The following is a 48,489-nucleotide window of genomic DNA, read 5'->3' as shown; positions in this document are numbered from 1 at the left end:
CCCGATACGCTCACGAGCAGGTTCCGATCGGAGCCGGTTCCAGATAACCGAGCCTCCACGAAACCCGGGGCGCTTCAAAGAGCGACAGACCTGCCTCATTGCCCCGACTGCACGTCGGCCGCGTGAGCCAGATACGCCTTCCACCCGCCGTACTCGGTGATATCGGTCCCGGCGACCGCCGCTTCCAATGCGCAGGAGAACCCCGTCACCGTGCGACCGTCGGCCAGCTCCACGGCGCCGAGCGCCATCGGGTAGGGGAGTTCAGCGAGAAGCGTGGCCAGGTGCGAGGCAGAGAGCTCGTAGAGCTCCCCGGCGATCGGTGCGCCCGCGCCGTCTCCATGCCGGACCAGCCCGGGCTTGAGCGGCACGGTGTCCAGGACGACGAGACGATACGCATCTGACGTCGTCACCTCGCCGACGTACCGCGCCCCGCGACGGGTGAGCTGCTCGTAAAGTGGTTCGCCGCGCAGGTGCGCCCCGACAACGAACAGTTCGTGGCCGCTGATGATGCCCGACGAGCTGGGCGCCCCGCAGATCCGCCCGGCGATCTCGAGTGCGACCTCGTCATGGAACGCCACCGTGACGACCATCACGCCGAACGGATGGCCCGTGGCGGTGGGTTGGCCGGGAACCGCCACCGCTGCCATGTCCAACAGGTTGCAGAAGTTGGTGAAGGTGCCCATCCGGCGGTTGATGTCCACCGGCTCGGCTTGCACCGCGGCGATGGTCGGGTGCTCTGTCGTCGTGGGGAGCAGGAGTGCGTCGAAGGACGCCATGAGGCGACGGGCGTACGACTTCGCTTCGGCGAGGGCGTCCAGGTCATCGACGTACGCGTGCGCTGACGGCTTCCGAGCGGCAAGCACGATACCGGCCACGGTGGGGTCGGCCCCGGCCGGCCGTGTCTCGAGGAACTCGCCGACGGCGGCATAGCGCTGGGCGACGATGGCCCCGTCGTACAGCAGGGTCGCGGCATTGAGCAGCGGGGATATGTCCACCGCTTCGAGCGAGAGGCCGGAATCGACGAGGCCAGCTACCGTCCTGGCGAAGGCCTCGGCGTATTCGGGTGCGAGTTGCGCGAGGTCCTCATCTCGCGGAATCGCAAGTCGAGGGGCCAGCCCGGCGGAAAGTGGGACGTCCGACGGGGCCACTCGGCTTCGAGGGTCCTCTTCCGAGCCGCCTGCCATGATCGCGACGGCCCGCGCTGCCAGCTCGAGGTCGTGACCGAAGACGGTGACCGCGTCATAGTCGACGCACGCCGGCACGACGCCCGCCGCGGGAATCAGCCCGAGCGTGGGCTTGATGCCCACCAGCCCGTTGAGTGCGGCCGGAACGCGACCCGAACCGGCGGTGTCCGTACCCAGTGCGATGTCCGCTATCCCGAGCGCCACAGCGGTCGCCGAACCGGAACTCGACCCTCCGGACACCCGCTCCGAGTCCCACGCGCAGCGGACGGCGCCATACGGACTCCGCGTGCCGACGAGTCCCGTGGCGAACTGGTCGAGGTTGGTCTTCCCCAGGATGATCGCGCCCGCCGCCGTCAGCCGTTGTACCGCCACCGCGGAACGCTCAGCCACGCGCGCATACTCCGGGCAGCCGGCGGTGGTGGGCAGGCCGGCGACGTCGATGTTGTCCTTGACGGCCACCAACACGCCTCGCAGGGGCAGTTGCTCGCCCGCCTCGTACCGCCTGTCGATCTCGAGTGCGTCGGCGAGGGCATCCTGCTGCGTTCGGAGAGTGATCCACACCTCGGGTCTGTCGACATCCGCGATGCGCTCGTATGCGCGACGGATGCGCTCTGTCAGCGGAAGGGCCGCGTCGATTGGAGTGGGCGGGGTGAAGCTCATGATGGGGAGAAGTCCTCAGCTGATCATTGGGATGGTTGGTGGGAGAGAGGTTCCGAGGCCGACCCGGTCAGCCGTTCGATCGCGGCGGGGGTGAGCGCGTTGTCCAGGTGGGCGGCGTGACCCGTGCCGTCGAGCACGCTCCACCGGGCCCCGAGGAACGCCGCGAGCGCTTGCGTCGATGCGAACCTGGAGGGGGGTGACGCCGACCCGACCGTGATCGAGATGGATTGGGGCGCAACCGACAGCGGTGCGGGCTCGAAGGCGCCGAACATCGCGAACTCCCGACGCACGGTCGCTTCGGTCGCGCGCGTGAAAGACGTGTTCCACCCGTCGCCGTAGAGCGCTTTGCCGAAGCCGCGCACCCCGTCTCGTTCGAGTCCTTCGGCCACATGGCTCAGGAGCCCGGGCGCCAACGAGCCGGCGGCCGGCTCGTGAAGCAGCGCTCCGCGGAGCCGGATTCCGCGGGCGGCGACCTCCAGCCCGAGCGTGGCGCCTCCGCTGACGCCGACGACCATCGCATCCACGCACATCGGAGCAAGGAACGCCACTTCGGTGTCCAGGTCGCCGGACTGCGGTCGGTCGGGGGCCAGCACGTCGTTTCCCGCGGCTCGCAGCGCACGAGCGGGCTCATCCCAGACGCGCGAGTCGGTGGCGGCGCCGTGGATCAGGACAAACTTCATTCGGTGCGCGCTCGAGGCCCGGCCGCCGCGGGCACTGTCGTGCCCAAAGCGGCGAGGAGGTCGTCCGAGTGGGCGGTGGCGCCGAAGACCCCTCCCTGCATGGTGACCATGCTGAGCGCGGCCTCGTGGTGTTTCCGATCGGTGGCGCCCGTGCAGTCCGAAAGGATCAGGCATTCGTATCCGCGGTCGTTCGCCTCACGCATCGTGGTGTGCACGCAGACGTCGGTGGTGATACCCGTGAGGATCAGATGAGTAATCCCCCGCGTCCGCAGCAACAGGTCGAGGTCCGTGGCGTAGAACGCGCCTTTGCCCGGCTTGTCAATGATCGGCTCACCCTCGCGAGGCGCCACTTCCGGAACGATCTCCCATCCCGGCTCACCTCGCACCAGGATTCGTCCGCATGGTCCGACGCTGCCGATCTCCGCCCCGGCGCTGGCGGATCGCCAGCGCTTGTTAGGCGGGAGGTCGGCGAGGTCGGGTCGGTGGCCCTCCCTGGTGTGGATGACGGTCATGCCGGTGTCTCTTGCCGCAGCCAGCACGCGCGCGGTCGGCTCCAGCCCTGAGCGCGTGAGGCTGAGGTCGTAACCCATGCTGTCGACGTAGCCGCCAGGGCCGCAAAAGTCGATCTGCCAGTCGATAAGGATTAGAGCAGTGTGGGCGGGGTCGATGCTGCCGTCGTAGGGCCACGCGTAGGGGTTCGCGTTCACGGTCGAGTAGATCATCGGGATGCTTCTCCTGTGGCGTTTGCTGTAGCGGGGACGTCGTAGATGACGGTCACGCTGCCGCCTCCGGAGGGGCCTTGATGTTCGGCGCCGCCGGAGACGTACACGGCACCGTTTCCATGGAGGGCCGCGATGAGGCCGCCCACGGCCGCGCGGGCATGCCGCGTGGCGTTGACGTCGGAGTCGGTGAGCATCGTGTGCCGGTACCCCCGGATCGCGCCCGACGGGTCGGCTTCGGCCTTCGCGAAGATCTGCCGGACGGTGCCGCCCTCGGCGGCGATCCGATCGAAGACCTCGGTGAGGGCTTGAATGTCGAGCGCGTCACGCATCGCCGTGTGCGCTGCCCGCAGCGGGTTAGCGGCGGCGTCGCTTTCGGCTACGACGAGGATGTGACAATCGTCGAGTTCTGCCCCTGAGCTCGCCGACGCGCGAGCGGACCACACGTCGTCGCGTCCCTCCAGTGCGAGGAGGGCGCGGTCCCGGTCGCATTCCTTCAGCGCCATGGCTATCCCCAGTGCACTCGCCGCCCGGGAACGGCTCATGGACTCATATGTGTCGGTGGTGACCGGTCGCAGGCCCCGACGGTGCACCCCCGCAATCGCATCGGAGGACAGCAACGGACACTTAATCAACACCAGATGCACGTCGTCCGGTCCCACGCCCAGCTCGGTGAGCAGGGCTACCACGGTCTCATGGACCGCGTCCACCTGCGCCGGCCGCCCGATCTCCTCAGGGCCGATGACGCGCGTACGCCCGACCGCAGTGACCAGACCGCGCGGGTGCCCGCTGTACTGACGCTCGTCGCGGACGAAAATATTCACATGCGGGCTAATGACGCCCTCGGCGCCGCCTGAGAAGACCGTGATGGCGGAGTCTTCGAGCAGCGGATGCCAGACGGCGGCGGAGAGAGTGCGACTGAAGTCGTTGACGCAGCCGTTCCCCTCGGTCTTGCCAATCACGGCGAGGATGTCGGACGCGGAGTGCCCGTCCAAGGCCTTCAGTGCTGCGACATCGTCAGGGCCTGCGGTGGGCACGGTATAAAGTGCGGTGCTGCTCACGCGGGAATCTTCGCTTTCTTCTGGGGGCGGCGAACATGGTTGAACACCAGGTTCAAGGTGAACGCAACGATGACGGTGCTGCTGATCGCGCCGCCGAAGATGATTCGGACCTCCGCAGGGAAATCCGCGTAGACCTGGGGCGCCACGACAGGGATCATGCCGATCCCGAGCGCGATCGAAGTGATGAGGAAGTTGCTGAGGTCGCCGAAGTCCACCTTCGCGAGGGTGCTGATGCCGACGCCCGCGACGGTCGCGAACATCACCAGGCTCACCGCCCCGATGACAACGCCGGGCAGACTCGCCACGAGTTCACCCATCTTCGGCACCAGGCCGAGAGCGATCAGGATCCCTCCCGCGATGGCCACGACATTGCGGGAGGTGATGCCGGTCATCCGCACGAGGCCGACGTTCTGAGCGAAGACGGTGTCCGGAAAGGAGGTAAACAACCCGGCGAGGACGGCGGACACGCCGTCGGCCGCGAGTCCGCGGGAGAGCTGACCCTGGGTCGGGGGCTTCCCGATGGTCTCCCCGATGGAGAGGAGATAGGCCGTGGTCTCGGTGAAGATCACCAGCATGACGATGCACATCGAGATGATTCCCGCGATCGGGAAGGTGGGCGCGCCGAACAGGAACGGCTGGGGGAGTCCGAACCACGCCGCGTCCCCGACGGCGGAGAAGTCCGTGAGCTGCAACGCCATGGCGGCAAGGGTGCCCGCGACGAGCGCGATGAGCACCGCGGCCTGCGACAAGAACCCGCGTCCGTAGCGCATCAGGGCGAGGATAACCAGGATGATGCCGCCGGCCAGGGCGAGCTGCTGCCCGTCGGCAGGGCCGTCGTCGAAGATCATCGAGACGGCCTTGCCGATAAGTGAGAGGCCAATCATGGTGACGGCCGCTCCTCGGACAACGGGCGGGAAGAAGCGCAGCAGCCGTGAGAACGGGACAGCGACGAGCACCCCGAAGACGCCCGCTGCGATCATGGCTCCGTACACCGCGGAGAGCCCGTACTGCTCCCCAATCAGGATCATGGGAGTGACGGCGGTGAAGGACGCACCCGCGACGACGGGCAGACGCGCCCCGAGAATCTTCTTGATCCCGAGCGCCTGGATGATCGTGATGACCCCGGCGACGAGCAGGTCGGCGTTGACCAGGATGCCGATTGTTCTCTGATCCAGTCCCATCGCTGCTCCGAAGACCAGGGGAACCGCGACGCAGCCGGTGTACATCACGATCACGTGCTGCAGACCGAACAGCATCGCTCTCCACCAGGGCAGGCGGGTTCGGGGCGGGGGGACGTCGGTCGTGGGCACGTTCGTAGACATGGCTCGTCTCCAGGTGGGATGTGGGAGGCCCCCGTCCGGGAGGCACGCGACGTGACGTCGCGGTCATTTTGTATACGACCTGCGTGACAGCGACGTTTCGTGCACGTATCAACCGTGTTAGAGCCGAGAGAAACCACCTTCGGCGCGCTCGATCGTATACAACTAGCCTGCGTGAAGTTCTCGAATGAGGAGTTCGTCCTTCGCAATGTGTTCGCTCATGAGGTAGCCGGCCTGCACGGGGGAGCCGTTAAGGATCGCGTGCGCGATGGCGGCGTGGTCGTCCCATTCGGCGTCCGCACGCGCCTCGAGGTGGCGATCGAACACCCACGACACCCGGCGCAGGGCGCGATCCAGCATCTCCGCCAGTTGGCGGTTCCCGGATGCTGTCGCGACGAGCTCGTGAAATTCGAAGACCAGCGGTGGAACGGCATTCATAGCATCCGTGCTGCGGGCCTGCCGGGCGCGATCGACGATCGCGGAGAGCGCGTCGGCGACGTCGCCCCCATGACGCTGCGCCGCAAGCTGGGCGCTTAGCACTTCGAGCCCGCGTCGAACCTGCATCAGTTCCAGTGCGTCTGCGCGGGAGGCGCCGGAGACAGTGGCGCCTCGGTAGCGAACCAGCTCAACGAAGCCCTCGCTCTGGAGTTGCGACAGTGCTTCGCGCACTGGAACGCGGGAGACACCGAATCGCTCGGCGATGTTCGCCTCGATGAGGCGATGGCCGGGCTCCATCTGCCCGCTGAGGATGTCGTCGCGAAGTGAACGCGAGATCAGGTCCCGCGGAGAGGCGAGGTCGTCGGGAATCACATCGCGAGCCTAGGCCGTGTTGATCAAGAGGTTTCGCTCCCGGCTGGGTGAGTCTTAAGCGGTGACGCGACAGGAGATCTCTGACGAGGTGTGGGCCGTGATGGAGCCGTTGATGCCGACGGCGTCCGAGAGGTCGAGGCCGTGGGCGGATCATCGGTTGGCTGTCGAGGGGATGGCGTGGAAGTACCGCACCGGGGCTCCGTGGCGGGATGTGCCGGACCGGTTCGGGAAGTGGAACTCGATCTACAAGCGGTTCAACCGTTGGGCCGTGGACGGCACCTGGGAGAAGCTGCTGGCCGAGGTGCAGAAGCGGGCCGACGCCGCCGGGAGAATCGACTGGGTCGTCTCGATCGACTCCACGATCGCTCGTGTGCATCAGCACGGCGCGACCCTGAAGCGGGACACAGGGGGCTCTGCCGAATCACAAGAATCCGTGGTTCGAGCCGCCTGATCACGGGATCGGACGCTCCCGTGGCGGGCTGACGACCAAGCTGCACCTGGTCTGCGACGGTCGCGGCCGGCCGCTGGGGATGATGATCACCGGCGGGAACATCAACGACACCACGATGATGACCGCAGTACTCGAGGACATCCGCGTCCCCCGCGACGGGAAGGGCAGGCCACGGACCCGCCCGGACCGGGTGCTCGCCGACAAGGGGTACCCGTCGAAGGCGAACCGTGCTTGGCTCCGCGACCGCGGTATCGCGGCGACCATCCCGGAGCGTGATGACCAGGTCGCGCACCGCCGCAAGAAGCCGGGCCGGCCGATCGACTTCGGCGAACAGCAGAAGGAACGCTACAAGGGCCGCAACGTCGTCGAGCGCTGCTTCAACCGGCTCAAGCAGTGGCGCGGCATCGCGATGCGCTCCGACAAGCTCCTCCGCAGCTACCGAGCCGCCGTCAGCCTCGCCGCGACGCTCATCTGGATCAAATCAGACTTGATCAACACGGCCTAGGCTGAAACGCGTGCCCGCGCCGACCTTGAACCGCGAGATCCTGCGTCTCGCCGTGCCGGCGCTGGGCGCGCTGATCGCCGAACCGATGTTCCTCATCGTGGATGCCGCGCTCATCGGGCACCTCGGCGTCGAACCGCTCGCGGGGCTCGGCATCGCGGCGGCGGTGTTGCAGACCATCGTCGGGCTGATGATCTTCCTCGCCTACTCCACAACACCGGCGGTCGCGCGGCGTTTCGGCGCCGGCGACTCGAGGAGCGCCGTCAGCGTGGGGATCGACGGGCTCTGGCTGGCGCTGGGTCTCGGCGCGCTCCTCGCCATCGTCGGCTCGCTCTCGACCCCGTGGCTCGTCGATCTCTTCAACCCGAGTCGCGCCGTCGCCGAGCAGGCGATCGCGTACCTCGGCCTGTCGATGTGGGGCCTGCCCGCGATGCTCATCGTCTTCGCGGCGACGGGCCTGTTGCGCGGCATGCAGGACACCGTGACGCCGCTGTGGATCGCCGGTCTCGGCTTCGCCGCGAACGCCCTGCTCAACTGGCTGTTCATCTACGGGTTCGGCTGGGGCATCTCGGGATCGGCGGCCGGCACCGTCGTCGCGCAGTGGGGCATGGTGGCCGCGTACGCGGTGGTCGTCGGGCGGCTCGCGCGCAAGCACGCGGCATCCGTCCTCCCGCAGCGTGAGGGGGTGCGGGGCTCGGCACGATCGGGCGGCTGGCTCTTCTTGCGCACCGTCTCGCTGCGGCTCGCGCTGCTCGTCACGGTCGCCGTCGCCACGAACCTCGGCACCGAGGAGTTGGCCGGCTGGCAGATCGCGTTCACGATCTTCTCGACCGCCGCGTTCGCGCTCGACGCGCTCGCGATCGCCGCGCAGGCGCTCATCGGGCGGGGGCTCGGCGCCGGCGACGAACCGTTCGTGCGTCGTGTGCTCGGTCGGACGATGGCGTGGGGGCTCTGGTTCGGCGTCATCGTCGGGGCGCTCATCGCCGCGGGGTCGGGCGCCATCGGCCTCGTCTTCACGGGCGACCCGGCGCTTGCGGCACTCATCCAGCCGGCACTGCTCGTCCTCGCGATCGCACAGCCGATCTGCGGCATCGTGTTCGTGCTCGACGGGGTGCTGATGGGCGCCGGCGACGCGAAGTACCTCGCGATCGCGGGCGGGCTGAACCTCGTGCCGTACCTGCCGGCGCTGCTGATCGTCTCGCTCGTCATGCCGACCGGCGCGACCGGCCTCGCCTGGCTCGCGGTGTGCTTCTTCGGCGTCTACATGCTCGCGCGGCTCGTCACCCTCGGCCTGCGCGTCCGCCGATCGGAGTGGCTCACCGTCGGGGCGTAAGAGTCACGCGTACCGGCGGCACCACTCGTACATGACGACGGCGGCTGCGGCCGAGGCGTTGATCGACCGTGTCGAGCCGTACTGGGTGATCTCGATGACACCGGATGCCGCGGCGAGCGCCTCTGCCGACAGCCCCGGCCCTTCCTGCCCGAACAGCAGGACGCACCGCTCCGGCAGGTCGGCGCGATCGACCGGGACGGAGCCGTCGACGTTGTCGATCGCGAGCACCGGCAAATCTTCACCCCGAGCCCATGCGGTGAACGCGGCGACGTCCTCGTGGTGGCGGACGTGCTGGTACCGGTCGGTGACCATCGCGCCGCGGCGGTTCCACCGACGCTTGCCGATGATGTGCACCTCGGCGGCGCCGAACGCGTTCGCGCTGCGCACGATCGACCCGATGTTCATGTCGTGCTGCCAGTTCTCGATGGCGACGTGGAACGGATGCCGGTGCTCGTCGAGGTCGGCCACGATGGCCGCCATCGTCCAGTAGCGGTAGCGGTCGACGACGTTGCGGCGGTCGCCGTTCGCGAGCAGCTCCGGGTCGTACCGCGGATCGTCGGGCCACGCGGCCTCGCCGCCCGGCCACGGACCGACACCGACCGGCAGCTGCGGCTCAGCCTCAGTGGCATCCGGGGTCTCGTCGGTCACCGATCCAGGCTAGACCGCCGCGATCACGGCGGACGACGCGCCCCCGATACCCTGGGTGCGTGCCCGCCTCGCCGTCCACCGTCGACGACTACCTGAAGACGATCTACCACCACACCGAGTGGCAGACCCAGCCGGTGACCCCGTCGATCCTGGCCGCCGAACTCGGGCTCGCGCCGTCGAGTGTCACCGAGATGATCAAGAAGCTCGCCGCGCAAGATCTCGTGTCGCACCGTCCGTACGGGCCGATCTCGCTGACGGATGCCGGCAGGCAGCGCGCGACCGCCGTCATCCGCCGCCACCGGCTCATCGAGACCTGGCTGGTGCGCGAGTTCGGCTACGCGTGGGACGAGGTGCACGACGAGGCCGAGGTGCTCGAGCACACGATCAGCGACCGGCTCCTCGCCGGGATCGACGAGCGACTCGGACACCCCCGCTTCGACCCGCACGGCGACGCGATCCCGGCGCCCGATGGGTCGGTCGAGCGCGAGCCGTTCGTGCTCCTCGCCGAGGCGACGCTCGGCCACACCGGCCGGGTGCTGCGCGTCTCCGACCGCGACCCGGCGCTGCTGCGTTCACTCGAGGAGCTCGGCATCGACGTCGGCCACACCGTGACGGCGACGGGCCGCGATGCGGTGCAGGTCGACGGGGGCCCGACGATCGAGCTGCCCGCGGCCGCGGCATCCGCAGTCTGGCTCAGCGTCTGACCGAAGCTCCTCACCGAGGCGATCAGCCCGCGCTCTTGCCGGGCCGGCGCAGCGCCGCCGCGACCCAGAACGGCAGTCGGGTGTGCTCGGCATCGAGGGTGACCCGCACCCAGCCGAGCCCCATCGAACGCCCCTCGCCCATCTCGGCGCGCGCCGCGTCGGGCTCACGCAGCAGCGCCTCGTCCTCGTCGTCGCGCACGCGGACGAGCAGCGACTCGTCCTTGAACACGGCGACGGCCATCGAGTCGTCGACCATCAGCGCGAGCGCCCCGAACATGAAGATCTCGCGGACGGCGCGGTCGCCGATGAGCGTGCGCGCCTCGTCGACGACCTCGCGGACCTCGGGCGTCGTGGGTGACGGCTTCGCCATGTCGCTCCTTTCGCTGCCTCAGAAGTAGCGCGACCGCCGCGGCATCCGCAAGTCCGCAAACCTCAGCGAATGCGGACCTTGCGCGACTTCAGATACGGCCACTCGGTGCGGGTGGCGTGCTCGGCGTAGTGCCACATCCGGGCGCCGATGTCGGGGTCGGTCGTCACCCGCGACGGCGTCGCGAGCGCGGGTGGACCGGTGAAGAAGCGGCCGGGGCCCCAGTACTGGCCACCCTCGGCGTCGGGGTCGACGAGCGCGCGCACGAGCGGCTCGGCGCCGCGCTCCTTCGACTGGGTGACCGGCGCCTGCAGCAGGCCGCCGAGGCGCTTCGACAGCGGCGGCGTGTTCACGCCCGCGATGCGGCGGGTGCGGCCGCCGATCGAGTAACCGGGGTGCGCGACGAGGCTCGCGACCGGGACGGATGCCGCGCGCAAGCGCAGATCGGCCTCGAAGCCGAGCGCCGTGGTCGCCACCTTGGACTGCACGTAGGCGCGCCAGCCGGTGTAACCGTCGACGAGTTCGGGGTCGACGGGGTCGCGGCCGAAGAGCGTCGTGGCGACGGATCCGACCCACACCATCCGGCCCCGCGCCGCGGCGAGTGCGGGCAGGAGCGCGCCGGCGAGCGCATAGTGGCCGAGGGCGTTGGTCGCGATGACGAGTTCGTGCCCGTCGAGGGTGAGGTGTCGTTCTTTCGGCGGGTGGACGACGCCGGCGTTCAGGAGCAGCCCGTGCAGACCGACGCGTGAACGCACGGTCGCGGCGGCGGCGCGCACCGAGCCGAGATTGCTGGTGTCGAGCGCGAGCGTCTCGAGGTCGGCATCCGGCACCTGCTGCAGAATCGCGGCGCGCGCACGCGACAGCCGCGACGGGTTGCGGGCCGTCATGATGACGTGGGCGCCGGCCGCGGCGAGCTGCAGGCACGAGAAGAACCCGAGCCCGGCGTTCGAGCCCGTGACGAGATAGCGGCGCCCATTCAGGTCGGGCAGCAGCTGGGGGTCCCAGTCATCGTGCGCCACGGTTCGACCCTACGCGCGCCACTGCCCGAGGTCACGTTCGGTTCCAGGGGTTCCGCCGCGCACCCGCCTGGTGTACGTGCGAGAGTGGAATCGACGAAGGGATGCCGCATGAACGAGCTCGAGCAGAATCTGCTGTTCGCCGTGGTCGGGCTGACGATGGCGACGTCGCTCGTGATCGTCATCGTGCAGCTCGTCCGTCGCCGGCGCGACGACGACGACGGCCGCAACCCCTGGGACGACTTGGAGTAGGGCTTACTGGGGCTGGAGGCCGAGGTCGTCGAGGTCGATCGCGGCGAGCCAGGCGAGGCCCTCGGCCTCGACGGCGGCCTGCGCACCGGTCTTGCGGTCGACGATGACGGCGACCGCGACGGGCTCGGCGCCCTCGCGGCGCAGCGCCTCGACGGCCTTCAGCGCCGACTGTCCCGTGGTCGAAGTGTCCTCGACCACGATGACCCGCTTGCCGACGACGTCGGCACCCTCGACCTGACGGCCGCGGCCGTGGTCCTTCGGCTCCTTGCGGACGACGAACGCGTCGAGCGGCGCGTCGGTGCGGGCCGACTCGTGCATGACCGCGTTGGCGATCGGGTCGGCACCGAGGGTGAGGCCGCCGACCGCGACGATCCCGTCGACGTCGCGGATCAGGTCGAGCATGATGCGACCGATCGCGGGCGCCGCACGGTGGTCGAGCGTGAGCTTGCGCATGTCGACGTAGTACGTCGCCTTCTTGCCGCTCGACAGGGTGAAGTCGCCGTGGAAGACGGCCTCCTCCTGGATCAGCGAGATGAGAGTCTGGCGGTCGGCTTCGAGCTCGGGCGTGGAGGCGGCGGTCACGCCCCCGAGTCTACGGGCGCCGCCTCCGTCCGTTTACGAACGGTTTCGGGGGCTTCGGCACCCCACAGAGCCCCGGAAGTCGTGCGTAAACGGACTGGGGTGGGGCGAAATAGGCTGGACTCCATGCGCTTGGCCACCTGGAACGTCAACTCCATCCGCGCGCGCGTCGTGCGCACCGTCGACTTCGCGGTCCGCGAGGGGATCGACGTGCTGGCGATGCAGGAGATCAAGTGCAAGCCCGAGCAGTTCCCGTACGAGGCGTTCGAGGACGCCGGCTACCACGTCGAGGCACACGGCCTGAATCAGTGGAACGGCGTCGCGATCGCGAGCCGTGAGCCGATCACCGAGGTGGAATACGCCTTCCCCGACATGCCCGGCTTCCTGAAGGGGCACGAGGGGCCGGATGCCCCGCAGGAGGCCCGCGCGCTCGGCGCGACGATCGGCGGCGTGAAGGTGTGGAGCCTCTACGTCCCGAACGGCCGGTCGCTCGACGACCCGCACTACACCTACAAGCTGCACTGGCTCGAGGCGCTCCGGCAGTACACGTCGTCGACGCTCGCCGCGCAGCCCGACCTGCCCCTCGCGCTCGTCGGCGACTTCAACATCGCGCCCACCGACGCCGACAACGGCGACCCGACCGTCGTCGAGGGTGCGACGACGCACGTCTCACCCGAAGAGCGGGCCGCGTTCCAGGCGCTCCTCGATGCGGGCCTCGCCGACACCGTCCGCCCGCTCGTCCCGACCGGGTACACGTACTGGGACTACAAGCAGCTCCGCTTCCCCCGCAACGAGGGCCTGCGGATCGACTTCATCCTCGGCTCCGACCGATTCGCGGATGCCGTGACCGCGGCATCGATCCACCGCGACGAGCGCAAGGGCGAGATCCCCAGCGACCACGTCCCGGTCGTGGTCGACCTCGACCTGGACGGCGACGAGGACGACGACCGCCCGATGATCTTCTGAGGCCTCCCCCGCACGACGGATGCCGCGTCCGCACCGCTCCCCCTACCGTGGAGGGATGACGGTCTCGTCCCTCCGCCGCGCCGCCACGCCCGCCGAGCTCCGCGCGGACGCGTGGCTCGCCGCGGGCATGCTTGTCGCCGGCATCCTCAGCACTGCGCTCGGCAGTACGTCCGGTGTCTACGGCGGCGAGCACCCCGACCTGTGGTGGGGCCTCGTGTACGCCGCCGCGCTCACGCTCCCCCTCGTCCTGCGACGCCGGTTCCCGTCGATCGTGCTGATCGCCGTGTCGAGCGCGTACTTCGTCGGCGTCTCGCTGCAGATCCCCGAGGTCTACGTCGGCAACGTGGCGATCTTCATCGCGATGTACACCGTGGGCGCCTGGGTCGCCGACCGCCGCCGGGCCGCCATCGTCCGCGTGATCGTGATCATCGCGATGCTCGTGTGGCTGCTCGTGTCGATGTTCCAGGCCGCGGCATCCCCCGACAACGGCTTCTCGCAGGAGGGCCCGTTCTCGCCCTTCGTCGCGTTCGCGATGCTGCAGTTCCTCATCAACATCGCGTTCTTCGGCGGCGCCTACATGTTCGGCGAGCGCGCCTATACGAGCGCCGTCGAACGCGCCGAGCTCGAGGCGCGCACCGCCGAACTCGAGCGCGAACGCGAACTCACCGCAGCCCAGGCCGTCGCGCTCGACCGGGTGCGCATCGCCCGCGAGCTGCACGACGTCGTCGCCCACCACGTCTCGGCGATGGGCGTGCAGGCGGGTGCCGCCCGCACGGTGCTCGATCGCGATCCGGATGCCGCGAAATCGGCGCTCGCCGGCATCGAGACGGCCGCGCGCGATGCGCTCACCGAACTACGCCAGCTGCTCGAGACGCTCCGCACGCCCGACGCCGATGCACCCGGCGGGTCGACGCTTCGGCTGTCCGCGCTCTCCGAGCTGACGGAGCACGCCACCGCCAACGGGCTGCCGACCACGCTCTCGGTCGTCGGCACACCCATCGAACCGTCGGAGCTCGTCCAGGTGAACCTGTACCGCATCGCGCAGGAGGCGCTGACGAACGCTCGGCGCCACGGCGGACCCGGCGCGACCGCAGACGTGCGCGTCCGCTACGACGCCGACGCCGTCGAACTCGAAGTCGCCAACACCGGACGCGCCCCGATCTCGGGTCGAGCCGGACTCGGGCTCGTCGGCATGCGCGAGCGCGCCGCCGCGTCGGGTGGGACGGTCGAGGCCGGCGCGCGCGGCCGCGGCGGCTTCCTCGTACGAGCACGGGTGCCGCTCTCGCGACCCGCCACGGTCGGGGCTGACACGTGATCCGGGTCCTGTTGGTCGACGACCACGCCGTCATGCGCGCCGGATTCCGCATGATCCTCGAAGCCGCGGGCGACATCGAGGTCGTCGGCGAGGCCGGCGACGGGCAGGCGGCGATCGACGCCGCGGCATCCCTACGCCCCGACGTCATCTGCATGGACGTGCAGATGCCCGACATGGACGGCCTCGAAGCCACGCGCCGGATCGTCGGCGGCGGCATCCCGTCGGCGGTCGTGATCGTGACGACCTTCGACCGCGACGACTACCTCTTCCAGGCCCTCGCGGCGGGAGCGAGCGGCTTCCTGCTGAAGAACGCCGGTCCCGAGGAACTCACCGCCGCGGTCCGCGTCGCGCACGGCGGCGACGCACTGCTGTCGCCGACCGTCACCAAGCGCGTCATCGAGCGCTTCGCCGACGGCGGGGCGGCACCGGTGCCCGTCGAGGCGGAGCCCACGGCATCCGTCGAACCGGCACCGCCGCTCGCGGTCGAGCTGACCGAGCGCGAGACCGAGGTGCTACGACTGCTGGCGCAGGCGATGAGCAACGGCGAGATCGCGCAGCAGCTGTTCATCGGCGAGGCGACGGTGAAGACGCACGTCTCGAACGTCTTGCAGAAGCTCGGTGCGCGCGACCGCGTCGCGGCGGTCGTCTACGCGCACCGGTACGGGCTCGCTTGAGCGGGGCCCGGCGACACCTCGGCGCCACCGAACCCCGACCCGCGGGTCAGACGCCCGAGGGCACCCTCGCGTAGCGGTCGACGAGCGCGCCGAACGCCTCGAGGTAACCGACGAGGAAGCCAGCGGTCGCGTCGTTCATGACCTCGCCCTCGTCCGAGAACAGGCCGGGCGTGCTCTGCACGAAGCCCTCGGGCTGGCCGAGCGTCGGCGCGTTGAAGTGGCTGAGAATCGCCTTGAGGTGCTGCTGCGCGGCAGCGGTGCCGATCGGGCTGCCCGAGGTGCCGATGACGGCGGTCGGCTTGTGGTCGAAGGCGTTCTGCCCGTACGGGCGGGCAGCCCAGTCGAGCGCGTTCTTGAGCACACCGGGGATCGAGCGGCTGTACTCGGGGGTCACGATGATCACGCCGTCGACGTCGGCGATCGCCTGCTTGAAGTCCACCGCCGCCTGGGGGAAGTCGCCGTCGAGGTCGACGGAGTAGAACGGCAGGTCCGCGATCGGGATCTCCACCAGCGTCGTGCCCTCGGGGGCCAGGCGTGCGAGCGCCTTCGCGAGCTTGCGGTTGATCGACGTCGACGAGATGCTGCCGACGATGTAGCCGATGGTGCGGTCGGTCATGAATCCTCCAGTGTGAAGCGAGCGGATGCCGCAGGCCGTGGCATCCGCTTCTCGGCAACGCGTCGATCGCCGGAACCATTCCCACGTATGCACTTCGCCTCCCCCGCGCGGCGGGTGCCCGGAATCATCCGCCCGGGGGAGGATCGCGCCAATTCCCGTCAATAGCGTGGAAGCACGAGGTCGCACCGCGGCCGGATGACGAGGAGGAACGATGCTGCACCTCAGCGGGATCACCAAGAGCTACGGCACCCGCCGCGTGCTCGACGACGTCGCGTTCGACGTCGCGCCCGGCCGGCTGACCGGCTTCGTCGGCGGCAACGGCGCCGGCAAGACCACGACGATGCGGATCATCCTGGGCGTGCTCGCCCGCGACGCCGGCGAGGTCACCCTCGACGGCGCCCCGGTCACCGCCGCCGACCGCCGCCGCTTCGGCTACATGCCCGAGGAGCGCGGCCTGTACCCGAAGATGAAGGTGCTCGAGCACATCGTCTACCTCGCCCGTCTCCACGGCTTCTCGAAGGCGGATGCCACCACCCGCGGGACCGCGCTGCTCGAAGAACTCGGGCTCGGCGAGCGCCTCGACGACAACGTCGAGACCCTCTCGCTCGGCAACCAGCAGCGCGCGCAGATCGCCGCGGCGCTCGTCCACGACCCGCAGGTGCTCATCCTCGACGAGCCGTTCTCGGGCCTCGACCCGATCGCCGTCGACGTCGTCGCCGGCGTGCTGCAGGCACGCGCCGCGCAGGGCACCTCGGTGCTGTTCTCGTCACACCAGCTCGACGTCGTCGAGCGCCTCTGCGACGACCTCGTCATCATCGCGGGCGGCACCGTGCGCGCCGCCGGCACCCGCGACGGACTCCGCGAGGAGCACGCCACACGCCGCTACGAGCTCGTGTCGGCGACCGACGCGGGCTGGCTGCGCGAGGAACCGGGCGTCGAGGTGCTCGAGTTCGACGGCGGCTTCGCCCTCTTCGACGCCGACACCGACGAGACCGCCCAGCGCGTCCTCCAGCGCGCCGTCGCCGCCGGCGACGTCACGAGCTTCTCCCCCCGCCGCCCCACCCTCGCCCAGATCTTCACGGAGGTCATCCGATGAACACGTCACCCTCGTTCGGCCAGAGCGTCTGGCTCGTCACCGAGCGCGAGCTCGGCTCGAAGCTGCGGAGCAAGTCGTTCCTCATCTCCACCGGCATCATGTTCGCGATCATCCTCGCGGCGGTGCTCTGGGGCGGGTTCGCCGCCGGGGCCGACAACCGCACCCCGATCGCCGTCACGTCCGGCACCGCCGCGACCGTGGAAGGTCTCGACACATTCGACGTGACCGAAGCGGCATCCGCTGATGAAGCCCGCGACCTGGTCGCCGCAGGCGACGTGGATGCCGCCGTCATCGAGGGCGGCGACGGCCCGATCGGCTACGTGGTCGTGTTCGACGGTGCGCCGTCGACGACGCTGTTGCAGTCGCTGAGCATCGCGCCCGAGGTCGAGATCCTGAACCCCGAGGGGACCGACGGGTTCCTCCGCTACATCATCGCGATCGCGTTCGGCGGTGTCTTCTTCGCCGCGGCGTTCATGTTCGGCACGACGATCGCCACCAGTGTCGTCGAAGAAAAGCAGACGCGTGTCGTCGAGCTGCTGATCTCGGCGATCCCGACGCGGGCGCTGCTGGCGGGCAAGGTACTCGGCAACACGATCCTCGCCATGGGGCAGATCGTGGGCACGGCGGCGATCGCCACGGTCGGACTCACCGTCACCGGGCAGGACTTCCTGCTCGCGGGACTCGGCGGCGCGATCGCCTGGTTCGCGGTGTTCTTCCTGTTCGGCTTTGTGCTGCTCGCCGCCCTGTTCGCCGCGGCCGGCGCGATGGTGTCGCGGCAGGAGGACATCGGCGCGACCATCACGCCGCTGACCTACCTCGTGATGGCGCCGTACTTCCTGGTGATCTTCTTCAACGACAACCCCGTCGTGCTGACGATCATGTCGTACGTGCCGTTCTCTGCCCCCGTCGGTATGCCCGTGCGGATCTTCGTCGGCGAAGCGCAGTGGTGGGAGCCGCTGCTGGCCCTCGTGGTCATGCTCGCCACCTGCATCGCGGCGATCCTCGTGGGCGCGAAGATCTACGAGAACTCCCTGCTGCGCATGGGCGGCCGCGTGAAGCTGCGCGAGGCCCTCACCCGCTGAGCGCGCTCCGGTGCCCCGCCGCCCTTCCGGGTGGCGGGGCACCGTCGCGTCTGGGCACCCGGGTGCCGGGGCGCCACTGTGCCCCGGCGCCCGCGTGTGCGGGGCGCGGCGTGCACAACGTCTACCGGCGGGGTCAGCGCTCGACGAGGACGCCGTCGGCGTCTGCCCACAGGTGCGCGCCGGGTCGGACGACCACGCCGCCGATCACCACGGGCACGTCCACCTCGCCGACGGCGTCCTTCGCGCTCTTGCGCGGGTTCGACCCGAGCGCCTTGACTCCGAGGGGCAGCGCCGCGAGGGCGACCCGGTCGCGCACCGCGCCGACGATGACGACGCCCGCCCAGCCGTGCTCGACGGCGGATGCCGCGATGAGGTCGCCCATCAGCGCGGACTCGAGCGATCCGCCACCGTCGACGACGAGCACCGCGCCGTGACCCGCCGTGCCGAGCACCTGCTTCACGAGACCGTTGTCGCGGTGGCAGCGGATCGTCCGCACCAGGCCGTCGAACGCGAGTCGTCCGCCGAGATCGAGGAACTGTGTCGGAATCGACGCGAGGTCGTCGCCGCGCTCGTCGTACAGGTCTGCCGTCGCGATGCCCATGCCCGCCACGCTAGATCGCCGTCGCGACCCTCACGTCGAACCGGTGCGCAGAAGATCGACCGGAATTCCGCAGGTCGGAGGATCGGGCGGGTCAGTCGTCGTCCTTCGGCCCGCGCTTGTCGCGGTTCGCCTGCTTCTCGGCCTCTTTCGCTGCCTTCTCGGCTTCCTCGGCGGCCTTCTTCGCGTCTTTGGCCGCCTTCTCGGCAGCCTTCCGCTCGGCCTCGGTCAGCTCCGGCGTCACCTCCGGCGACGGTGCCGCCGGCGTGGCGGCAGGCGAGACGACCGTGGGCGGCGTTGACGGAGTCGCCGGGCTCGACACCATGCTCGCGCCGATCGTCCACACGACAACGGCGACGACCACGGCGACCGCAGCGAAAGCCGCGACGGCGGCGACGGGCAGTCGGCGCTTCGCTACGCGAGCACCGCCCTGGCCCGCGGGCGCGGGAGCCGGCGGCACCGCCTCGGTGTACCGACGGGTCGGTGCGTCATCGTCGGGCACACCCACTGCGACAGTCGGCGTCTCCGCGGCGCCCGCTGCTGCGGCACCCGTCGCGCCGGGGATCGAGCCCGCGGCATCCACTCGCCCATTCAGCGCCTCTGCCGCGCGCACGACCTCCAGCGCGGTCGGCCGCGCCGACGGTTCCGCCGCCGTCATGCGGCCGAGCAGGTCGACCCATCCCGGGCCGAGGGATGCCGGTATGTCGGGCGGCGTGCTGAGCCGGGCGAGCGCCGAGCCGAGGCTGTCCGACTGCGGGTACGCCCGTCGGCCGGTGAGCGCTTCGAGCAGCACGAGCCCGAGCGCGTAGATGTCTGCGGCTGCGGCGGGCTCGGCGCCGCGGACTTGCTCGGGCGCGAGGTACGCGGCGGTCCCGATGACGGTGCCGGGCGAGGTGACCCGGGCGGTGTCGAGGAGCAGGGCGATGCCGAAGTCGGCGAGCTTCGCACGCGCGCGCCCGCCGGGGACGTGCGACTGCGCGAACAGGACGTTGGACGGCTTGAGGTCGCGGTGCACGACACCCGACGCGTGGACGACGTGGAGCGCTTCACCGAGCTCGGCTGCGAGCTCGGTGACTTCCCTCGACGGCAGCGGTCCGGCGGCGATCCGGTCGGCGAGCGTCGGGCCGTCGACGAACTCCATGACGAGGTACTCGGGCTGCCCCGGAACGAGGCGGGCGTCGAACAGCGTGACCAGCGAGGGGTGGTTCAGCGAGGCGAGGACCGTCGTCTCGCTGCGGGCCCGTTCGGGGACGGCCATCCCCTCGAGCCCGGGGCGGATCAGTTTGAGCGCGACCGTCCGGCCGAGACTCGTGTCCTCAGCGCGGTAGACGCGTGCCATGCCTCCCTCGCCGACGAGGTCGCCGAGGCGGTAGCGGCCGTCGAGCAGCGGCTCGGCCGGGCGCTCGTGGTCGGTGGGCATGGCGGCATCCTTCGATCGGGTCGCCCCGACGTTACCGCCTGACGGCCGTGGGATCCCCGGTCTTGACGTGGCGTCCGCGAGCGCTCCTGCGTGTCCTGCGATGACGCCGCCGGCCCCGCCCCGCACAACCTCAGGTTGAATGGAAGCACCCCGATCCCCTCCTGGAGACCCATGCTCGACCGTGCCGCGACCACCGACCGTCCGATCCTCGACGTGCTCACCGAGCGGTGGAGCACCCGCGTGTTCGATCCGGTCACCCCGATCGACGAAGAGGCGCTGGCGTCGGCGCTCGAGGCTGCGCGATGGTCGCCGTCGGCGTCGAACACGCAGCCCTGGCGGTTCATCGTGGCGCGCCGCGGCACGGCATCGCACGCGAAGATCGTCGACGCGCTGATCGGGTTCAATCAGGGCTGGGCACCGGATGCCGCGGCTCTGGTCGTCTTCGTCGCCGCGACCGAACAGGGCGGCAAGCCGCTCCGCTGGGCGGCGTACGACACCGGCCAGGCGGCCGCGCACTTCACGGTGCAGGCGCACGCCGCGGGACTCGTCACGCACCAGATGGGCGGGTTCGATGCCGACCGCCTGTCGGCGTCGTTCGATCTGCCGGCAGACCTTCGCCCGCTCACCGTGACCGCGGTCGGCGCCCTGGGTGACATCGCTGCCGCGTCGGAGCAGATGCGCGAGCGCGAAGCCGCACCCCGCACCCGCCGCCCGGTGTCAGACTCCGTCCTCCTCGACGACTGACCCCCGTCCGTTTACGAACGGATTTCGGCGTTATCAGGTGCTCCGAAGCCGCAAAAGTCGTGCGTAAACGGACGGGCGTCAGGCGCGCGGATTGAAGTCCGGGTGCAGGACGGTGACCAGCGAGTACGGGTCGCCGTCGTCGTCGGGCCCGCGCTCCTTGAACTCCTGCAGCAGGCCGTAGAGCCGCTGCTCGAGCTCCGCAAGATGCTCGGCGTTCAGCCGCAGACCGAGCCAGGTCGCGTCGACGTCTTCGGGGTCGACCGCTTCGAGCTGCTGCCGCATCGTCTCGAGCAGCACGATCGACTGGTTCGGCAACCGCGGACCCCGCCACGACTTCCCCGTCGCGCGATACGGCACCTCGCGGGCGCCGCGCGCACCGGCACGTGCGTCCTCGGCGACGAGTAGCCCCGTGTCCACGAGAGTGCGGACGTGGTGCAGCATCGTGCCGGGGTTCATGTCGAGGAGTTCGGCGAGCTCCTTGTTCGTGCGCGAGTCGAACGCGCAGAAGCGGAGGATGCGCAGCCGCAGCGGCGAGCTGAGCGCGCGCGCGATGGCCGCGGCATCCGCTTCGTCCGTCTCGTCGGTCATGCGCACATCGTATGCGATTGACAAAGCCCAATCACACCGCGCAGACTGATCGACATGTCCCAATCACTCGGACCGGATGCCGCACCGGAGCCCGGCCCGCAGCCGTTCGACGAGCTCGACCCGCCCGCCCACGAGGCGACCCCGAAGCGGGGACTCTGGCGCGACGGGAACTTCCTCACGATGTGGGGCGGGCAGGCGCTCAGCCAGTTCGGGGCGCAGATCACCGAGCTCGCGCTCCCGGTGCTCGCGGTGCTGCTGCTGCACGCAACCGAGTTCGAAGTGGGCGTCTTGAACGCGGCCGGCACCGCGGCGTTCCTGCTCATCGGACTCCCCGCCGGCGCGTGGATCGACCGGATGCGCAAGCGCCACGTGATGATCTGGGCCGACCTCGTGCGCGCGGTCGCCCTGGCCGCACTCCCCCTGCTGTGGTGGGCGGGCGTACTCGAGATCTGGCACATGGTCGTCGTCGCGCTCGTCATGGGTGTCGCGACCGTGTTCTTCGACGTCTCGTATCAGAGCATCGTCCCGTCGCTCGTGCGCGACGACCAGATCGCCGACGCGAACGGCAAGCTGCAGGCGACGCAGGAGCTCGCCGGGATCGCCGGCCCCGCGGCCGGCGGCTGGCTCATCGGCCTCATCACGGCGCCGTTCGCGATCCTCGTCACCGCGGTCACCTACCTCGTGTCGCTGGTCGCGCTGCTGCGCACCCGCGACACCGAGGTCGTCGCACCGAAGGGGTCGCACGACCCGCTCGTCCGGTCGATTCGGGAGGGGCTCGCCTGGGTGTTCGGCAACCCCTACCTGCGGCGCATCGTCGCGACGACCACGGTGTCGAACTTCTTCAGCACCCTGACGTTCACGCTCGTCCCGATCTTCATCCTGCGCACGCTCGGGCTCTCGCCCGAGGTGATGGGGTTCGTGTTCATGGCCGGCTCGCTCGGCGGACTCGCCGGCGCGTTCGCGACGGCGCACATCGTGAAGTGGGTCGGCGAGGCGCGGGCGGTGCCGCTCAGCGCGATCATGTTCTCGGTCGTCGCGCTCATCCTGCCGGTCGCGGCGGCCGTGCCGCAGATCGCGGTGCCCCTGCTGATCGTGCAGAACTTCCTGATGATCTTCGCGGTGCTGGTCTACAACATCACGCAGGTCACGTTCCGCCAGCGGATCACCCCGAAGCGCCTCCTCGGGCGGATGAACGCCTCGATCCGCTTCTGCGTGTGGGGCGTCATGCCCATCGCAGCACTGCTGGCCGGCGGTCTCGGCACGTGGCTCGGCACGACCGCGACCCTCTGGATCGGCTCGGTCGGCGCGCTGCTGTCGGCGGCCTTCGTGGTGATCGGCCCGTTCTGGCGCCGCGATCTGCCCGCCGCGGCATCCGACTAGTCCGTTTACGAACGGTATCGGGCGTTATCCGAGCCGTCAGAACCCCAGAAATCGTGCGTAAACGGACCGGGAACGGGATGCCGCAGGTTCACACGCTCAGCGCGAGACCCGACCCGTCGACCGCGACGTCGACGCGGACGGTGTCGCCGTCGTGGATGCCGCCCGAGAGCAGCGCCATCGCGAGGCGGTCCTGAATCTCGGACTGGATGAGCCGGCGCAGCGGCCGCGCACCGAACAGCGGGTCGTAGCCTCGCTCGGCGAGCCAGGCACGCGCGTCGGGCGTGACCGAGAGCGTGAGCCGGCGATCGCGGAGCCGCCGCTGCAGCGCGTCGACCGCGAGCTCGACGATCTGCGCGAGGTCGGACTCGTCGAGCGGCTGGAACATGACGATGTCGTCGAGCCGATTGAGGAACTCGGGTCGGAAGACCTGCCGCACCATGGCCATGACCTGCTCGCGTCGCACCTCGTCCGACAGCGTCGGGTCGATGAGCACGCCCGACCCCAGGTTCGACGTGAGGATCAGGATCGTGTTCGTGAAGTCGACCGTGCGCCCCTGCCCGTCGGTGAGCCGGCCGTCGTCGAGCACCTGCAGCAGCACGTCGAACACCTCGGGGTGCGCCTTCTCGACCTCGTCGAGCAGCACCACCGAGTAGGGGCGGCGACGGACCGCTTCGGTCAGCTGGCCGCCCTGCTCGTAGCCGACGTACCCGGGAGGGGCACCGACGAGGCGGGCGACCGAGTGCTTCTCGCCGTACTCGCTCATGTCGACGCGGACCATCGCCCGCTCGTCATCGAAGAGGAACTCCGCGAGCGCCTTCGCCAGCTCGGTCTTGCCGACGCCGGTCGGCCCGAGGAAGAGGAACGATCCGGTCGGCCGGTTCGGGTCGCTGATGCCGGCGCGCGAGCGGCGCACCGCGTCCGACACCGTCTTCACGGCGGCCCGCTGCCCGATGAGGCGCTTACCGAGCTCGGCTTCAAGGTGCACCAGACGCGATGACTCGCTCTGCAGGAGCTTTCCGACCGGGATGCCGGTCCACGCCGCGATCACGTCGGCGATGTCCTCTTCGGTGACGCGATCGCCGACCATCCGCGCGGCGGCGTCGCCGGACTGCTCGGCACTCTCGGCCTCGGCGAGCTTCCGCTCGAGTGCGGGGATCTCGGCGTACAGCAGCCGCGACGCCCGCTCGAGGTCGCCCTCGCGCTGCGCACGCTCGGCCTCGACGCGCGCGGCATCCAAGCGCGTCTTGTAGTCACCGACGGCGTTGAGCGACGCGCGCTCGCGCTCCCACCGGGCCTGCAGCTCGTCGAGCTGCTGCTGCACCGCTGCGAGCTGTTCGCGCAGGGCCGCGAGGCGCTCCTGCGACGCGGCGTCCTTCTCCTTCTCAAGCGCGAACTCCTCGAGTCGCATCCGGTCGGCCTGTCGCTTCAGCTCGTCGATCTCCACGGGGCTCGAGTCGATCTCCATGCGCAGCCGCGACGCCGCCTCGTCGATGAGATCGATGGCCTTGTCGGGCAGCTGCCGCGACGGGATGTAGCGATTCGAGAGCGCCGCAGCGGCGACGAGCGCACCGTCCGAGATCGTCACCTTGTGGTGCGCCTCGTACCGCTCCTTGAGGCCGCGGAGGATCGCGATCGTGTCTTCGACGCTCGGCTCGCCGACGTACACCTGCTGGAAGCGGCGCTCGAGCGCGGCATCCTTCTCGATGAACTCCCGGTACTCGTCGAGCGTCGTCGCACCGATGAGGCGGAGTTCGCCGCGCGCGAGCATGGGCTTGAGCATGTTGGATGCCGCGACAGAACCCTCGCCGCCACCGGCGCCCATGAGCGTGTGGAGCTCGTCGATGAACGTGATGACGCGCCCGTCGGACTCGGTGATCTCTTTGAGGACGCTCTTGAGGCGCTCCTCGAACTGGCCGCGGTACATCGCGCCGGCGACGAGCGCCGAGATGTCGAGCGAGATGAGTTCCTTGTCCTTGAGCGACTCGGCGACGTCGCCCGCGACGATGCGCTGTGCGAGCCCCTCGGCGACGGCGGTCTTGCCGACGCCGGGTTCGCCGATGAGCACGGGGTTGTTCTTCGTGCGTCGGGTGAGCACCTGGCTGACGCGGCGGATCTCGCTGTCGCGGCCGATGACCGGGTCGAGCTTGCCCTGCCGGGCGCGGTCGGTGAGGTTGATGCCGAACTGCTCGAGGGCGCTCTGCGGCTCCTCCTGCCCGGCTGCCGGCTGTGCGTTCATCGTGATGCTCCCGTTGAAAAGTTGAGTCGCTTACGCTCAACTTTAGCACGCAGTGTCGAGACTACGAAGCCATTTCGTCGACGCAGGCGAAGCGCGCGCGGTACGCCGTCGGCGTCGTGCCCAGCACGCGCGAGAAGTTCTGCCGCAGCACCGCCGCCGAGCCGAAGCCGCACTCGTATGCGATCGCGTCCAGCCCGAGCTGGGTCTGCTCGAGCAGCCGCTGCGCGTGCAAGATCCGCTGCCGCCCGAGCCACGCCGCAGGCGTCGTGCCGTGGTCGGCTTTGAATCGGCGGGCGAAGGTCCGCGGCGACATGTGCGCCTTCGCGGCAAGCTGGTCGACCGAGAGGTCGAGCCGCAGGTTCTCGAGCATCCAGTCGGTGACCGGCGCGAGCGAGAGCGACGTCGTGACCGGCAGCGGGGCGGCGATGAACTGCGCCTGCCCGCCGTCGCGCTGCGGCGGGACGACCATGCGTCGGGCGATGATGTTCGCCGCCTCGGCGCCGAGTTCGAGCCGCAGCAGGTGCAGACACGCGTCGAGCCCCGCCGCGGTGCCGGCGCTCGTGATAACGCGACCGTCCTGCACGTAGAGCACGTTCGGGTCGACCTCGATGTCGGGGTACATCCGTGCCATCGTGTCGGCGTATCGCCAGTGCGTGGTCGCGCGCTTTCCGGCCAGGACACCGGATGCCGCGACGACGAACGCGCCACTGCAGACCGTCAGCACCCACGCGTCGCGCTCGACCGCGTGCCGGACGACCTCGAGGGCGCGGGGGTCGGGCGCGTCCCACGCCGACCGCGGAATGGGCGTCACCACGACGAGGTCGGCCGTCTCGGCGAACGACAGATCGTGCTCGACGTTGATCGAGAATCCGAGGTTGCTCGGGACGACGCCGGGCTCGGGTGTCACGATGCGGAAGTCGAAGTTCGGGATGCCTTCGTCGCTGCGATCGAGCCCGAAGGCCTCGCAGGCGAGCCCGAACTCGAACGGCGCGAAGCCCGGCAACACGACGCACGCGACGGTGGTGAGCATGGTTCCTCCTCGTGCCGTGGCAGATTTCCTGCGAACACTGGCATCCCTGCCACTTTTGGCAGGATCGAGACAAGCATAGCGTTTCTGCCATGACCGCACTCATCGTCTTCATCGCCCTCCTCGGCGCCGTCCTCGCGGCGGTCGCCGGATCGTTCCGCACCGTCACCCGCGACGGGTACCGCGCCGTCCCCACCCGCCCCGACCGACCCCGCTTCCCCTGACCCGGAACAGGCACGAACGCTTCCGGCGCGGCCGAACCGCCCCCTAGACTCGGCGCGCCGGAAGGAGCGCCATGACCGACCCCACGAGCGACCCGCAGCCCCAGCCGTACGCACAACCCACGCCGCCGCACGCGTACGGCCAGCCGCCCGCACAGCCGTACGGTCAGCAGCCCCCGCAGTATCCGGCGCAACCGCCGTACGGCCAGCCACCCGCCGTCGCGCACACGCAATACGGGCAGCCGCCCCAGCCGTACCCCGGCCAGCCGTATGCCGCGGCGCCGCACCACCCGGCACCCGCGGCATCCGGTCGCGGGCTCGGCCTGATGGCACTGATCGTGGGCCTGCTGCCCGCGATCTTCGGCGCGTTCACGCCGCTGCTGTACTCGACGTACTACGCGACGTTCGCGTACGCGCAGGCCAGCATCATCAGCGGCATCAGCTCATTCGCCGCGCTGTTGGTCGGGTCGGCCGCGATCATTCTCGGCGCCGTCGCGACACGCCGCCGCGGTCCCGGGCTGCTGCCCGGCGCGATCGGGATCGGCCTCGGTATCGCCGTCGTCGTCTCGACGGTGATGGGCTTCCTGGTGTCGTTCGCCCTCACGGGCGGCGCATACTTCTGAGCAGCGCCCGCTCAGTCGCGCCGGTCGACCAGATCGGATGCCGCGGCGAGCAGCGTCGCCGCGGAGCGGCCCCAGTCGAACGTGCGGATGTGCTCGGTGCCGGCCTCGACGAGGCGCTCCCGCACACCGGGCTCGTCCAGCGAGCGGACCGCCGCGACGACGGCGGCAGGGTCGTGCGGGTCGACGTACAGCGCGCCGTCCCCCGCGACCTCCCGGAAGATCGGCATGTCGGTCACCACTGCGGGCACGCCGAGCTCGAGCGCTTCGGCCACCGGCAACCCGTAGCCCTCGTCGAGGCTCGTCGTGACGAGGGCGGCATCGTCGGCGAGGAGCGCCGCGTACGCGGCATCCGTCACCCCGTTGTGGAACACGAGCCGGCCGCCACCGGCGAGGGCGGCGTACTCGGCCCGGCGCTCGGGTGAGATCCGCGACAGCAGGTGCAGCGTGTGCTCGGGCAGCTGGCGCATCGCGGTGGCGAGGACTTCGACGTTCTTGTACCGCATGAACGAGCCCATGTAGACGAGGTTGCGCACCGGGCCCGTGCCGACCGCGACGCCGTCCGGCAGCAGCTCGGCGAGGCGTTGCGGCGCGTTCGGGATCACGACGACCGGCCGCTTCGTGAGGCGGACCGCGGCGAATTGGGCGGCGCTCGTCTCGCTGACCGTCGCGACGAGGTCGGCCGCGTTCAGCGTGAGCCGTTGCGGCCAGTACGACAGGTGGAACAGCCGCCAGCCGATGCGCACCGGCCACGGCAGGTTCCGCGGCGGCGTGCGGTGCCGGTAGTAGATCGTGTCGTGCAGCGTGAGGATCAGCTTGAACCTCCGGCCCGCCGAGCCGATCGTCTGCATCGGCGAGAAGACGACGTCGGGCCGGTGGCGGTTCAGCAGCAGCGCGGTGAACGGCTCGCGCGCCGAGGTCGGTGCGTGGATCTTCAGCACCGCGGCATCCGTCGGCAGGAACCGGCGCTGCGCCTCGTCGTGAATGAGGAAGGTGACGTCAGCGCCCGCCGCGGCGACCGCGCCCGCCAGCTCTGCCGAGTATCGGCTGATGCCGTCGTGGAAGTCGGTGCGGATGTAGCGCGCGTCGAAGAACAGCCGCATGTCAGCGCTCGAGGGGCTCGCCCCGGTACAGCTTCTCGAACGTATCGAGGGTGCGTTCGATGTCGTGCACCTCGATGCCGTCGAGCGACGCCTGCTGCATGCGGTCGTACTCCTCCTGCGGCGCGGTGAGCACCCGGCGGAGCTTGTCGGCGAGGTCGTCGACGTCACCCGGCTCGAACAGGTAGCCGTTCTCGCCATCGTGGATCAGGTGCGGCAGTGCGACGGCGTTCGCGCCGACGACGGGCAGGCCCGAAGCCATCGCCTCCATCGTGACGATGGACTGGAGCTCGGCGACCGAGGCGATCGCGAAGACGTCGGCCTTGCCGTACGAGGCGCGAAGCGTCGCCTCGTCGACCCGGCCGTGGAAGGTGACCCGGTCGCCGAGGTTCAAGCGCTCGGTCCACTGTTCGAGGTTCTTGCGCTGGTCGCCACCGCCGACGACGTCGAACGTGATGTCGGGAAGCTCCGGGGCGAGCTTCGCGATCGCCTGGAGAACGACCTCGACGTGCTTCTCGGTCGTGAGACGGCCGACGAACAGCACGCGCGAGTGCTTGCGGGGCGTGCGGTCGGGGGTGTAGTTGCGCTTGTCGATGCCGCAGCTGATCGGCACGACGCCCGAGATGTCGATCGTCGCCTCGAGGAACTCCGCCGCCTTGCGGGTGGGGGTCGTGACCGCGCGCGACATCTTGAAGGTGCGTTCCGCGTCGGCCCACGCGAGCTTCAGGAACACGTCGTAGAGGAACTTCGGCAGCAGCGTGAAGTCGAGGATGTTGTCGGCCATGATGTGGTTCGTCGCCACCACGGGGATGCCGCGCTGCCGGGCGATCCGAGTGAGTCCCCGGCCGATCACGATGTGCGACTGGCTGTGCACCACGTCGGGCTTGACCTCGCTCAGGATGCGCCGCGCGTAGTGCTTGGCACGCCACGGCCACACGAACCGCAGCCAGTCGTGCGGCGCCCACCGCACGCCGGGGAGGCGGTGGACGATGAGGTCCTGGTCTTCGATGTGCTCGGTGAAGACGCCGTGGTTGCGGTAGCCGACGCTCGGCGTGACGACGTGCACCTCGTGGCCGCGGCCAGCGAGGCCGGCGGACAGCCGCTCGGTGAAGCGCGCGCCGCCGTTCACGTCGGGCGCGAAGGTGTCTGCGGCCATCACGATGGTGAGCGGGCGGGGGGTCGGCGCGGGAACGTCCGAGGGCGTCACGGTCACGGTGCGGGCCTATCTGTGCGTCGGTGTGGCGCGGGGTCTGCGCGTGTGGCGCGGCCGGTGGTCGCGGCGCTGCCGATGTCCAATTCTCCCACAGGGCGGTTTTCTGTCAGCCGGGCCGCATCGGCGCGCCGTAGCCTGACGACATGGCCAGGCTTCTCGCGCACGCTGACCCGGACCGCTGGGTCCCCATCACCGGCTCGTTCGGGCTGCGCGGTCGCCGCGCCCGCAAGAAGGCGATCGGGATGCTGCTGACGCAGGCGAACACCGCGTTCGGCCGCGACGTCGCCGGCAGCCGGGTCGCCGCGTGGGCGATGAGTCAGGCCCTCCCCGCGCTGATGCGCCGGGCCGACGGGCGCGTGCTCGCGTGGGTGTGGAGGAGCGACCCCGAGCTGCTCGTCGTCATGGCGCAGGTGCAGGAACTCACGCCGCAGCTGCGGGTCGCGCGGGCCACGATGCCCATCGAGTACGACGACACCGAGAACTTCACCGGCTCGCCGCTCGGCGTCGGCGAGAAGCTCGTCATGCCGCTGCCGCCGAACGAGCGGCAGACGCCGTTCGCGAGCTACACGTGGGACACCGGCACGCACCTCGTGACGCTCACCGCCGTCATCCCCGACCGCGAACGCTTCGGCACGGTCCTCCCCGCCGTCGACGAGCTCGCCCGGTCGCTCCGACTGGTCGACGACCTCACCGCGGGCGAGTCGACGACGCTGCGCATCGATCCCGCTTGAGTGGAAGCCGCGCCGCGGCATCCACTCGCCGGCCGTCAGTCCTGGTCGAGCTCGGGACGGCGGTAGAGCACCACCTCGGTGGCGCGGCGGACGCGCGCGCCCTGGCGGAGCGTCACCACCGCGCCGCTCGCGCCGGCGGCGAACACGCGCGCACCAGGACGCTGCTGCACCTCGGTGCGCAGCTGGCGCTCGAGCGCGCGGACCTCGCGGCGGAGCGCGGTGACCTCATTCTCGAGCTCGAGGATGCGGGCGATCGCCGGCAGGCTGATGCCCTCCGCCGACATCCGGGCGACCTCGCGGAGCTGGCGGATGTGGCGCAGTGAGTAGCGGCGCGAGCCGCCGCGGGTACGACCGGGGACGACGAGTCCGATCCGGTCGTACTGCCGCAGCGTCTGGGCGTGCATCGAGGCGAGTTCGGCGGCCGCGGTGATCGCGAAGATCGGTGCGTCCTCGTCGAGCTGTTCGTCAGCCATGTCGCTCGCCCCTCCTCTCACGGGCAGTCTGTCAGTCCCCAGACCGGAAAGCGTCAGTCGCGCGCCTTCGACATGAGGTCGGCCCGCGGGTTCTCCTTGGGCTCGAGCTCGGCGAAGCGCTCCAGCGCCTCCCGTGCCGGGCCGTCGAGGTGCGTCGGCACCGCGACCTGAACCTCGGCGAGCAAGTCGCCGGTGCCCTTCGACGTCTCGACACCGCGACCCTTGACGCGCAGCACGCGGCCAGAAGGGGTGCCGGGTGCGACACGGAGCTTGACCGGTTCGCCGCCGAGGGTGGGCACCTCGATCGTCGCGCCGAGCACGGCCTCGGTGAAGGACACCGGCACCGACACCCGCAGGTTCAGCCCGTCGCGCGTGAACACGGGGTGCGGACGCACCGACACCGACAGCACGATGTCACCGGACTCGCCGCCGTCGGGCGACGGACGACCCTTACCGCGCAGGCGGATCTTCTGCCCGTCCGAGACACCGGCGGGCACCTTGATCTTGAGCGGCTTGCCGTCGTCGCCCTGGAGCGTGATCGTGTCGCCCTTCACCGCGGTGGTGAAGTCGAGCGTCGTCCGCGCAGTCACGTCGGCGCCGCGCTGCGGCCCACCGAATCCGCGGAAGCCGCCCGTCGACTGCCCGAAGCGGCCCGAACCGAAGCCCGACGGCCGCCCCTGCTGGCCGAACATCGCGAACAGGTCGTCGAAGTCGGCCTGCTGTCCACCGCCGCCGGGCGAGAACCTGCTGAACACGTCCTCGAACCCGCCGCCGCCGGCACCGGGCGCGAAGCGTGCGCTCCCCGAGCCCATCGCGCGCAGCTGGTCGTACTCGGTGCGGCGCTCTGTGTCGCTGAGCACCGAGTACGCCTCGCTGATCTCCTTGAACTTCGCCTCGGCCGCGGCATCCCCCGCGTTCGAGTCGGGGTGGTAGGTGCGCGCCAGCTTGCGGTACGTCTTCTTCAGCTCTGCGTCGGAGACGTCTTTGGACACACCGAGGACCTTGTAGAAGTCCTTGTCGAACCAGTCCTGACTGGCCATTGCCCCTCCTCCCCGTTACTCGGCCGGAACGGCGACGACGACCTTCGCCGGGCGCAGCTCGATGTCGCCCAGGCGGTAGCCGGTCTCGACGACCTCGAGGATCGTCGGCTCGGTCACCCCGGGGGTCGGCGCCTGGAAGATCGCCTCGTGCTGCTGCGGGTCGAACGCGTCACCGGCGGCGGCGTAGCGCTCGACGCCGAGACGGGTCACGACGCCGCGGAGCTTCTCGGCGATCGCCGACAGCGCGCTGCCCTCGGTGAGGTCGCCGTGCTTCTCGGCACGGTCGAGGTCGTCGAGCACGGGCAGCAGGCCCTTCGCGACCGAGCCCTTGGCACGGGCGAGTTCGACCTCGCGCTGGTCCTCGGTGCGGCGGCGGTAGTTGGCGTACTCGGCCTGCACGCGCTTGAGGTCGAGCAACAGGTCGTGCTCCTCCTCGGGCGCGTCCGCGACGGCGGCCTCGTCGGACTGCGCCGCGCCGAGGATGTCCTCGATCGTCAGCTCGTCCGCGGCATCCGTCTCGGCCTGGTCCCCCTGCGGGGCGGGGTCGGAAGCGTTCGCCTCCGACCCCTCCGCGCCGAGGACCTCGTCGCCGTCGTCCGGCTTCTCGAAGTCCTTGTCGGCCATGATTACTTCTTCTCGTCCTCGTCTTCGACGACCTCGGCGTCGACGACGTCCTCATCAGCGGATGCCGCCTGCTCGCCCTCGGGCGCGTCGGTCGGTGCCTGCGCGGCGTCGGCCTGGCTCTGCGCGTAGATCGCCTCGCCGAGCTTGCCCTGCGACTGGTTCAGCTTGTCGAAGGCGTCCTTGACCGTGTCGTCGTTGTCGCCGGCGAGCGCCGTCTTGAGCGCGTCGACGTCGGCCTGGACCTCGGTCTTCACGTCTTCGGGCAGCTTGTCCGCGTTGTCGGCGATGAGCTTGTCGACGGAGTACGCGAGCGTCTCGGCCTGGTTGCGGACCTCGGCGGCCTCGCGGCGCTTCTTGTCCTCGGCGGCGTGCTCCTCGGCCTCGCGCACCATGCGCTCGATGTCCTCCTTCGCCAGCGACGAGCCGCCGGTGATGGTCATGGACTGTTCGGTGCCGGTGCCCTTGTCCTTGGCGGACACGTGGACGATGCCGTTGGCGTCGATGTCGAAGGTGACCTCGACCTGCGGCACGCCGCGGGGCGCCGGTGCGATGCCGGTGAGCTCGAAGGTGCCGAGCGGCTTGTTGTCGCGGGTGAAGTCGCGCTCGCCCTGGAAGACCTGGATCGCGACCGACGGCTGGTTGTCGTCGGCCGTGGTGAAGGTCTCGCTGCGCTTGGTCGGGATCGCCGTGTTGCGCTCGATGAGCTTGGTCATGATGCCACCCTTGGTCTCGATACCGAGGCTCAGCGGGGTGACGTCGATGAGCAGCACGTCCTTGCGCTCACCCTTGAGGACACCGGCCTGCAGGGCGGCGCCGACGGCGACGACCTCGTCCGGGTTCACGCCCTTGTTGGGCTCCTTGCCGGCTTCCTTCTTCACGAGCTCGCTCACGGCGGGCATACGCGTCGAACCACCGACGAGCACGACGTGGTCGATGTCGCCGACCTTGATGCCGGCCTCGCGGATGACGTCCTCGAACGGCTTCTTGGTGCGGTCGAGCAGGTCCTTGGTGAGGTCCTCGAACTTCGCGCGGCTGAGCGTCTCCGACAGCGAGACCGGGCCCGAGTCGGTGAGCGAGAGGTACGGCAGGTTGATCGAGGCCGACTGCGACGAGGACAGCTCCTTCTTCGCCTGCTCAGCCGCTTCCTTCAGACGCTGGAGGGCGATCTTGTCGCTCGAGACGTCGACGCCGGTCGTGTCCTTGAACTGCTTGATGAGGTACTCGACGATGCGCTGGTCCCAGTCGTCACCGCCGAGGCGGTTGTCACCGGCGGTGGCGCGCACCTGGATCGTGGAGAAGTCGTCGTCCTTGCCCACCTCGAGGAGGGAGACGTCGAACGTGCCGCCACCGAGGTCGAAGACGAGGATGAGCTCGTCCTCCTTGCCCTTGTCGAGGCCGTACGCGAGGGCCGCGGCGGTGGGCTCGTTGATGATGCGGAGCACGTTGAGGCCGGCGATCTCGCCGGCTTCCTTCGTGGCCTGACGCTCGGCGTCGTTGAAGTAGGCGGGGACGGTGATGACCGCGTCGGTCACGGTGTCGCCCAGGTACTGCTCGGCGTCGCGCTTGAGCTTCTGGAGGATGCGGGCCGAGATTTCCTGCGGCGTGTAGTTCTTGCCGTCGATCGCCTGGGTCTTCCAGTCGGTGCCCATGTGACGCTTGACCGAGGTCAGCGTGCGGTCGACGTTGGTGACGGCCTGGCGCTTGGCGGTCTCGCCGACGAGCACCTCGCCGTCCTTCGTGAATGCGACCACCGACGGGGTGGTGCGCAGGCCTTCGGCGTTGGCGATGACCTTCGGCTCGCCACCCTCGAGGACGCTCACGACCGAGTTGGTCGTTCCGAGGTCGATTCCCACTGCACGTGCCATGTGTGTCTCCTTCGTGTGCGGATCCAGACCGGATCTGAAGTCTGCCGCGGCAACCTGAGCCGCGTTGACTCAACGTTAGCTCCGTCGAAATCGAGTGTCAAACCATGTTGAGTCGACTCATATCAACTTTCCAGCGAGCTGATGCCGCGCACCCGGGCCCATGACCACCGCGCTTCACCGGCGCGCCCGCACGGCGCGCTAAAGTGCGGCTCATGACGAACACCACCGGCGGTACGCCCGAGGTTCCCGCGACCGCCGACAGTGGGGCACTGCCCGTCATCTTCCAGGACCTGCCCGAGCGCGAGATCCCGCGGAAGCGCGTGTACTCGTGGGCGATGTGGGACTGGGCGATGCAGCCGTTCAACACCGTGATCCTCACGTTCGTGTGGATCGCGCTCTACCTGACCTCGCGTCAGTTCCTCGATCCCGCGGTGCGTGAGTCCGGCCTCCTCGCCGATGGCTCGTACCTGAACTGCAACGAGTCGGCGAACCTCGGCAGCGCGTATTGCCAGGGCCTCACCGACCTCTCGGAGTGGTGGGGGTGGGCGAACTTCGCCGCCGGCATCCTGATCCTCCTCGTCGCCCCGGTGCTCGGGCAGCAGGCCGATGCCCGCGGCAGCAAGAAGAAGTGGATCATCGGCGCCACGCTCGCCGTCGCCCTCGCGCAGTTCTCGCTCTTCTTCGTCGAGGCCGACCCGATGTACTTCTGGTTCGGCGCGCTCGCGGTCGCGATCGGCGCCGTCATCTCCGAGATCGGAAATGTCAGCTATTACGCGATGCTCTCCGAGGTCTCGACGCCGAGGACGGTCGGCCGCGTCTCGGGGCTCGGCTGGGGCCTCGGCTACATCGGCGGCGTCGTCGCGCTGATCGCCTGCATCCCGGTCCTGTTCGGCCTCGGCCAGGACAACCCGCTCGCCTACAAGATCGTCGCGGTGGTCTGCGCGGTGTGGACCCTCGTCTTCTCGATCCCGCTCTTCCGGAACGTCCCCGAGTCCCCCGCCTACGGCGGACCGGTGCCGGTCGGCTTCTTCCGGTCGTACGTCGTCCTCGCGAAGCACCTGAAGCGACTGTTCCAGACCAACCGTCCGACGTTCTGGTTCCTCCTGTCGGCGGCGGTCTACCGCGACGGCCTCGCCGGCGTCTTCGCATTCGGCGCGGTGCTGGCGGCGCAGGGTTTCGGGTTCTCGTTCCTCGAGGTGATCGCGTTCGGACTCGCCGCCAACCTGGTCGCCGGCGTCTCGACGATCCTCGCGGGCCGCCTCGACGACAAGATCGGTCCGCGGCGCCTCATCATCATCACGCTCACCGGACTCGTCGCGATGGCGTTCATCGTCTTCGCGCTCCGCGACCTCGGCACGATCATCTTCTGGGTCTGCGGCCTGCTGCTCTGCGCCTTCGTGGGCCCCGCGCAGGCTGCCAGCCGCAGCCTGCTCACCCGCCTCACCCCCGAGAGCAACCAGGGCGAGATCTTCGGCCTCTATGCCACGACGGGCCGTGTGGCCTCGTTCCTCTCGCCGCTGGCGTGGTCGCTCTTCCTCGCGTGGTTCGGGGGCATCGTCTACGGCGTGCTCGGCATCGGCCTCATCCTGCTGATCGGCCTCGTCATGCTGCTGTTCGTGAAGCTCCCGACGCCCTCCCGCACTTGATGAGTGGATGCCGCGCCCGCGGCATCCACTCGGCACGGCATCCGCTCCACCGCCCGCGAGAGAACACCCCGCGGACGAGGGAACGGCTGCACCCCGTTCCCTCGGCGAGGAGATGTTCTCTCGATGATGGATGCCGCGGCGTCGGGGCCCTGCGGGCGCGCCGACGCCGCACCACCCCGCCCGGTCAGCGCTCCGCGCGGGCGAGATTGGCGCGCAGCTCGTCGGCGGTCTGCGCGACGACGTACGCGGGCTGATCGCGCTCGACGCGCCAGCTGTCGGCGAGCGCACCGATGTTGACGGTGTCGTAGCCGAACTCGTCGTACAGCGCGGTGATGAACGCGACGGCGTCGTCGGCGTCACTCGCGGTGGCGAGCGCGCGACGCCCGTCGGTGCCGGCCGGGCTGCCGTCGGTGAGGATCTGCGACGCCATGATGTGGTTGAAGCCCTTCACGACGGCCGACTCCGGCAGCCGCTCCTGCAGCAGCTGCGAGGTCGTGGTCTGCTTCGCCTCGAGCGCCTCGATGCGACCGTCGCGCTCCCAGTAGTAGTTGTTGGTGTCGACGACGGTCTTGCCTGCGAGCTCCGCGACCGGCAGCGTGTCGATCGCCTGCATCGGGACCGTCACGACGGCCCAGTCGCCGAAGGCGGCGGCATCCGTCGGTGTCATGGCCTGCGCGCCGATGTCCGCCGCGAGCTCCGCCAGGGTCTCAGGCCCGCGCGAGTTGCTGATCGCGACGTCGTAGCCGCGCGCGACGAGGCCCTTCGCGAGCGTCGATCCGATGTGTCCTGCGCCGATGATTCCCACACGTGTCATGCGTGGGTGCAACGCGGCTCAGGCGCCCGCATTCCCGTCACCTCGGTCGCGTCCGCGGAGCCAGGGGAACCGGATGCCGCGTTCGTTGGGCTCTTCGACTTCGAGGCCGTAGTGCTCGCCGATGTCGGCGACGAACTGCTTTCGCTCGGCGCGCGCGTACGCGGCGCGCTCGCGTTGGAACGCGACGACCGTCGACCAACACATGAGCAGCATCACGACGGAGAACGGCAGCGCGATCAGGATCGCGGCGGTTTGCAGGGCCGTGAGACCGCCTGCGAGCAGCAGCGCACTGGCGAGCACCGCCGTGAGCGCGACGAAGAACACGCGCACCCATCGCTTCGGCTCGGGGTTCCCGCCGGAGGCGATCATGCCCATGACGAGGGCGCCGGAGTCGGCCGAAGTGATGAAGAACACGGCGATCAGGATGATGGCGCCGACGGTGAGGACCGCGCCGGCCGGGAGGTTCGCGAAGAGCTGGAACAACGCACCCTGCAGATCGACCTCGCCATCGGGAGTGAGCATCGACCCCGGCTCGGTGAGCTCGAGCAGCAGCGCGGAGCCGCCCAGGACGGCGAACCAGAGGATGCCGACGAGGGTGGGGACGAGCAGCACACCCGCGACGAACTGTCGGACCGTACGGCCCTTACTGACTCGGGCGATGAAGATGCCGACGAAGGGTGCCCACGAGATCCACCAGCCCCAGTAGAACGAGGTCCACGACGCCTGCCACTCTTCGCCCGCGGCGCCCTGGAAGGCGCTCACGGTGAACGACAGGCCGACGAAGTTCTGGATGTACGCGCCGATCGACTGCACCCACTCGCGGAGCAGGTACTCCGTGTTGCCGACGACGAGGAGGAAGACGAGCAGGAGCCCCGCGAGGATCAGGTTGAAGCTCGAGAGCCACTTCATCCCCTTGGTCACACCGGAGATCACGGATGCCAGCACGAACAGCGAGATCACGAAAATCAGGCCGATCTGGCCGAACTCGTTCAGCTCGGGCACACCGATCGCCGACAGTCCGGAGCCGATCTGCGTCACCCCGAGGCCGAGGGACGTGGCGACCCCGAACACGGTCCCGACGAGGGCCACGGCGTCGATGACGTTGCCGGTCGTGCCGCGCACGCGCTTACCGAGCAGCGGCTCAAGCGTCCAGCGGATGGAGATGGGGCGTCCGCGCCGGTGGATCGCGTAGGCAAGCGCGACACCGACGACGACGTACATCGCCCAGGCCTGCACACCCCAGTGGAGATACGTCTGCGTGAGCGCCCCCTGCGCGAGCTGCGCGGGCGTGCCCTCGACGCCGGGGCGCGGCGTCACGAAGTGGCTGAGCGGCTCGCTGACCCCGTAGAACACGAGCCCGATGCCCATGCCGGCGGCGAAGAGGAGCGCGAACCAGGCGCCGAGCGAGAACTCGGGCTTGTCGTCGTCCTTGCCGAGCTTGATGTCCCCAAACCGGCTGAAGCCGATGAAGACGGCGAAGGCGACGAAGAATGCCGCGATGAGCACGTAATACCAATTGAAGGCGTTGACGATCGAGGTCTGGATCGCGCCGAAGAACGCCTCGGCGGGCGCCGGGAAGATGATCGCGAACAGGCTGAAGGCGAGGATCACACCGGCCGCCGGCCAGAAGACCCATCGGGCGATCGTGCTCATCTGGCCGAAACGGGCCGTGCGCGTGGGGGTTTCGGAGGACGACGTTTCGGTGCTCACCGTTCCAGGTTCGCAAACCGGGCGGCATCCGGCCACCTATGGCGACCTTGCCGGGCCCTGTGGTAGTCGCTCAGTCCTGGGGCCAGGATGCGGCGAGTTTGCCGACGAGGCGGACGAGGTCGGCGCGCTCTTGCGCGCTGAACTCGGCCAGCGCGCGAGAGAGGCGGTCGCGCCGCTCGTCGCGGAATGCGCCGACTCGACCGCGACCGGTGGCGGTGAGGGCGATGCGCGTGCGACGCGCGTCAGCGGGGTCGGCTTCGCGCGCGACGAGCCCGAGCTCCACCGCCTGCTGGACGAGGCGCGATGCCCGCGGCTGATCGACGCCGATCGCGGCGGCGAGGTCGCTGACGCTCATCGGCCCGTCGGCGGCCGTCAGCACGTCGAGCAGGCGCATCCTGGCGGGCGCGCCGCCCAGCCGCGCGTGCGGCCCGAACGGGTGCGGGTGCTCTCCGCGTAGCCAGGGTGGGCCGGCGTGGCGGCCGGGGTGGCCGTGCGGGCCATCGTGGCCGTGGTCGCCGTGCAGGCGCGGCCCACGACCACGGACGCGCGAGAGTGCGGCGAGGAGTGCATCGAGGTCGGCATCCGGTTCGGTCACCATCCAAAGATACATGTCGCTTGACATGGAGTTGAATTCCATGTCACCATGCATATACATGCCATATGACAACTACTCGCGATCGACGATCGCACGAAAGGACGCACCATGACGGATGCATCGAACACCCCCCTGTCCATCGACCAGCAGCTCCTGCTCGTCGGCCGTCTGATCGGCCGCGAGCGCCACGTGGCGACGCACGGCGGCAGCGACGCGCTGGGCGCGCGCATCGTCGGCGCCCTCGGCGAGGGCGACCTCGAGGTGCTGCAGCGCGCGCTCGATGCCATCGCGGCGGAGCTCGGCTGGGATGCCTCGCAGCCCATGCCCGATCGCCCGCGGCACCACCACGGGTTCGGCCCCCGCCACATGCCGGCACCCGGCGAACCTCACCGGTTCGGCGAGTTCGGCCATGGCGATCACCTGCACCACGGCGACGACGTCGACCACGACGGGTGCGGGCGCCGCGGCCACGGTCGCGGGCCCGGTCACCGCCGGCACACCATGATGGCCGACGCGTTCGAGCGCGGCTTCACCCGCGGCTACGAGCACGCCCAGCGCGACTGAGCGCGGTCAGTTCCCCTTCGCACCGGCGTCGGTCGTCCCGACGTCGGTGCGGTGGAAGTTCTGGAACGACCGCGATGCGGTCGGCCCACGCTGCCCCTGGTAGCGGTTCTTGTACGAGCCGGTGCCGTACGGGTTCTCCGCAGGCGAGGTCAGGCGGAAGAAGCAGAACTGGCCGATCTTCATTCCGGGCCACAGCTTGATCGGCAACGTCGCGACGTTCGCGAGCTCGAGCGTCACGTGGCCCGAGAACCCGGGGTCGATGAACCCCGCAGTGGAGTGGGTGATGAGGCCCAGTCGACCGAGCGAGCTCTTGCCCTCGAGCCGCGCGGCGACGTCGTCGGGGAGCGTGATCTGCTCGAACGTCGCACCCAGTGCGAACTCGCCCGGGTGCAGGATGAACGGCTCGTCGGGCGCGACTTCGATGAGGCGTGTCAGCTCGGGCTGATCTTCGGCCGGGTCGATGAACGGGTACTTGTGGTTGTCGAACAACCGGAAGTAGCGGTCGAGACGCACGTCGACGCTCGACGGTTGCACCATCGCCGGGTCCCACGGGTCGAGGCCGATCCGGCCCCCGTCGATGTCGGCGAGGATGTCGCGGTCGCTGAGCAGCACGCGGCCAGCCTACTGGGGGTGCAGGCCGATCAGCGGACGAGTGCCAGCAGCCCCATTTCTTCACAGAGGCGGGAGTCGGTCACGCCGTCGAACTTCGGCAGCGCGGCGAGCACGCCGTCATCCGCTTCGCAGATCGCGAGATCCGGGTTGGCAGACGTTCCGGTCTCGGAGAAGACGCCCGCGCGCCACAGCGCACCGCAAAGGTCTTCTGCCATCGCAGCCCGCTTCGCGGCACGAACGACCTCGTCGTCGCCGACGCCATCGATGATCTCGGGCGGCAGGGAGACTTGCTCTTGTTCGCTGGTGAGGCTCGTTTCGCTGTAGCAGTACGCGCTGCGCGCCCGTTCGGACTGCCCAGCGAGCACGAGCGCCGTGCTCGCCGTCCCACCGGCGACGAGCGACACGCCGACGACGGTCGCGGTCACGATGCGCGCGCGGCGCACCCGTCTGGTGTGCGAAATGATCCCGTCTCGCACCAAGGACGTGATGCGTCTGTTGACGCCGTCCGGCAGATCCGTCCAGCTCATCTCAGTCTCCCCCATTGAGATCGAGATCGTTCCGCAGCCGTTGCCGCAATCGCGACAGACGGTTCCGGATCGACCCGTGCGTGGTCCCCAAGCGTGTCGCCGCCTGCTTGTAGGGCAGGTCTTCGAGAATGCAAAGCTCGAAGATCGCCCGATCCGTCGGCTCAAGCCGATCGACGGCGGTGCGAAGTCGGGCGATGGCGTCGTCGGTCGCGATCTTGTCCTCGGTACCCGGCGCCTGCGAGGCGGGCTCGGGGAACAGGTCGATCGATTCGGCCGGCCGGCGCCGGTTCGCGCGAGCTCGATTGCGTGCGAGGTTTTGCGCAGTGACGAGCAGCCAGGGCAGCGCCGACTCTCCGTACAAGGTGATCGACTTGCGCTTCACCCACATCGTGAGGAAGGCGTCGGCCGCGACCTCTTCGGAGTCTTGCACGGACCGCAGCGTCGTCATCGCGGCCCAGTACACCGGGGCGCGATGACGATCGAAAAGCACCGAGAAGGCGACGATCTCATCGGCGCGAAGGCGCGCGAAAAGCTCGCGATCGCTCATCTGCTCCGAGATCAGCTCGCTCATTCCCGTCCCCTGCAAAACTGCCTGCACATCTCGCTATGTCCACCTCTCGAAAAGCGTCTCAAGGTTTTTGCGGCCGGATATGTCCGATCCGCGGAGTGCGTCTCCACGATTCTGCACGCCCATATGTCCGCCGAAACCAATGCGTCTCAAACCGTTCTGGAATCGACATTCGCCCTCGCGGCGAGTTGCACCGCCATATGGGGCCGAGTGGAATGGAATGAGCCGCCACCGCCAGGTCGGCACGACTGCAAGGGGACAACGTAGTGAAGACTCGAATGGCGACCTCGCTCGCCGGCGCCGCCATCCTGGCGCTCATGCTGCTCGCACCGACCGCCGGTGCGCAGGCGACGCCCAGCACCGTCGGCGCCAAGCCGGCTCCCGCAGCGGCGGAGGAGCCGATCATCGAGCCCCGCTTCGAGCCGCGCATCGAACCGGGCAAGCACTGCGTCACGTCGCTGGACTACGGCCAGAGCGTCTGCGTCGAGAACGAGGACGACCTCGCCACGGCGGTCAAGGAAGAGACGGGCCTCACGCTCGTGGAGAGCACTGCCTCCCGCAAGACCTCCACGTCGTCGACCTCGACCACGGCTCGGGCCGCGTCTGCTGCGCCGGCCGTCCTGATCTCCCGCATCTTCGACGACGTCAACTACGGCGGCGGCTCGTTCGCCATGGCGTACTCCGGTGCCAACTGCTCGTCGTACACCTACGGGATGCCGAACCTCGGCGAGTACGGCTGGAACGGCCGCGTGTCCGCATTCAAGAGCTACAACGGCTGCAAGACCGCCCTGTTCTCCGGCACCGGCTACACGGGCTCTACCTACGGCTACCAGACGAACGCGTCGAGCCTCGGCTCATTCAACGACGACGCCCGCTCGTGGCGCGTGTCCTGACCTGACGCGATACGAGAAGCGCCCCGGCGGACTGCCGGGGCGCTTCTTGGTCCTCGGGGGTCGAGGTCAGCCAAGCTCGCGCAGCGGCGAGGTCCTGTCCCCACCGGCATCCCCCGTGTTCACCGTTCCCTTCGGCTCGACGAGGATCGCGTGCACCTCTTCGTCGGCCTTCGGGCAGTGCTCGACACCCTTCGGGACGACGAACACGTCGTTCGGGCCGAGCACGACATCGCGATCGCGGAGCTGGATGGTGAGCGTGCCGCTCACCACCATGAACAGCTCATCGGTGTCGGGGTGCGTGTGCCACACGAACTCCCCCTGGAGCTTGACCACCTTGACGTCGTAGTCGTTGATGCTGGTGAGTCGGTGCGGCTGCCAGTGTTCGGCGATGGCGGAGAGGGCTTCATGCACATTGCGGACGTCGTCAGTCACGTTCGAAGCATCCCACGCCGTGCGGTGAGCGGATGCCGCTTTGCTAAGCTTGCCGGGCGCCTACGGGCGCACGGGGCTGTAGTTCAATGGCAGAACTTCTGCTTCCCAAGCAGATAGCGCGGGTTCGATTCCCGTCAGCCCCTCCACTTACGGAGTCCTCGAGCGGAGCACTCACCCCTCCGGCGGCGCCGGTCGCTCGTCGAGCACGAGCTGCATGAACGTCAGGTCGAGCCACCGCCCGAACTTCATGCCGACCTGGCGCAGCGTGCCGGTCGCGGCGAAGCCCATGCGCTCATGCAGCCGGATCGAGCCCGCGTTCTCGGCATCGATGCCGGCGACCATCACGTGCGTGCCGCGCTGCCGCGCGCGCTCGACGAGCTCCGCCATGAGCGCCGGGCCGAGGCCCGCGCCGCGCTGATCGCCGCGCACGTACACCGAGTGCTCGACGGTGTGCCGGTAGCCGTCGAAGGCCCGCCACGGGCCGAACGAGGCATAGCCGAGCACGTCATCGTCGGCATCCACCGCGACGATCACCGGAAACCCGTGCGCCTGCCGATCTGCGATCCAGCCCCGACGATTCGCGGCATCCACCGTCTCGTCGTTCCAGATCGCCGTGGTGTGCTGCACGGCGTCGTTGTAGATCTCCGCGATGCGTTCGGCGTCGACGGGGCGGGCATCACGGATCGGCATGGTGCCATTCTCGCGCCGAACCCGTCGCCGACCTGCGCATGCACGGCTCGATCCGCAGCCCGCAGTCCGTGACATGCTGGATCGGCCGACGGCAGGGGGAGGTCGACATGGACGGCGCGATCGTGACGTTCGCGGTGCTGGGTCTCGCGATCGTCGGGTTCGTGACGAACCGGGTTCCGCTCGTCGTCGTCGCCCTCGCGGTCCCGCTGCTGCTCTGGGCCACCGGGGTCATCGACCTCGACGCCGCCCTCGCCGGCTTCAGCGACCCGATCGTGCTGTTCATCGCCGCACTGTTCGTGATCAGTGAGGCACTGGATGCCACCGGGGTGACGGCGTGGATCGCTCGGCGCCTACAGGGTCCGCGGGTCTCGGGCAGGGTGCGCCTGATGGCCACCATCGGCCTCACGGCGGCGCTGCTCGCCGCCGTCATCAGTATCAACGGTGCGGTGGCAGCGCTGCTCCCGGTCGTCGTCATCGTCGCCACCCGCGCTGGGATCGTGCCGTCGAAGCTCCTCATCCCGCTCGCGTTCGCGGCGAGCGCCGGGTCGATGCTGACCCTCTCGGGCACGCCCGTGAACATCGTCGTCTCCGAGGCGGCTGCCGCGGCGGGCGGGCGGGAGTTCGGCTACTTCGAGTTCGCGCTCGTCGGCATCCCGCTCGTGCTCGCGACTGTGACCCTCGGCATCCTCCTCCAGGAGCGCTCGTTGCCCCACCGCACCCCGGACCGGCTTGAGGTGGCAGTCGTCGACCCCGGGGAGAGCCTGGCCTCGTGGCGCGCCGACTACCGGGTCGATCTCGACGCGGACGCCCTCATCGACGGCGACCACGGCGTCGCCGAGGTGCTCATCGCGCCGCGCTCGACGCTGATCGGCCGCACCGTGTCGCCGGGGATGGCGACACGCGACGAGAACCTCATCGTGCTCGCGCTTCGCCGTGGCGACCGCTCCCCCCACGTCGACGACGGCCGCGCGACAGCCGGTTCGCTCACCCTGCAGCCGGGCGACGCCGTACTCGTGCACGGGCACTGGGAGGCGCTCCACCGGTACACGTCGTCGCCCGACGTCATCGCCGTGGCATCCTCACGCTCGATGCAACGCGCGGTGCCGATGGGCAGGGGCGCACGTCGAGCGATCGCGATCGTCGCGCTCGCCGTCGTCGCGCTCGCGACCGGGCTGGTCCCGCCGGTCGTCGTCGGACTGTGCGCCGCGGGCGCGCTGCTCGTGACGCGGGTGCTGTCGGTGCCGCAGGCGTTCCGAGCGATCTCGTGGAACACGGTCGTGCTGATCGCCGGCATGATCCCGCTCTCTGCCGCGTTCGTCGCGTCCGGCGCGGCCGACCTGATCTCGACGGCAGTGCTGGGCGTGACCGGGAGTGGGTCGCCACACCTCGCGCTGCTCGTCCTCTGCCTGCTGACGCTCGTCCTCGGACAGTTCGTGTCGAACGTGGCCACGGTGCTCGTCATGGCGCCCATCGCCGTCTCGTTCGCGGCAGCGCTGGAGGTGAGCATCCAGCCGTTCATGATGGCGCTCGCGGTGGTGGGCGCCGCTGCGTTCCTCACCCCGATCGCGACGCCGGTGAACCTGATGGTGATGCAACCGGGCGGCTACCGGTTCGAGGACTACTGGCGGTTGGGTCTGCCCCTGAGCGTCGTGTACGTCGTCATCGCGGTCGTCTACGTGCCGCTGATCTGGCCGTTCTGACGTCAGCGGCGGTCGAACCCGTCGAGGTCTGGATCCCAGTACATGTCCGGGTCATCGACGAACGTGGTGTCGGCCACGACATCGACCTCCGAGGGGTAGAGCGGATGCCGCCGCAGGGCGGCCGCGGCATCCGAGAAGTCCGGCTCGGCACCCTCCCAGCGCACCGGCACCGAAAGGACGTCGTTGCCGACGCCGATGACGAGCTCCGCCTCGCCGACCTCATCGGTCCCCTCGAAGACGATCGGGATGCCGACCGCGTCGGCGCGTCCCGCGCTCGCGATCGCCGCGGTCAGGTCGACGAGCACCTCGGCCACGTCGTCGGTGGTGATGACGGTCTCTCCGGCGTAGGTGATGCAGCGCATGCCGACATGCTCACCCGGACCGGGCGCCCGAGGGAACGGTGTTGCGCGCCCGGAGACGAGCGGTTATGGAAGATCGGATGCCGGTGGCTCGACGCCGTCTACCGCGTCGGCCATCCGACGGAGGAAGTCCTCGACGTGATCCTGCGCCTCGGGCGTCAGCTGGAGCGCCACCTCGTACATCAACTGGTGCATGCGGCCGAGGGTCTCGCGGACCTCTTCGTCGGCGTGCGGCGTCGCACGGATGAAGACGCTCCGCCGATCGTTCGGGTTGGCGATGCGCTGCACGCGACCGGTCTTCTCGAGCCGGTCGAGCATCGTGGTGACCGATGCCGACGTGACGCCGAGGTACTTCACGAGCTCGGACGGCCGCGACGTGTGGTCGGGCTGCCGCAGGAGGAAGCGGAGCGCGAGCAGCTCGTTCTCGCCCATCGCCATCGAATCGCGCGTGCGACGACGCATCGCGGCCTCGGCAGCCCGGTAGGTCCGCAGCGACTCGAGCACACGGCGAGCGCGATCGCGCTGTCCGGGGGCATCGTCGTACCAGTACCCGCTGGTCTGCGTGTCGACGTCCGCCACCTGATTCCCTCCGGACGGTGCCGATTGCACCGATCTCATCGAGAATAGATGAAGACCTCGCGGCAGGGGTCGCCTTCGACGCCGATTCGACCCCGCACCGCATGCATCGCCCACACGAAGGGACCGAGAAATGCCGTTCCGCAGCAAAGAGACCCTCGAAGCCTGGGTCGCGGAGTTCCACGATGCGCGAGGCGCCGGTGATCTGATCAAGGTCGTGGTGCAGGACGGGTCGGACGGCGGTGACACCGGTCTCGTGGTCGTCCCACTGCTCAACGCGACCGTCTCGGTGTTCATGGAGCCGACCGAGATCGGCGCGCCGGGCTGGCGCATCACGATCGAACCGCAGCCCGACACGACGATCCTCAATAGTCACCAGCTGCAGGGGATGGCCGCCGAGTTGAGCGTCGCGGCCGAGCTCTGCGCCTACCTCGAGGCACGCTCGGTCGGTCACGAGGAGATCAGCTCCGAAGCCTGACCCGGCATCCGCCCGCGCGGTGACGGATGCCGAGGGTCGCGCAACGGCGACCGCGGCGCTCGGGCCGCACCCCCTCCTCGCCGCCGCCGGCGCCCTCGCCCACGCGGCCTGAGCCGGCGTCGCCCACCCCGCGAAAGCGCCCCCTCGTGCCGAGCGCGCTGTGCGCTGCGCGACATCCGATGGCGCGCTCGGCACGAAGTGGCGCGCTCGGCGACGGACGCCGCGCGCGCTCAGGCGAGCGCGGGGTGCAAGTGGGCGGACTCCAGTGCGACGACAGCCTGCTGCGCGCCCGCCGCGAGGCATGTGTCAACGTCGGCGCCCGCCAGATGCGCGGCGAGGAATCCGGCGAAGAAGGCGTCGCCCGCGCCATTGGTGTCGACGACGTCGACGGATGCCGCGGTCACGGCGTATCGCGTGCCGTCCGCGCCCAGCGCGATCGCTCCGTCGGCACCTCGCGTGCAGACAGCCAGGCGAGGGCCGCGGTCGACGCACGCTCGCAGCAGCGCCCACGGGTCGTCGACCGCGTCGTCGTTCATGAAGACGACCTCAGCGGCACGCAGGAACGGCTCGTGGAATGCCGAGGACCCGTCGTAGTCGTGGAGGTCGGTCCAGACCGGGCCGCCGACGCCACGCCGTATCAGTTCGGCCCCGAAGACGCTGAGATCGACGACCGCGACCTCGGCGGTCGCCAGGTCGGCGAGTGACGTGTCGACAGCGGACGCGTCGACGGGCGATGGCGTGGCGACGTACAGCGACACCCGTGCGCCCTCGTCGGTCATCAGGTTCACGTGCTGCTCGGTGACCGCGCTCACGTGCCGCACCACTTCGACGTCGGCGCGCCGCAGCGCCTCGGCAACTGCCACGCCCTCGGCGTCCTCGCCGAGCAGGGCATGCAGTCGGACGGCGACACCGGCATCCGCCAGGTGCACCGCCTTTCCGGCCGACGTGCCTCCCACGGTGCGCACCGAGGCGGAGGCGAACTGCATGTGCGGGACGGGCTCGGGGAGGCGATCGAGCAGGATGAGGTGATTCCACGCGGCGGGGCCGCAGACGACGACGGTCATGCGCCCAGTCAAGCGCACCGTCAGCCGATCGGCTCGGCGATATCGTCCGCGCGGCGGCCCCCAGCGCGGATCGCGCCCATCGACGCGGCGATCACGAGGACGATGCCCCCCATCTCCCAGACGGTGAGGTGTTGCCCGAGCAGCAGGAAGCCGGCGAGCGCGGCCGTCGCCGGCGCGAGTGCCATGAGGATCGAGAACGCCGCGGCGGTGAGCCGGCGGAGCGCCACCAGTTCGAGCGCGTAGGGGATGGTCGACGACAGCAGCGCGACCGCTGCCCCGAGCGCGACGAGATCGATGCGGAGGAGGGACTCCCCGGCGTTCACGATGCCGAACGGCAGCGAGATCGCTGCCCCGACGACCATCGCGAGCGCCAACCCGTCGAGCTTCCGGAACTCGGCGCCGACCCGGGCAGACGACAGGATGTACCAGGCCCAGCACGCGCCCGCGCCGAGGGCGAAGAGCACGCCGACGGGGTCGATGTCGCCCCAGCCGCCGGCACCCAGCGCGAGCACGCCCGCGAACGCCAGCCCTGCCCACGCCCACGCCGACGCCCGGCGGCTCGCGACGATCGACAGCACCAGCGGTCCGAGCACTTCGATCGTCACCGCGACCCCGAGTGACAGCTTCTCGAGCGCGAGGTAGAAGCACGCGTTCATGACGGCGAGCGCCGTGCCGAGCTGCACCGCTGCACGCCACGCCGACGACCTGTGGCCGCGGAACGACGGCCTCGCGATCAGGAGCAGCACCAGCGCCGAGAAGACCAGCCGCAGCATGACCATGCCGAGGGGCCCCATCTGCGGGAACAGCAGGACGGCGAGCGAGGCGCCGGCCTCTTGGCACGCCAGCCCGACGACCACGAGACCGGCCGCGGAGGCCGGTGCTCCGGTTCGCGTCACGAGCAGATGGCGAGGTCGCCGATTTGCCCCGCGAGGCTCTCAGCCGTCCACGGCAGCCCCGACTCGGGGGCGGTGCGACCGTCGGCGGCCGGTGCCTTCGAGGCGATCGCGGCGAGCTGCCACGCAAGGAGCCTGACGACCGCGGACGACGCGCGGGAGTTGCTCAGCGATACCACGACGGCAAGCCCGGTCTCCCGGTCCGCGTACACGGCGGTCATCGCGCCCGGCATCGATCCGTGCTGGCCGATCAGGGTGCCCGCCTGGAACGCACCGCCGTCGGCGGTGAACCACGACGGCTGGTTGGCACCGGCGGGACGAGCATCGGCGAACCGGTCTTCGGTATCGTACGGGCGCGCCGACGACGCGAGCGCGCGTGCATAGATTGCGAGGTCCTCGACCGTCGACTCCACGCCGGTCGCACCCGCACCGACGCTCGGCGACAGCGCGGTGA

At 69.7% G+C, this 48,489-nt stretch carries 53 protein-coding genes, 1 tRNA gene and 1 pseudogene (1 of these 55 running past the window's edge); 20 read left to right on the top strand and 35 right to left on the bottom strand.

Annotated features, from left to right (window positions below; translation table 11 throughout):
- Positions 1-95: 95 nt before the first annotated feature.
- The 6 genes from atzF to QNI14_RS07200 form a co-directional block, all read right to left on the bottom strand.
- Positions 96-1,844, bottom strand: a complete 1,749-nt coding sequence (atzF, locus tag QNI14_RS07225; RefSeq protein WP_032495306.1) for an allophanate hydrolase — start codon at positions 1,842-1,844, stop codon at positions 96-98.
- Between the two features lie 23 nt (positions 1,845-1,867).
- Positions 1,868-2,524, bottom strand: coding sequence for an alpha/beta fold hydrolase (locus QNI14_RS07220; protein WP_032495307.1), 657 nt, complete (start codon positions 2,522-2,524; stop codon positions 1,868-1,870).
- Positions 2,521-3,246 carry a biuret amidohydrolase gene (biuH, locus tag QNI14_RS07215; protein ID WP_032495308.1) on the bottom strand — a complete coding sequence of 242 codons (726 nt, stop codon included), beginning with the start codon at positions 3,244-3,246 and terminating at the stop codon, positions 2,521-2,523. Before biuH ends, QNI14_RS07220 begins: the two co-directional genes overlap by 4 nt.
- Positions 3,243-4,304, bottom strand: coding sequence for a cyanuric acid amidohydrolase (gene atzD / locus QNI14_RS07210; RefSeq protein WP_032495309.1), 1,062 nt, complete (start codon positions 4,302-4,304; stop codon positions 3,243-3,245). The genes biuH and atzD overlap by 4 nt, the downstream gene beginning before the upstream one ends.
- Positions 4,301-5,626 carry a uracil-xanthine permease family protein gene (locus QNI14_RS07205; RefSeq protein WP_283615682.1) on the bottom strand — a complete coding sequence of 442 codons (1,326 nt, stop codon included), beginning with the start codon at positions 5,624-5,626 and terminating at the stop codon, positions 4,301-4,303. Before QNI14_RS07205 ends, atzD begins: the two co-directional genes overlap by 4 nt.
- 162 nt (positions 5,627-5,788) lie before the next feature.
- Complete coding sequence (locus tag QNI14_RS07200) at positions 5,789-6,433, bottom strand: GntR family transcriptional regulator (protein WP_032495311.1); 645 nt, start codon at positions 6,431-6,433, stop codon at positions 5,789-5,791.
- A gap of 100 nt (positions 6,434-6,533) precedes the next feature.
- Between QNI14_RS07200 and QNI14_RS07195 the strand changes: the two are divergent.
- Positions 6,534-7,389 (top strand): annotated as a pseudogene (locus QNI14_RS07195) (IS5 family transposase).
- A gap of 10 nt (positions 7,390-7,399) precedes the next feature.
- Complete coding sequence (locus QNI14_RS07190; RefSeq protein WP_283715821.1) at positions 7,400-8,719, top strand: MATE family efflux transporter; 1,320 nt, start codon at positions 7,400-7,402, stop codon at positions 8,717-8,719.
- 3 nt (positions 8,720-8,722) lie between these two features.
- Here QNI14_RS07190 and QNI14_RS07185 read toward each other — a convergent pair whose 3' ends face one another.
- Positions 8,723-9,367 (bottom strand): TrmH family RNA methyltransferase, encoded by a 645-nt coding sequence (locus tag QNI14_RS07185; RefSeq protein ID WP_283715820.1) that lies wholly within the window; start codon positions 9,365-9,367, stop codon positions 8,723-8,725.
- A gap of 59 nt (positions 9,368-9,426) precedes the next feature.
- On the opposite strand from QNI14_RS07185, the gene QNI14_RS07180 reads away from it, so the two are divergent.
- Positions 9,427-10,071, top strand: a complete 645-nt coding sequence (locus QNI14_RS07180; RefSeq protein ID WP_283715819.1) for a metal-dependent transcriptional regulator — start codon at positions 9,427-9,429, stop codon at positions 10,069-10,071.
- Between the two features lie 22 nt (positions 10,072-10,093).
- Here the strand turns inward: QNI14_RS07180 and QNI14_RS07175 are convergent, their stop codons facing one another.
- Together QNI14_RS07175 and QNI14_RS07170 are read right to left on the bottom strand one after the other, a co-directional pair.
- Complete coding sequence (locus QNI14_RS07175) at positions 10,094-10,441, bottom strand: TfoX/Sxy family protein (protein ID WP_283715818.1); 348 nt, start codon at positions 10,439-10,441, stop codon at positions 10,094-10,096.
- 62 nt (positions 10,442-10,503) lie between these two features.
- On the bottom strand, positions 10,504-11,457 hold the full coding sequence (locus tag QNI14_RS07170; RefSeq protein WP_283715817.1) for an SDR family NAD(P)-dependent oxidoreductase: 954 nt from the start codon (positions 11,455-11,457) through the stop codon (positions 10,504-10,506).
- A 108-nt stretch (positions 11,458-11,565) separates the two neighbouring features.
- On the opposite strand from QNI14_RS07170, the gene QNI14_RS07165 reads away from it, so the two are divergent.
- The gene (locus tag QNI14_RS07165; protein WP_283715816.1) at positions 11,566-11,706 is read left to right on the top strand and encodes a hypothetical protein; all 141 of its coding nucleotides are present in this window, start codon (positions 11,566-11,568) and stop codon (positions 11,704-11,706) included.
- Positions 11,707-11,709: 3 nt separating this feature from the next.
- Here the strand turns inward: QNI14_RS07165 and pyrE are convergent, their stop codons facing one another.
- Positions 11,710-12,288, bottom strand: a complete 579-nt coding sequence (gene pyrE / locus QNI14_RS07160; protein WP_283715815.1) for an orotate phosphoribosyltransferase — start codon at positions 12,286-12,288, stop codon at positions 11,710-11,712.
- 123 nt (positions 12,289-12,411) lie between these two features.
- On the opposite strand from pyrE, the gene QNI14_RS07155 reads away from it, so the two are divergent.
- From QNI14_RS07155 to QNI14_RS07145, 3 genes are read left to right on the top strand one after another with little or no spacing between them, the layout of a single operon-like run.
- Positions 12,412-13,251: an exodeoxyribonuclease III gene (locus QNI14_RS07155; protein WP_283715814.1), complete on the top strand. Its 840-nt coding sequence runs from the start codon at positions 12,412-12,414 to the stop codon at positions 13,249-13,251.
- 55 nt (positions 13,252-13,306) lie between these two features.
- Positions 13,307-14,566, top strand: coding sequence for a sensor histidine kinase (locus tag QNI14_RS07150; protein ID WP_283715813.1), 1,260 nt, complete (start codon positions 13,307-13,309; stop codon positions 14,564-14,566).
- The gene (locus QNI14_RS07145; protein WP_283715812.1) at positions 14,563-15,240 is read left to right on the top strand and encodes a response regulator; all 678 of its coding nucleotides are present in this window, start codon (positions 14,563-14,565) and stop codon (positions 15,238-15,240) included. Before QNI14_RS07150 ends, QNI14_RS07145 begins: the two co-directional genes overlap by 4 nt.
- Positions 15,241-15,286: 46 nt before the next feature.
- Here QNI14_RS07145 and QNI14_RS07140 read toward each other — a convergent pair whose 3' ends face one another.
- Entirely contained in the window at positions 15,287-15,856 is a 570-nt protein-coding gene (locus QNI14_RS07140; protein ID WP_283715811.1) for an NADPH-dependent FMN reductase, read from the bottom strand.
- 211 nt (positions 15,857-16,067) lie between these two features.
- Here QNI14_RS07140 and QNI14_RS07135 point away from each other — a divergent pair, with 211 nt between their 5' ends.
- Together QNI14_RS07135 and QNI14_RS07130 are read left to right on the top strand one after the other, a co-directional pair.
- Positions 16,068-16,952 (top strand): ABC transporter ATP-binding protein, encoded by an 885-nt coding sequence (locus QNI14_RS07135; protein WP_283715810.1) that lies wholly within the window; start codon positions 16,068-16,070, stop codon positions 16,950-16,952.
- Complete coding sequence (locus QNI14_RS07130; protein ID WP_283715809.1) at positions 16,949-18,034, top strand: ABC transporter permease; 1,086 nt, start codon at positions 16,949-16,951, stop codon at positions 18,032-18,034. Before QNI14_RS07135 ends, QNI14_RS07130 begins: the two co-directional genes overlap by 4 nt.
- A gap of 133 nt (positions 18,035-18,167) precedes the next feature.
- Here the strand turns inward: QNI14_RS07130 and rraA are convergent, their stop codons facing one another.
- Together rraA and QNI14_RS07120 are read right to left on the bottom strand one after the other, a co-directional pair.
- The gene (gene rraA, locus QNI14_RS07125) at positions 18,168-18,635 is read right to left on the bottom strand and encodes a ribonuclease E activity regulator RraA (RefSeq protein WP_283715808.1); all 468 of its coding nucleotides are present in this window, start codon (positions 18,633-18,635) and stop codon (positions 18,168-18,170) included.
- A 91-nt stretch (positions 18,636-18,726) separates the two neighbouring features.
- The gene (locus QNI14_RS07120) at positions 18,727-20,052 is read right to left on the bottom strand and encodes a serine/threonine-protein kinase (protein ID WP_283715807.1); all 1,326 of its coding nucleotides are present in this window, start codon (positions 20,050-20,052) and stop codon (positions 18,727-18,729) included.
- A 171-nt stretch (positions 20,053-20,223) separates the two neighbouring features.
- Between QNI14_RS07120 and QNI14_RS07115 the strand changes: the two genes are divergently transcribed.
- Positions 20,224-20,796, top strand: coding sequence for a nitroreductase family protein (locus QNI14_RS07115; RefSeq protein ID WP_283715806.1), 573 nt, complete (start codon positions 20,224-20,226; stop codon positions 20,794-20,796).
- A 78-nt stretch (positions 20,797-20,874) separates the two neighbouring features.
- Here the strand turns inward: QNI14_RS07115 and QNI14_RS07110 are convergent, their stop codons facing one another.
- Positions 20,875-21,384, bottom strand: coding sequence for an ArsR/SmtB family transcription factor (locus QNI14_RS07110; protein WP_283715805.1), 510 nt, complete (start codon positions 21,382-21,384; stop codon positions 20,875-20,877).
- Between the two features lie 54 nt (positions 21,385-21,438).
- On the opposite strand from QNI14_RS07110, the gene QNI14_RS07105 reads away from it, so the two are divergent.
- Complete coding sequence (locus QNI14_RS07105; protein ID WP_283715804.1) at positions 21,439-22,764, top strand: MFS transporter; 1,326 nt, start codon at positions 21,439-21,441, stop codon at positions 22,762-22,764.
- An 88-nt stretch (positions 22,765-22,852) separates the two neighbouring features.
- On the opposite strand, the gene QNI14_RS07100 is transcribed toward QNI14_RS07105, so the two are convergent.
- Complete coding sequence (locus QNI14_RS07100) at positions 22,853-25,000, bottom strand: ATP-dependent Clp protease ATP-binding subunit (RefSeq protein WP_283715803.1); 2,148 nt, start codon at positions 24,998-25,000, stop codon at positions 22,853-22,855.
- 61 nt (positions 25,001-25,061) lie between these two features.
- A complete protein-coding gene (locus tag QNI14_RS07095; protein WP_283715802.1) occupies positions 25,062-26,030 on the bottom strand; it encodes a GlxA family transcriptional regulator in 969 nt (322 codons plus the stop codon).
- An 89-nt stretch (positions 26,031-26,119) separates the two neighbouring features.
- Between QNI14_RS07095 and QNI14_RS07090 the strand changes: the two genes are divergently transcribed.
- Both QNI14_RS07090 and QNI14_RS07085 read left to right on the top strand, forming a co-directional pair.
- Entirely contained in the window at positions 26,120-26,251 is a 132-nt protein-coding gene (locus tag QNI14_RS07090) for a hypothetical protein (protein ID WP_283715800.1), read from the top strand.
- Between the two features lie 71 nt (positions 26,252-26,322).
- Positions 26,323-26,871: a hypothetical protein gene (locus tag QNI14_RS07085; protein ID WP_283715799.1), complete on the top strand. Its 549-nt coding sequence runs from the start codon at positions 26,323-26,325 to the stop codon at positions 26,869-26,871.
- Between the two features lie 11 nt (positions 26,872-26,882).
- Here QNI14_RS07085 and QNI14_RS07080 read toward each other — a convergent pair whose 3' ends face one another.
- Positions 26,883-27,971: a glycosyltransferase gene (locus tag QNI14_RS07080; RefSeq protein ID WP_283715798.1), complete on the bottom strand. Its 1,089-nt coding sequence runs from the start codon at positions 27,969-27,971 to the stop codon at positions 26,883-26,885.
- A gap of 1 nt (position 27,972) precedes the next feature.
- Positions 27,973-29,124 carry a glycosyltransferase gene (locus QNI14_RS07075; protein WP_283715836.1) on the bottom strand — a complete coding sequence of 384 codons (1,152 nt, stop codon included), beginning with the start codon at positions 29,122-29,124 and terminating at the stop codon, positions 27,973-27,975.
- A gap of 200 nt (positions 29,125-29,324) precedes the next feature.
- On the opposite strand from QNI14_RS07075, the gene QNI14_RS07070 reads away from it, so the two are divergent.
- Positions 29,325-29,912 carry a hypothetical protein gene (locus tag QNI14_RS07070; protein ID WP_283715797.1) on the top strand — a complete coding sequence of 196 codons (588 nt, stop codon included), beginning with the start codon at positions 29,325-29,327 and terminating at the stop codon, positions 29,910-29,912.
- 35 nt (positions 29,913-29,947) lie between these two features.
- On the opposite strand, the gene QNI14_RS07065 is transcribed toward QNI14_RS07070, so the two are convergent.
- The 4 genes from QNI14_RS07065 to dnaK are packed head-to-tail and all read right to left on the bottom strand — an operon-like array spanning position 29,948 to position 33,914.
- Entirely contained in the window at positions 29,948-30,385 is a 438-nt protein-coding gene (locus QNI14_RS07065; protein WP_283715796.1) for a heat shock protein transcriptional repressor HspR, read from the bottom strand.
- A gap of 53 nt (positions 30,386-30,438) precedes the next feature.
- A complete protein-coding gene (locus QNI14_RS07060) occupies positions 30,439-31,425 on the bottom strand; it encodes a DnaJ C-terminal domain-containing protein (protein ID WP_283715795.1) in 987 nt (328 codons plus the stop codon).
- Positions 31,426-31,440: 15 nt separating this feature from the next.
- Complete coding sequence (locus QNI14_RS07055) at positions 31,441-32,049, bottom strand: nucleotide exchange factor GrpE (protein WP_283715794.1); 609 nt, start codon at positions 32,047-32,049, stop codon at positions 31,441-31,443.
- A 2-nt stretch (positions 32,050-32,051) separates the two neighbouring features.
- Entirely contained in the window at positions 32,052-33,914 is a 1,863-nt protein-coding gene (gene dnaK, locus QNI14_RS07050) for a molecular chaperone DnaK (protein WP_283715792.1), read from the bottom strand.
- Between the two features lie 212 nt (positions 33,915-34,126).
- Between dnaK and QNI14_RS07045 the strand changes: the two genes are divergently transcribed.
- Entirely contained in the window at positions 34,127-35,560 is a 1,434-nt protein-coding gene (locus QNI14_RS07045) for an MFS transporter (RefSeq protein WP_283715791.1), read from the top strand.
- A 184-nt stretch (positions 35,561-35,744) separates the two neighbouring features.
- Here QNI14_RS07045 and QNI14_RS07040 read toward each other — a convergent pair whose 3' ends face one another.
- The 3 genes from QNI14_RS07040 to QNI14_RS07030 form a co-directional block, all read right to left on the bottom strand.
- The gene (locus QNI14_RS07040) at positions 35,745-36,374 is read right to left on the bottom strand and encodes an NADPH-dependent F420 reductase (protein ID WP_283715790.1); all 630 of its coding nucleotides are present in this window, start codon (positions 36,372-36,374) and stop codon (positions 35,745-35,747) included.
- Between the two features lie 18 nt (positions 36,375-36,392).
- Positions 36,393-38,027 carry a BCCT family transporter gene (locus QNI14_RS07035; protein WP_283715835.1) on the bottom strand — a complete coding sequence of 545 codons (1,635 nt, stop codon included), beginning with the start codon at positions 38,025-38,027 and terminating at the stop codon, positions 36,393-36,395.
- 127 nt (positions 38,028-38,154) lie between these two features.
- The gene (locus QNI14_RS07030; protein WP_283715789.1) at positions 38,155-38,721 is read right to left on the bottom strand and encodes a MarR family winged helix-turn-helix transcriptional regulator; all 567 of its coding nucleotides are present in this window, start codon (positions 38,719-38,721) and stop codon (positions 38,155-38,157) included.
- Positions 38,722-38,787: 66 nt separating this feature from the next.
- Here QNI14_RS07030 and QNI14_RS07025 point away from each other — a divergent pair, with 66 nt between their 5' ends.
- Complete coding sequence (locus QNI14_RS07025; protein WP_283715788.1) at positions 38,788-39,243, top strand: hypothetical protein; 456 nt, start codon at positions 38,788-38,790, stop codon at positions 39,241-39,243.
- 6 nt (positions 39,244-39,249) lie between these two features.
- Here the strand turns inward: QNI14_RS07025 and dcd are convergent, their stop codons facing one another.
- From dcd to QNI14_RS07010, 3 genes are all read right to left on the bottom strand, one after another.
- Entirely contained in the window at positions 39,250-39,855 is a 606-nt protein-coding gene (dcd, locus tag QNI14_RS07020) for a dCTP deaminase (protein ID WP_283715787.1), read from the bottom strand.
- 29 nt (positions 39,856-39,884) lie between these two features.
- Complete coding sequence (locus tag QNI14_RS07015; RefSeq protein ID WP_283715786.1) at positions 39,885-40,259, bottom strand: hypothetical protein; 375 nt, start codon at positions 40,257-40,259, stop codon at positions 39,885-39,887.
- Between the two features lie 124 nt (positions 40,260-40,383).
- Complete coding sequence (locus tag QNI14_RS07010; RefSeq protein WP_283715785.1) at positions 40,384-40,953, bottom strand: RNA polymerase sigma factor; 570 nt, start codon at positions 40,951-40,953, stop codon at positions 40,384-40,386.
- Between the two features lie 275 nt (positions 40,954-41,228).
- Between QNI14_RS07010 and QNI14_RS07005 the strand changes: the two genes are divergently transcribed.
- The gene (locus QNI14_RS07005; RefSeq protein ID WP_283715784.1) at positions 41,229-41,843 is read left to right on the top strand and encodes a beta/gamma crystallin family protein; all 615 of its coding nucleotides are present in this window, start codon (positions 41,229-41,231) and stop codon (positions 41,841-41,843) included.
- A 66-nt stretch (positions 41,844-41,909) separates the two neighbouring features.
- Here QNI14_RS07005 and QNI14_RS07000 read toward each other — a convergent pair whose 3' ends face one another.
- Positions 41,910-42,275 (bottom strand): cupin domain-containing protein, encoded by a 366-nt coding sequence (locus tag QNI14_RS07000; protein ID WP_283715783.1) that lies wholly within the window; start codon positions 42,273-42,275, stop codon positions 41,910-41,912.
- A gap of 72 nt (positions 42,276-42,347) precedes the next feature.
- Between QNI14_RS07000 and QNI14_RS06995 the strand changes: the two genes are divergently transcribed.
- Positions 42,348-42,421 (top strand) — tRNA-Gly (locus QNI14_RS06995).
- 25 nt (positions 42,422-42,446) lie between these two features.
- Here the strand turns inward: QNI14_RS06995 and QNI14_RS06990 are convergent.
- On the bottom strand, positions 42,447-42,965 hold the full coding sequence (locus QNI14_RS06990) for a GNAT family N-acetyltransferase (protein WP_283715781.1): 519 nt from the start codon (positions 42,963-42,965) through the stop codon (positions 42,447-42,449).
- Positions 42,966-43,072: 107 nt separating this feature from the next.
- Here QNI14_RS06990 and QNI14_RS06985 point away from each other — a divergent pair, with 107 nt between their 5' ends.
- Entirely contained in the window at positions 43,073-44,665 is a 1,593-nt protein-coding gene (locus QNI14_RS06985; RefSeq protein WP_283715780.1) for an SLC13 family permease, read from the top strand.
- Positions 44,666-44,667: 2 nt separating this feature from the next.
- Here the strand turns inward: QNI14_RS06985 and QNI14_RS06980 are convergent, their stop codons facing one another.
- Together QNI14_RS06980 and QNI14_RS06975 are read right to left on the bottom strand one after the other, a co-directional pair.
- A complete protein-coding gene (locus QNI14_RS06980; protein ID WP_283715778.1) occupies positions 44,668-45,027 on the bottom strand; it encodes a hypothetical protein in 360 nt (119 codons plus the stop codon).
- 63 nt (positions 45,028-45,090) lie between these two features.
- Positions 45,091-45,603, bottom strand: a complete 513-nt coding sequence (locus QNI14_RS06975) for a MarR family winged helix-turn-helix transcriptional regulator (RefSeq protein WP_283715777.1) — start codon at positions 45,601-45,603, stop codon at positions 45,091-45,093.
- A gap of 130 nt (positions 45,604-45,733) precedes the next feature.
- Between QNI14_RS06975 and QNI14_RS06970 the strand changes: the two genes are divergently transcribed.
- On the top strand, positions 45,734-46,078 hold the full coding sequence (locus tag QNI14_RS06970; protein ID WP_283715776.1) for a hypothetical protein: 345 nt from the start codon (positions 45,734-45,736) through the stop codon (positions 46,076-46,078).
- A gap of 230 nt (positions 46,079-46,308) precedes the next feature.
- Here the strand turns inward: QNI14_RS06970 and QNI14_RS06965 are convergent, their stop codons facing one another.
- The 3 genes in view from QNI14_RS06965 to QNI14_RS06955 are tightly spaced (at most 20 nt apart) and all read right to left on the bottom strand, a layout consistent with a single transcriptional unit that may run on beyond the window.
- Positions 46,309-47,142, bottom strand: coding sequence for a carbohydrate kinase family protein (locus tag QNI14_RS06965; RefSeq protein ID WP_283715775.1), 834 nt, complete (start codon positions 47,140-47,142; stop codon positions 46,309-46,311).
- Between the two features lie 20 nt (positions 47,143-47,162).
- Positions 47,163-48,038, bottom strand: coding sequence for an EamA family transporter (locus tag QNI14_RS06960; protein ID WP_283715774.1), 876 nt, complete (start codon positions 48,036-48,038; stop codon positions 47,163-47,165).
- A protein-coding gene (locus QNI14_RS06955; protein ID WP_283715773.1) for a serine hydrolase domain-containing protein crosses the window boundary here: on the bottom strand, positions 48,035-48,489 show its end. It continues 796 nt past the right edge of the window; only the last 455 of its 1,251 coding nucleotides appear in the window; its start codon lies beyond the right edge, outside the window; it ends in the stop codon at positions 48,035-48,037. Before QNI14_RS06955 ends, QNI14_RS06960 begins: the two co-directional genes overlap by 4 nt.

This window comes from Microbacterium dauci, assembly GCF_030065535.1.
GTDB lineage: Bacteria > Actinomycetota > Actinomycetes > Actinomycetales > Microbacteriaceae > Microbacterium > Microbacterium dauci.
The sequence above is the reverse complement of the archived record's forward strand: the minus strand, read 5'-3'. Positions and strand labels throughout refer to the sequence as shown.

Bases quoted from the DNA above. Each gene is read 5' to 3' on its own strand.
- atzF (WP_032495306.1), bottom strand. From the start codon at position 1,844: ATGAGCTTCACCCCGCCCACTCCAATCGACGCGGCCCTTCCGCTGACA.
- QNI14_RS07220 (WP_032495307.1), bottom strand. From the start codon at position 2,524: ATGAAGTTTGTCCTGATCCACGGCGCCGCCACCGACTCGCGCGTCTGG.
- biuH (WP_032495308.1), bottom strand. From the start codon at position 3,246: ATGATCTACTCGACCGTGAACGCGAACCCCTACGCGTGGCCCTACGAC.
- QNI14_RS07205 (WP_283615682.1), bottom strand. From the start codon at position 5,626: ATGTCTACGAACGTGCCCACGACCGACGTCCCCCCGCCCCGAACCCGC.
- QNI14_RS07175 (WP_283715818.1), bottom strand. From the start codon at position 10,441: ATGGCGAAGCCGTCACCCACGACGCCCGAGGTCCGCGAGGTCGTCGAC.
- QNI14_RS07165 (WP_283715816.1), top strand. From the start codon at position 11,566: ATGAACGAGCTCGAGCAGAATCTGCTGTTCGCCGTGGTCGGGCTGACG.
- QNI14_RS07155 (WP_283715814.1), top strand. From the start codon at position 12,412: ATGCGCTTGGCCACCTGGAACGTCAACTCCATCCGCGCGCGCGTCGTG.
- QNI14_RS07150 (WP_283715813.1), top strand. From the start codon at position 13,307: ATGACGGTCTCGTCCCTCCGCCGCGCCGCCACGCCCGCCGAGCTCCGC.
- QNI14_RS07140 (WP_283715811.1), bottom strand. From the start codon at position 15,856: ATGACCGACCGCACCATCGGCTACATCGTCGGCAGCATCTCGTCGACG.
- QNI14_RS07135 (WP_283715810.1), top strand. From the start codon at position 16,068: ATGCTGCACCTCAGCGGGATCACCAAGAGCTACGGCACCCGCCGCGTG.
- QNI14_RS07130 (WP_283715809.1), top strand. From the start codon at position 16,949: ATGAACACGTCACCCTCGTTCGGCCAGAGCGTCTGGCTCGTCACCGAG.
- rraA (WP_283715808.1), bottom strand. From the start codon at position 18,635: ATGGGCATCGCGACGGCAGACCTGTACGACGAGCGCGGCGACGACCTC.
- QNI14_RS07120 (WP_283715807.1), bottom strand. From the start codon at position 20,052: ATGCCCACCGACCACGAGCGCCCGGCCGAGCCGCTGCTCGACGGCCGC.
- QNI14_RS07115 (WP_283715806.1), top strand. From the start codon at position 20,224: ATGCTCGACCGTGCCGCGACCACCGACCGTCCGATCCTCGACGTGCTC.
- QNI14_RS07110 (WP_283715805.1), bottom strand. From the start codon at position 21,384: ATGACCGACGAGACGGACGAAGCGGATGCCGCGGCCATCGCGCGCGCG.
- QNI14_RS07105 (WP_283715804.1), top strand. From the start codon at position 21,439: ATGTCCCAATCACTCGGACCGGATGCCGCACCGGAGCCCGGCCCGCAG.
- QNI14_RS07100 (WP_283715803.1), bottom strand. From the start codon at position 25,000: ATGAACGCACAGCCGGCAGCCGGGCAGGAGGAGCCGCAGAGCGCCCTC.
- QNI14_RS07095 (WP_283715802.1), bottom strand. From the start codon at position 26,030: ATGCTCACCACCGTCGCGTGCGTCGTGTTGCCGGGCTTCGCGCCGTTC.
- QNI14_RS07090 (WP_283715800.1), top strand. From the start codon at position 26,120: ATGACCGCACTCATCGTCTTCATCGCCCTCCTCGGCGCCGTCCTCGCG.
- QNI14_RS07085 (WP_283715799.1), top strand. From the start codon at position 26,323: ATGACCGACCCCACGAGCGACCCGCAGCCCCAGCCGTACGCACAACCC.
- QNI14_RS07080 (WP_283715798.1), bottom strand. From the start codon at position 27,971: ATGCGGCTGTTCTTCGACGCGCGCTACATCCGCACCGACTTCCACGAC.
- QNI14_RS07075 (WP_283715836.1), bottom strand. From the start codon at position 29,124: ATGGCCGCAGACACCTTCGCGCCCGACGTGAACGGCGGCGCGCGCTTC.
- QNI14_RS07070 (WP_283715797.1), top strand. From the start codon at position 29,325: ATGGCCAGGCTTCTCGCGCACGCTGACCCGGACCGCTGGGTCCCCATC.
- QNI14_RS07065 (WP_283715796.1), bottom strand. From the start codon at position 30,385: ATGGCTGACGAACAGCTCGACGAGGACGCACCGATCTTCGCGATCACC.
- QNI14_RS07060 (WP_283715795.1), bottom strand. From the start codon at position 31,425: ATGGCCAGTCAGGACTGGTTCGACAAGGACTTCTACAAGGTCCTCGGT.
- QNI14_RS07055 (WP_283715794.1), bottom strand. From the start codon at position 32,049: ATGGCCGACAAGGACTTCGAGAAGCCGGACGACGGCGACGAGGTCCTC.
- dnaK (WP_283715792.1), bottom strand. From the start codon at position 33,914: ATGGCACGTGCAGTGGGAATCGACCTCGGAACGACCAACTCGGTCGTG.
- QNI14_RS07045 (WP_283715791.1), top strand. From the start codon at position 34,127: ATGACGAACACCACCGGCGGTACGCCCGAGGTTCCCGCGACCGCCGAC.
- QNI14_RS07040 (WP_283715790.1), bottom strand. From the start codon at position 36,374: ATGACACGTGTGGGAATCATCGGCGCAGGACACATCGGATCGACGCTC.
- QNI14_RS07035 (WP_283715835.1), bottom strand. From the start codon at position 38,027: ATGAGCACGATCGCCCGATGGGTCTTCTGGCCGGCGGCCGGTGTGATC.
- QNI14_RS07030 (WP_283715789.1), bottom strand. From the start codon at position 38,721: ATGGAATTCAACTCCATGTCAAGCGACATGTATCTTTGGATGGTGACC.
- QNI14_RS07025 (WP_283715788.1), top strand. From the start codon at position 38,788: ATGACGGATGCATCGAACACCCCCCTGTCCATCGACCAGCAGCTCCTG.
- QNI14_RS07010 (WP_283715785.1), bottom strand. From the start codon at position 40,953: ATGAGCGAGCTGATCTCGGAGCAGATGAGCGATCGCGAGCTTTTCGCG.
- QNI14_RS07005 (WP_283715784.1), top strand. From the start codon at position 41,229: ATGGCGACCTCGCTCGCCGGCGCCGCCATCCTGGCGCTCATGCTGCTC.
- QNI14_RS06990 (WP_283715781.1), bottom strand. From the start codon at position 42,965: ATGCCGATCCGTGATGCCCGCCCCGTCGACGCCGAACGCATCGCGGAG.
- QNI14_RS06985 (WP_283715780.1), top strand. From the start codon at position 43,073: ATGGACGGCGCGATCGTGACGTTCGCGGTGCTGGGTCTCGCGATCGTC.
- QNI14_RS06980 (WP_283715778.1), bottom strand. From the start codon at position 45,027: ATGCGCTGCATCACCTACGCCGGAGAGACCGTCATCACCACCGACGAC.
- QNI14_RS06970 (WP_283715776.1), top strand. From the start codon at position 45,734: ATGCCGTTCCGCAGCAAAGAGACCCTCGAAGCCTGGGTCGCGGAGTTC.
- QNI14_RS06965 (WP_283715775.1), bottom strand. From the start codon at position 47,142: ATGACCGTCGTCGTCTGCGGCCCCGCCGCGTGGAATCACCTCATCCTG.